Here is a 56,963-nt window from a genome sequence, read left to right on the forward strand (position 1 = left end):
GCCCGGGGTGACCAGGATCATGGCGGCCACCCCGACCGGGGGCCAGCGGCTGCTGTTCTCCGCGACGCTGGACAACGGCGTCGACAAGCTGGTCCGGCGCTTCCTGAGCGACCCGGTCCTGCATTCGGTCGACGAAATCGCGGCCGCGCCGACACAGATGACCCATCACGTGTTCCACGTCGGGGGGGTCGAGGAGAAGAAGGACCTGGTGCACCGGCTGGCATCGGGCACCGGCCGGCGAATCCTGTTCATGCGCACCAAGCATCAGGCGCGCAAGCTGGCCAGGCAGCTGACCGAGGCCGGCGTGCCCTCGGTGGACCTGCACGGCAACCTCTCCCAGCCGGCCCGTGACCGGAACCTGGCCGCGTTCAGCAGCGGTGTGGCGAAGGTCCTGGTGGCCACCGACATCGCCGCCCGCGGCGTGCACGTCGACGATGTCGAGCTGGTGGTGCACGTGGACCCGCCGATGGAGCACAAGGCGTACCTGCACCGCTCCGGTCGCACCGCGCGGGCCGGTAGCGACGGCGACGTGGTGACCGTCGTGCTGCCCGAACAGCGCCGCGACACCCAGCAGCTGCTGCGCCGCGCCGGAATCACCGTGCGCCCGAGCGACGTCCACGCTGACTCGGCCGAAGTGCACGCGCTCGTCGGTGAGATCGCACCGCTGCGCGCGCCCGAGCCCAAGACCGCGCCTGCGGCGAAAAGCCCCGGTCCGCAACAGGATCGCAGTAGCGGCGGGCAGCGTCACGGCGGATCGCCGCGCAGCAGTCGCGCGCCGCGCCGGCGCAGGCCGCGTCGGGGCGCTCAGCGTGGGGCGATCACGGGCGGTTGATGGGCGCGCACCGGCGGCGGTTCGCCGGCGTGCTTGCAGACCTCGACCAGCACGTGCGCGCCGGTGCAGCCGTGCGCCAGCGCGGAGGTGCCGACGTCGTCGGTGAGCACGTTCGGGTTGCCGTGCACACACATCGAGTCCGGATCGGCGGGGTCTGCGGGGTCGAACCACGCCCCGGTCGAGAGCTGGACCACCCGCTCACGCACGCCCGCGTCCAGCACCACGCCGGCCAGGCAGGCGCCGCGGTCGTTGAACACCCGGACCACATCGCCGGGCGTCAGCCCGCGCGCGGCGGCGTCGGCCGGATTCATCCGGATGGGTTCTCGTCCGGCCACCTTCGAGCGCTGACTGGCTGGTCCACCGTCGAGCTGGCTGTGCAACCGGCTGGCGGGCTGGTTGGCCAACAGGTGCAGCGGATACCGCGTCGCACGCGGACCGCCGAGCCATTCGGTCGGCTCGAACCACTTCGGGTGTCCGGCGCAGTCGTCGTAGCCGAAACCGTCGATGTCGCGGGAGAAGATCTCGATGAGACCCGACGGTGTGGCCAGTCGGTGCCGTTGCGGGTCGGCGCGGAAATCGGCCAGCAGCGTCAGGCCCTCCTCGGTGGGCAGTCGCAACCGGCCGGCCCGCCAGAAGTCGTCGAAGGACGGAACGCCGAAATCCAGCGTCTGCGCCCACGTCTGATAGAGGTGGCGCAACCATTGCGCGGCCGAGCGGCCCTCGGTGAACCGGTCTCCGAACCCCAGCCGGGTCGCCAGCGCGGTGAACGTCTCGTAGTCGTCGCGGGCCTGCGCGTAGGGTCGGGTCAGCTGCGGCATCGCCATCAACAGCGGATCGTTACGCGAGCCCGAGAAGTCTTCGCGCTCCAGCGATGTGGTCGACGGGACGACGATGTCGGCGTGCTTGGCCATCGCGGTCCAGTACGGGTCGTGCACCACGACCGTGTCCGGCCGGCTCAACGCCCGCCGCAGCCGCGGGATGTTCTGGTGGTGGTGAAACGGGTTGCCGCCGGCCCAGTGGACCAGCCGGATGTCGGGGTAGCGCAGCCGGGAGCCGTTGTAGTCGAACGGCTCGCCCGGCTGCAGCAGCATGTCGCTGACCGCGGCGACCGGGATGAACGAGGAAACCGGGTTGACGCCCTGCGGCAGGCGCGGCAGGCCGCACCGCAGCGGGGCGAGGCCCGGTTCGTTCATCGACCCGTAGCCGTGGCCGAATCCGCCACCGGGAAGACCGATCTGGCCGAGCATCGCGGCCAGCGTCAGCCCCATCCACGGCGCCTGCTCGCCGTGCCGGGTGCGCTGCAGCGACCAGCTGACGGTGACGATCGTGCGGCCGGCCGCCATCCGCCGCGCCAGCGCGCTCAGGTCATCGGCGGCCAGCCCGCAGATCGGGGCGGCCCACCGCGGTGACTTGGGCACGCCGTCGGTCGCGCCGAGCAGATAGCGCTCGAAGCGCTGGTAGCCGGTGCAGTACGTGGCCAGGAAGTCGCGGTCGACCAGCGACTCGGTGGCCAGCACGTGGGCCAGTGCCAGCATGGTCGCCACGTCGGTGCCCGGCACCGGCGCGAACCAGTCGCAGGGCCCGGCGACGTCGTCGCGCAGCGGGGACAGCGACACGATCCGGCCACCGCGGTCACGAAACCGGTTGAGCGCGTCGCGGGCCGGGTGCGCGGTGGTGCCGCCGTGGTTCACCGCGGTGTTCTTGGGTGCCAGCCCGCCGAAACACACCAACAGGTCGGTGTTCTCGACGATGACGTCCCACTGCGTGGACCGCTTGAACAGGTCGTCATGGGTACCGACCACCCGCGGCATGATGACCCCGGTGGCGCCCAGGCTGTAGGAGTGCCGCGAGAACGTGTAGCCGCCGAGTCCGTTGAGGAACCGGTGTAGCTGGCTCTGTGCGTGATGGAAGCGACCCGCGCTGGCCCATCCGTAGGAGCCGCCGTAGATTGCCTCGTTGCCGTGGGTGTCGACCACCCGGCGCAGCTCGCCGGCCAGCAGCTCGGTGAGCTCGTCCCACGACACCGCGACGAAGCCGTCGGCGCCGCGGCGGGCGTCCGGCCCGGGGCCGTGCTCGAGCCAGCCGCGGCGCACCGCCGGGGTGGTGACCCGGGACGGGTGCCGCACCGACCCGGGCAGGTTCCCGAGGGCAGGGGAGGGATCGGTGTCGCCGGACAGTGGGCGGACCGCGGCGACGTCGCCGTCGCGGACCGTGGCGGTGAACGCGCCCCAGTGCGTGAGGCTGCTCGAGGCGGATGCCACCCGACGAGTCTATGCGGGCGGGCGCATTGCCCACCCGAGGCGCAGTCGACCAACCGACCGGTTGAATGGGGTACCTTGGCGGAAATCGTCCGTACCGACCCTGGAGGGCCGTACCCATGGGCTCCGACGCCGCCGTCATCGCCTACCAGCGCACCCTGTTCGAACCGGAGCACGACCTGTTCCGCGAGTCCTTCCGCGCTTTCCTCGACCGTCACGTCGCACCCCATCACGAGGAGTGGGAGCGGGAGAAGCTCGTCGACCGCGGGGTCTGGCTGGAGGCCGGTAAGCAGGGCTTCCTCGGCATGGCCGTGCCGGAGGAGTACGGCGGCGGTGGCAACCCGGATTTCCGCTACAACACCATCATCACCGAGGAGGTGACCGCGGGCCGCTACAGCGGTCTGGGGTTCAGCCTGCACAACGACGTCGCCGCGCCCTACCTGGTCCGGCTGGCCGACGAGGAGCAGAAGCAGCGCTGGCTGCCCAAATTCTGCACCGGCGAGCTGATCACCGCGATCGCGATGACCGAGCCGGGCACCGGTAGTGATCTACAGGGCATCAAGACCCGCGCGGTCAAGGACGGCGATCACTACCTTCTCAACGGCGCGAAGACGTTCATCACCAACGGAATCCACTCCGACCTGGTGATCGTCGTGGCCCAGACCGATCCGGACAAGGGGGCGCTGGGCTTCTCTCTGCTGGTGGTCGAACGCGGCATGGACGGCTTCGAGCGGGGTCGCAAGCTGGACAAGATCGGCCTGGACGCCCAGGACACCGCCGAGCTTTCGTTCACCGACGTCCGGGTGCCCGCGGCCAACCTGCTCGGTGAGGAGGGGCAGGGTTTCGTCTACCTGATGCAGAACCTGCCGCAGGAACGCATCAGCATCGCGATCATGGCGGCGGCGGCCATGGAGGCGGTGCTGGCCGAGACGCTGCAGTACGCCAAGGAGCGCAAAGCATTCGGCAAGCCCATCGGCAGTCAGCAGAACAGCCGGTTCCTGCTGGCCGAGCTGTCCACCGAGGCCACCGTCGTGCGGATGATGGTCGACGAGTTCGTCAAGCTGCACCTGGCGGACCAGCTGACCGCCGAGCAGGCCGCGATGGCCAAGTGGTACTCGACGGAGAAGCAGGTCCACCTCATCGATCGTTGTCTGCAACTGCACGGCGGGTACGGCTACATGCGCGAGTATCCGGTGGCGCGCGCCTACCTCGACGCCCGGGTGCAGACGATCTACGGCGGCACCACCGAGATCATGAAGGAGATCATCGGCCGCAGCCTCGGGGTGTGACGGGCCGCCGTCTGCACAAACTTGCCCCGGTATCGGCGGGGTGACTTGGTTATCGACGTTCCCTGACGCAGAGTGAACGCACGGGGTAACTTCGCAGAATTTGCAGGGTGCCTGCAGCAAGGACCTAGAAGGACACACTCGCCGACCGCGGGGAGGATGAATGAGCCGGCAGCACAGGCTGCGCCTGGGTTTCGGTCGTGCGGCGATCGGGCTGTTGGGGATCGCCACGGCACTGCTCCTGGCCCCCGCGGCCGTCGCGCAGCCCGAGGTCGAGGCCAACGACGCCATCACAGCGGCCTGGCAGGCCAGCGGTGGTGACACCGGTCCGCTGGGCACCCGCTCGGGTGACGTGTACCCGGTGGGCGCCGGATTCGCGCAGAACTTCGCCTCGGGCAAGATGTTCTTCACCCCTGCCACCGGTGCGCATTTCATGCAGGGCGCCATCCTGGAGAAGTACGAGTCGCTGGGCGGTCCTGCGGACAGTGACCTGGGCTTTCCCACCATCGACGAGGGACCGGGCCGTGCTCCCGACAGCCTCAACAGCACCTTCAGCGCACCCGACAGCCCGGTGATCTTCTGGACGCCGGCGACCGGTGCACGGGTGGTCCGCGGGCCGATCAACGAGGCCTGGGACAAGCTGGGTGGATCGTCCGGCGTGCTCGGGGTCCCGGTCGAGGACGAGACCTATGACGGCGCCGTGGTGTCCCAGAAGTTCGGCGGCGGTGAGGTGACCTACGACGGCCGCGCTAAGACCTTCACCACGGTGCCGCCCGAGTTGGCCGATCAGCTGGCCGACCTGTCCATCGCCGACGACCCGGTCGCGGCCATCAACGCGGCCCGCCGGGCCGCGGGGGGCCCGCTCGGGCCGCTGGGGGCCGCCGAGGGCGACCCCTATCCGATCGGCGACGACGGGATGGGGCAGGACTTCGTCAACGGCAAGATCTTCTACAGCCCCGACACCGGGGCCAATGTGGTCACCGGGCAGGTGCTGGAGAAGTACGACAGCGTGGGCGGTCCCGAGGGTGACCTCGGCTTCCCGGTGACCAGCGAGGCGGACGGCGGGCTGGCGCCGGCGAGCCGGGTCAGCAAGTTCGCCGCCGCGGACCAGCCGGTGATCTTCTGGACGCCGGACTACGGTGCGGTGATCGTGCGCGGAGCGATGAACGCCGCGTGGGAGAAGCTCGGCGGCGCGACGGGTGACCTGGGCGCCCCGGCTTCCGACGAGTCCCGGGACGGCGACGTCATCACCCAGAAATTCGCCGGTGGTGCGATCTCCTACAACACCAAGACGAACAAGTTCAGCACCGAGCCGGGCAGCCTCGCCTCCCAGCTGGCCGGGCTCGAGGTGCCGGGCGAGGGGGCGCCGCAGGCGCCGCCCGCCGAGACCCCGCAGGCCGACGAGGGCACCGGATTCCAGTGGAACTGGTGGTGGCTGCTGGCGATACTGCCGGTGCTGGTGCTGATCGGGGTCGTGGTGTTCGCCGTTGCGCGCAACCGCGGGCGCGGGGGCGAGGATCCGTTCGCCCATGACGGCGACGAGACCCCCGGCTTTCCGCCGGCCCCGCAGCGCCCCGAGGGCGGCGACGGCGGGGAGGACGAGCTGTTCGGCGACCGTTATGCGCGTGAGGGTCTCGGATCGCTGACCGCTGCGGCCCCCGGGGCGTCGGCAGACGAGTTCCGGCCCGGACATGCGGACTTCTGGGGCGCTGGATCCGACGAGCCCGGGGCGCCGTCGGACGTCGAGGAGGAGGACCCCGACACCGTCGACACCACTCCGACGCGGATTCCCACGCTTGCCGAGATCGCTGTCGGCCCGGCGCCGTCGGACGACCACCTCGAGGAACCCGACGACCACCCCGAGGAGTTCGAGGGTTATGTCAAGGAGTCCGAGGGTGATCTCGAGGAGTCCGAGGGTTATCTCCAGGAGTCCGGCGAACCCGTCGGGGAACCGGACGGGGAGATCGACGAGCCGGCCGGTGAGCTCGTCGAGGAAGCGTCACCGGAACCGCCTGCGCAACAACGTGATCTGTTGACCGACACCGGCCGGCACGCAGCCATCGACATCGATCAGCCGACCCCGGGCGGGACCGCGCTGCACATGCCGTTCGACGATCCCCACCGGATCCCCGCGGACTACCCGGTGAAGGCGGACACCAGGTCCGGCCTGTTCTGGACACCGGACTGCGCGGACTACGGCGACGCTCCCGTCGAGATCTACTTCGCCAGCGAGGAAATGGCGCTGACGATGGGATTCGTGCGGGGCAGCTGACGGATTTCCGCGGCGCCCGCGTCAGATCTTGCGGATGACGGTGACGACCTTGCCCAGCACGGCGGCGTCGTTGCCGGGAATCGGATCGTATGCCGGGTTGTGCGGCATCAGCCAGACCTGGCCACGGGTCCGCTTGAACGTCTTCACGGTGGCTTCGCCGTCGATCATCGCCGCCACGATGTCGCCGTTGTCTGCGACGTTCTGCTGGCGGACGACGACCCAGTCGCCGTCGCAGATGGCCGCATCGACCATCGAGTCGCCCACCACCTTGAGCAGGAACAGCGACCCCTCGCCGACCAGTTCGCGCGGCAACGGGAACACATCCTCCACGGCCTCCTCGGCCAGGATGGGCCCGCCGGCCGCGATCCGGCCCAGCACGGGCACGAAGGTCGGCTCCGGGAGGGCGTCGGTGCCGGCCATCTCGGTGGTGGCCACCGACTGTGCGACGTCGTCGACCCCGCGGACGTCGACCGCGCGGGGGCGGTTGGGGTCGCGGCGCAAGTAGCCCTTGCGTTCCAGCGTGCGCAGTTGATGGGCGACCGACGACGTCGATGTCAGGCCCACGGCGTCGCCGATCTCCCTGATGCTCGGCGGATACCCGCGGGTGGTGACCGACGCCCTGATGACCTCGAGGATGGTGCGCTGACGTTCGGTCAGGCCCGAATCGCGATCCCGCCGCCCGCTTCCGCTGTCCGTGCTGTCGCTGCTCTCGTCGCTCATGGGCCCGAATGTAACCCTTTGCCCGGACATAATCAAACATGTGTTCGACGTGTGGCGTGTCGCCGCGGGTGGCGTGCAATCGCGGAATGCAGGCCACGCGAACTTGTCGGTGGGGTGTCGTAGCGTTCGCAACAGTTCGATCACGTGTTCTATCAATCGAACAGATGATCGACTAGTATTCGAACACAGGAGCGAAAATCATCCCGAATGGAAGGGCAGTCAGATGACGATCATGCACATGCGTGAGACCTGGGAGACCTCGGGCGAGTTCGGCCCGGACTCCGATCAGGAGTTCCGGGCGGGATCCGGCCCCGGGTTCCGACATGCGCTTCCGCGTGAGATCCCGCCTGCTCGCCCCAACCGTGCCTCGGCGTCCCGCCGGCCGAAGTCACGCAGGCCGGCGGGTGCGGCCGTCCGGTATCGCGGCACCGGTGTGCGGATGTCGCGGGCGCCGCACCGGCGCAGCCGGATCACCCCGGGCACCACGGTGTTGTTGGCGCTGCTCGCCGGTGTGATCACGGTGTGGCTCGGTCTGGTGGCGCAGGCCGGTGGCGTGGTCGGCGAACACGTCGAGACACCCAGTCGGCTGGCGGTGGTCCAGGTCCAGGCAGGGGAGTCGCTGCAGCAGGTGGCAGAGCGGGTGGCGCCCGGTGTGCCGGTGACACATGTGGTCGACCAGATCCGGGAACTGAACAAGTTGGAGTCGGCGGTCCTCGACGCGGGACAGTCGCTGATCGCGCCGGTTCGCTGAGCGGCCACCGGTTCGCTGAGCTTCTGTCAAAGGCCCTGCTGTTCAAGCATTCTGGGGGACGGCTCCGTGAGATACTCGCCAATCGGCCCGGCACTGGGCCACCCGCGGATCGCGCAGGTACGCTCGAAGGGATTCTGTCGGTGCGGCGAAGGAGCGGAGATGCACTGTCCGTTCTGCCGTCATCCGGACTCGAGGGTTGTCGACTCCCGGGAGACCGACGAAGGCCAGGCGATTCGCCGGCGCAGGTCCTGCCCCGAATGTGGGCGACGGTTCACCACAGTGGAGACCGCGGTGCTGGCCGTGGTGAAGCGCAGCGGCGTCACGGAGCCGTTCAGCCGGGAGAAGGTCATCAAAGGCGTGCGCCGCGCCTGTCAGGGGCGCCGGGTGGACGACGACGCGCTGAATCTCCTGGCTCAGCAGGTCGAGGACGCCGTCCGGGCGACGGGGTCACCCGAGGTGCCCAGCCACGAGGTCGGCCTGGCCATCCTCGGCCCGCTGCGCGAGCTCGACGAGGTCGCCTATCTGCGCTTCGCCTCGGTGTATCGGTCGTTCAGCTCGGCGGAGGACTTCGAACGGGAAATCCAGGCCTTGCGCGCCCACCGCGAGGTGCCCGCGCAGAGCTGAATCGGCTCAGTCGATCCGGCGTGACGGGTCCTCGGCGACCCGGCCGGCGATCCGCACCCAGCCCTCCGGGCTCCACGTCGTCTGGATGACCGATCCCTGGCCCTGCACGATGGTCAGATCCCGGCTCAGATACTCGGTCATGCGCACTGCCGCGGCGCCGGTGGCCTCGTCTTCGCGGATTCCCAGCTGAGGGGCGAACATGCGTGACCTGATGGTGCCCGCGTCGCGGTCCAGCCACGTCCACAGGTAGTGCTCGACCTCGTCGGCGTAGTCGTCGGGGTCCGCGGACGCCAGCTCGTCGAGCGAGGCGAGGTCGTAGATCGAGAAGTCGGGCGCCCATTCGGCGCGTGCGCTCACCGCAGCCAGATCGCCGTCGTAGCCGACCTGGACGATGCCCGCGGGCACCTGCAGGGTCTTGACCGGTGTGCCGGTGTTCTTCAGCCACCAGGCCGCCCCCACGGTCGGGTGCCCCGCGAAGGGGAGCTCGGTGGTCGGTGTGTGGATGTGCAGGTGTGCGGTGTGGGTCCCCGCCTCGGGTACGGCGATGAAAATGGTTTCGCTGTAGCCCAATTGGGCCGCAACTCGCTGCCGGTCGCCGGGATCGACGGCGGCCGCGTCCACGACGCCAAGTGGGTTGCCGTGGCGGCCCTCCGCATCGGTGAACACCCGCAGCACTGTGACATCGATGGCCATGTGGCCGATGCTACGTCTTTTGGGTCGCGCGGTGTTCGGGTGGCGCCCAGAGTCAGGTAGCGCTGCGTTCGTCTTGTCCCATCGCGTCGAGAACGGCGACGCGGGTGTCCATCGGCCCGCTGATGGTGCCCTCGCTGATCCCGGCGCGCAGCAGGTTGCGTAGGTAGTCCTGGTCGTAGGTGGCCGGCTGGGTCGAATCGATGAATCGTTCGACGACTTCGACGAAGTGATCGGGATCGTCGTGGAACGGGAAGTGGCCCGAGCCCTCGAAGACCTCGAGCTGCGAACCCGGCATCGCCGCGTGCGCCATCTCCGCGTGGCTGACCGGGATCACCGAATCACGGCTGCCCCAGATGAGTTGCACCGGAACGGATTGGGTCAGATAGCAGCGGTCGAGCATGGTCACCACCTGGCCGCGCCAATCGACCACCGCCCGCAGGGTGCGGGCGAAGGCGGAGGAGGCCGTCGGCTCGGGCAGATCGGCGAGGATCCGCAAGACGTCGGGGATGTCGCGGCCTACGCCGGTCGATCCGAACAACGACCCGCCGACCCGGCCGACCACCTGCAGCGCGGGAAGCACCCCCGGCAGGCGTAACAGCGCCAACGCCTCGCTGCCGAGCGGAAGGGAGGCGATGCGCAGCGCGATGTTCACGTCCTTGGTGACACCGCCCGCCCCCACCAGGATCAACCGCTCGACCAGTTGGGGGAACTGGTAGGAGAACTGCATGGCCACCCCGCCGCCGAGCGAGTGCCCGATCACGGTGACCCTGTCCATGTCGAGCACGCTGAGCAGGTCACGCATCCCGTTGGCGTAGGCAGCCACCGAGTAGTCGGCCCGGGGCTTGTCGGACTTGCCGTGGCCGAGCAGGTCGGGCGCGATGACCGTGAACCGCTGCGCCAGCTTCGCCTGCACGGTGCTCCACGTCGTGGAGTTGTCGCCGATGCCGTGGATGAGCAGGATCGCCGGGCCGGATCCGGCGATCCGGAACGCGCGGCGGTAGCCGTGGATGGTGCGGAACTGCAGGGTGGGGGTCAACTCGCGCACCGAGCGCAGGTTCGGCTTGCGTTCGGTCATCGCGCAAACCCGGTCGTCACGGTCATGTCGCCCACTTCGTCGTCGGGACGGACTCGGCAGATGCGGATCCGGGGGACGGAACTACGGGGTGTCTCCGGGATCCTCCTTGTCCTTCTTGTACTCACCGGCCTGTTGAGCGAGGAATCGCTCGAATTCTGCGCCCAGTTCCTCACCGCTTGGCAAATCCTCGTCACGGGCCAGGAGAGACCGGTTCTCCTGAGCGGCAACGAACGCATCGTACTGGCGCTCCAGGGCCTCCACCACCTGAGCCACCTCCGGGCTGGCGGCGACCTGCTCGTTGATCTTGTCGAACACCTCGGCGGCCGCCTTGGTCAGCTCAGCGGTCGGAATCTGCAGCGACCCGCTTCTGGCAACCTCCGAGAGCAGCGTCTCGGCCGCCGCAGGGTAATCGGTCTGGGCGAGGTAGTGGGGCACGTGGACGGTGAAGCCGACGACCTCCTGGCCGTGCTGGGCCATCCGGAACTCGAGCAGGTTCGACGCGCTCCCCGGGACCTGCACCTCGCTCACCCACGGCTGGTGGTCGGCGATCAGGCTCTTGTCGTTGGAGTGTGCGGTCAGCGTCATCGGCCGGGTGTGCGGCACCGCCATCGGGATCGATCCCAGCCCGATGGTCCGGCGCACACCGAGTCGCTCGGCCAACAGCCGAACCGCCGAGATGAAGCGCTCCCAGCGCAGATCGGGCTCCAGGCCGGCGAGCAGCAGGAACGGGGTGCCCACGGTGTCGTGCAGCGCGTAGAGGTTCAGCTCCGGCTCGTCGTAGCCGGTGAAGTGGTCGGTCTTGAACGTCATCAACGGCCGGCGCGACCGGTAGTCGAGAAGTTCGTCGATGGCGAACGACGCCACCAACTCGGTGTCGAGGGTGTCCTTGAGGTGCTGGGCGGCCAGCCGGATCGCCCGGCCGGCATCCGAGAAGCCCTCCAGTGCGTGGATCAGAACCGGGCCGCGCCCGTCGGGTGAGGACAACTGCGGGGCGGGGAACTCGAGCTCGTACATGCCGGTCGGCTCGGGTTGATACTGCTGGCCGCGGTCGTCGGTGTTGTCAGCCATCTGTCTCGCCTCCTCGCCGCGGTGCGTCGCGACAGTGATGTCGGTCTCGACCGCGAACATCCAGTGTCTCGCACGTTCGGGGTGACGCCACACCGGCGCTGCCGGCGTCACCCATTTGTTCGAACGCGCACACGCCGATGTGACATTCCGCGGGCCCGACGGCGCCCGGCTGCCCGCGGGGGCCGTCGTGGAGGAGGATCGGTGGGTGAGGATGCGCCGATGCATACCGATTCTGCTGGTGGTGGGGTTGTCGGCGTGTACCCACCACCCCGCCGGATCTCCGGTCGAGGTGGCGATGGCCGCGACGCCGACCGCGCATCGGGTCGCGCCCGATCCCCGGATCGGGGCCCTGTTCGTCGGTGGCGGCGACGTGCACTTCTGTAGCGCGTCGGTGCTGGACTCGGAGACCGGGGATCTGATCCTGACCGCCGCGCACTGCGTGGCCGGGGGTGAGGAACTCGGCTTCGTACCCGGCCTGAGCGGCGACGGGGACGGGGAGCGCTGGCAGGTCGACGAGATCTACCTGGATCCGCGATGGGCGCAGAACCAGGACCCGGTGGCCGACTACGCGATCGCCAGGGTCAGCCGCGATGACGGTGCCCGGGTGGAGTCGGTCGTCGGTGGCGGGCTGCGGCTGGGGACCCAGCCGCAGCCCGGATCCGAGATCACTGTGATGGGCTATGCCGCCGGAGTCGGGGGAGATCCGGCGTCGTGCCGGGTGGTCGCGGCGCCGCGGCGGCAGGATTTTCCGGCGATGCACTGCGACGGGATCGTCGACGGCTTCTCCGGGGCTCCGTGGATCAGCGGGTCGACCGTGACGGGGGTGATCGGTGGCCTCGACGGTGGGGGCTGTGCGGATGAGGTGTCCTACACGCCGCCCTTCGACGAGGCGATCGCGGCGTTGCTGACCCGCGCGGAATCGGGTGGCCCGGGCGACGACGCTCCGACCGTGTTCGACGACGGCTGCCGGGGCTGAGCGTCAGGAGCGGAACTGGTTGAGCGCGCGCAGCTTGTTCATCACGTCCAGCGCCGCCACCTTGTAGGCCTCGGAGAACGTCGGATAGTTGAAGACGGCGTCGACCAGATACTCGATGGTGCCCCCGCATCCCATGACGGCCTGTCCGATGTGCACCATCTCGGTGGCGTTGGTGCCGAAGATGTGCACACCGAGCAGCTTCATGTCGTCGGTGGACACCAGCAGCTTGAGCATGCCGTAGGAGTCCCCGGCGATCTGGCCGCGGGCCAGTTCGCGGTAGCGGGCCACACCGACCTCGTAGGGGATCGCGTCCTTGGTCAGCTCGACCTCGGTGGCGCCGACGTAGGACACCTCGGGGATCGAGTAGATGCCGATCGGCTGCAGTTCGGTCATGCCTTTACAGGGCTCGCCGAACGCGTGGTAGGCGGCCAGCCGGCCCTGGTCCATCGAGGTCGCGGCCAGTGCCGGGAATCCGATGACGTCACCGACGGCGTAGATGTGGTCGACCTTGGTGCAGAAGTTGTCGTCGACGAACACCCGGCCCCGCCGGTCGGCCTCGAGCCCGGCATTGGCCAGATCGAGGTGATCGGTCTGGCCCTGCCGTCCCGCCGAGTACATGACGGTCTCGGCGGGGATCTGTTTGCCGCTGGCCAGCGTGGTCACCGTTCCGGCGGCTCCGACGTCGACGGCGGTGACCTCCTCACCGAACCGGAACGTCACCGCGAGGTCGCGCAGGTGGAACTTCAGCGACTCGATGATCTCCGGGTCGCAGAACTCGAGCATGTTGTCCCGCTTCTCGACCACCGTGACCTTGGTGCCCAGCGCGGCGAACATCGACGCGTACTCGATGCCGATCACCCCGGCGCCGACCACCACCATCGAGGCCGGCAGCGACTTGAGGTCGAGGATGCCGTCGGAGTCCAGCACCCGCTCCTCGTCGAATTCCACTCCCGCGGGGCGGGCGGGTTTGGTCCCGGTGGCGATCACGACGTACTCCGCGCTGATCATCGTCCGTTCGCCCCGATGGGACTCTTCCACCAGCACCGTGTGCGGATCGACGAACCGGCCGTGGCCCTCGATCAGGTCGACGCGGTTGCGCATCAGCTGCGAACGCACCACGTCGACCTCCTTGCCGATCACGTGGGCGGTGCGCGCCAGCAGGTCGGCCGGGGTGATCTTGTCCTTGACCCGGTAGCTCGCGCCGTAGAGCTCGCGCTGGTTCATCCCGGTCAGGTAGACGACCGCCTCGCGCAGGGTTTTCGACGGGATGGTGCCGGTGTTGACGCAGACGCCGCCGAGCATCCGGCCGCGCTCGACGACCGCGACCGTCTTGCCGAGCTTGGCCGCCGCGATCGCCGCCTTCTGCCCGCCCGGGCCTGAACCGATGACGACAAGGTCATACTCCAGCATCGAAGCCATGGCAAAAGGTCTACGCCGGTTGCCGCGATCTCGCATGTCGGCCGGCGTCAACAGCTGGTGAACACCGGCGCTGCGGGGGCCGTCGGTGGCTTCATCCCCACCCGCGATTTCATCCACAGATCGGCCGGGCGGGAGCATCGACGGACGCCACCCGTCGGTGCCGGTTGCGAGGTTTGCCGTATGGCTATCACACCTCGCCCCGAGACCCCACTGGACCGACCCGGCGCCCTGATCGCCGCGCTACCCGCCGTGCTCGGCTTCGTACCGGAGAGATCCCTGGTACTGGTGACCGCCGCCGACGGGGAGATGGGGGCCGTCTTGCGCATCGATCTGGAGAGTGCGTCGACCGGACAGCTGGCCCGCCTCGCCGAGTTGGCCGCCGCGTCGGGGGCCGACGCCGCCGTCGCCGTCATCGTCGACGAGAACGGCTCGGTGTGCCGCATGTGCGCCGAGGACCACCGCGAGACGGCCGATCTGCTGGCCGACGAACTCGAGACCTCGGGTGTCACGCTGCTGGCCGCACATGTGGTCGATGTCGTCGCCGCCGGTGGACGCTGGTACTGCGCCGATGGATGTGGAAACTCGGGTCTGGTGGAGGATCCGACCGCGTCGCCGATCGCCGTGGCCGCCGTGCTGGACGGGCGCCGGCTGTATGCCCGCCGGGCCGACCTGGTCGAGGTGGTCGCCCTCGTCGACCCCGACCACGCGCAGATCCTCGCGAAAGTGCTCACCGAAGCCGGCGACCTCGATCCGGACCGTCCGGACGCCGAGGTTCGCGCCGACATCGAGCGGGCGTTGGACTGCGCCGGGCAGGTCGACGGCGGCAGCGCGCTCAGCGACGGGCAACTGGCCGGGCTGGCCCGGTCGGTGACCGACCCGCGGGTGCGCGACACCCTCTATGCGTTGGCCGTGGGCGACTTCGCGGCCGCGGCGGAGGGTTTGTGGGCCGAGTTGTCGCGGCGGCTGCCGCAGCCGTGGCGTGCAGAAGCGCTGGTGCTGCTTGCCTTTTCGGCATACGCCAGGGGAGACGGCCCGCTGGCGGGAATCGCGCTTGATGCCGCGCTGCGCGTCGATCCCGCGCACAACATGGCGGGCATGCTCGACCGGGCGCTGCAGTCGGGCATGCGGCCCGAGCAGATCCGGGAATTGGCCCACACCGGGTATCGCCTGGCCGAGCGGCTCGGCCTGCGGCTCCCGCCGCCGCGAATGTTCGGCCGCCGGGCGGGATAGCCGGGGGTCAGACCTTCTCGATCTTGACGGCGTGGGCCATCTCGTGCGGCAGATCGACCTGTTCGTGGCCGGGGATGACGATCATCACGCCGCCGTGGTCGTTGGCTTGGACGGTCACCCGGGCATTGGGCACGACGCCGGCGTCCTTGAGCCGGGCGATCAGCTCGGCGTCGCCCTGCACGTGCTCGGTGAGCTGGCGGACCACCACGGCGACCGGCATTCCGGACGGCACCTCGGTCAGCCGGATGAGGTTGGCGGTTCCGTCGGCGAGCTCGTCGCCGACGCCGAGCTCGGACAGGCCGGGAATCGGATTGCCGAAGGGGGACGTGGTCGGGTTGTTGAGGACCTGGACCAGGCGGCGCTCCACGTCCTCGCTCATGACATGTTCCCAGCGGCAGGCCTCGGCGTGCACTTCCTCCCAGGGCAGCCCGATGACATCGACGAGCAGCCGCTCGGCGAGCCGGTGCTTGCGCATCACGGCGACGGCCAGCGAGCGGCCCTTGTCGGTGAGTTCGAGGTGCCGGTCACCGGCGACGTGCAGCAGGCCGTCGCGCTCCATCCGTGACACGGTCTGGCTGACGGTGGGTCCACTCTGCTCGAGACGCTCTGCGATCCGCGCGCGCAGCGGAATCACGCCCTCTTCCTCGAGGTCGTAAATCGTCCGCAGATACATCTCGGTGGTATCGACCAGGTCGTTCATTAGGGCACCCTTCGTCTGGGCGAGAGTCTACCGGCCCCACCCCTGAACAGCGGTCCTTCCTGGGGCGACACGGCTTACGGCGGTACGACGCGCAGAAGGCCCGCCGGCGATCCGGCGGGCCTTCCGTGGGGGTGCCTCAGCTGGCGTACGACCGAAGACGGTCGGCACGTTCGCCGTTGCGCAGCTTCACCATCACCTCTCGTTCGATCTGGCGGACGCGTTCGCGGGAGAGCCCGAACAGCTTGCCGATCTGGTCGAGGGTGCGCGGCTGGCCGTCGTCGAGACCGAAACGCAGGCGAATCACCTGCTGCTCGCGCTCGTCGAGCGTCGCCAGCACGTAGCGGATGTCGGTGTGCAGCAGCTCCGAGATCACGGCGTTCTCGGCAGACATCGCCTCGGCGTCCTCGATGAAGTCGCCCAGTGGGGCTTCCTCGTCGCTGCCCACCGGCATGTCCAGGCTCACCGGATCGCGGCTGTGCTCGAGCAGATCGGTGATCTTCTCCACCGGGATGCCCGACTCGTCGGCCAGCTCGTCATCGGTGGCCTCCCGGCCGAGGTTCTGATGCATCTCCCGCTTGATCCGGGCCAGCTTGTTGACCTGCTCGACGAGGTGGACCGGCAGCCGGATGGTGCGGCTCTGGTCGGCCATGCCGCGGGTGATCGCCTGGCGGATCCACCAGGTGGCGTAGGTGGAGAACTTGAAACCCTTGGTGTAGTCGAACTTCTCCATCGCCCGGATCAGCCCGAGGTTGCCCTCCTGGATCAGGTCCAGCAGCGGCATGCCGCGGCCGGTGTAGCGCTTGGCCAGCGACACCACCAGGCGCAGGTTGGCCTCCAGCAGATGACGCCGGGCCGCCTCGCCGTCCCGAACCACCGCGGCGAGGTCACGTTTGCGGTTCTCGCCCAACCTCTTTCGGGTGTCCAGCAGGTGCTGTGCATAGAGGCCAGCCTCGATCCGCTTGGCCAGTTCCACCTCGTCGGCCGCGTTGAGCAGCGCGGTCTTGCCGATGCCGTTCAGATACACCCGCACCAGGTCGGCGGCTGGGCTCTGGGCGTCGAGGTCCTGGTCAACGCGGCTGGTGGTGGCATTTGCCATAGCGGCCTCCTGATCGGGTGGGACGTTCATGGGCTACAACGCCCGATGCGCCCGAAGAGTTCCCGGCCGCACGCCGTTTCACACGTTCTGATCTGCGGTTATTCGCGGTCGACCTGAGAATGTGCTGAGAATAGGGCCAGAACTCACTCAGCGGGGAACATCGCCGCCGAATCCGTCGGCATCCTGTTGCGGCGCCTCACCCGGGGCGCCCTCGATCGCCGGTCGCTCTGCGGTCGGGAACAACGGGATTCGCCGTGCCGACCGGTAGCGGCGAGGCTCCTCGGCGCGCCGGGGGGGACGATCGTTGGCGATCAGAACCGCGATCCACGGCAGCGGGATGGACACCACGATGATCGCCAGGGAGATCAGGCCGTTGTGCCAGACCCCGTAGGCGAGTGCGGCGAGGATCAGCGCCGGAACCCGGAACGACATCAGGGTCAGGTACTTGCGTACCCGTTGGCGATGCTGTTCCTCGTAGGGCTGTGCGGCCCGAGTGATCAGCACCGGTCTGCCGTCGTCGTCGAAACTCAGCTCGTCGCCGTGTTTCATACTTCTACTGTTCCACAGAACGCGACCACCGTGTCATCGGGGAGACATGACGGCGCTGTGACGGTGCTCCGAGACGGTGCCCGGAACGTTCCGCCCGACCAAACCGGATCGGACCACCACAGAATTGGGCGTGGTCGATAAAATCGGCCTGTGATCGGCGGCGAGTGGCCTCTGATCGGTCGCACAGCAGAACTGGACGTGATCGCCGCTGCCCTGCGTGACAGCGCTGGCGGCAGCCGTGGGATTGTGCTCGCGGGTGTCGCCGGTGTCGGCAAGACCAGGCTGGCAGCCGAGGCCGCGACGCGATTCCGGGACGCCGGCGGACGACGGTGGTGGGTCAGCGGCACGGCGTCGGCCCGAAGCGTCCCGTTGGGGGCGTTCGCCAACGTCGTCACCGAATATCGGACGGATCCGCTCCGCCGCGTCGGTGAGGCGATCGACTCCCTGGTTGGCGACGGGCTCCGGCCGGTCGCCGTCTGCGTCGACGACGCCCACCTGCTGGACGACCTTTCGGCCTTCGCCGTGCTCCAGATGGTCACCCGGCGGCTTGCCACGGTGGTCCTCACGATCCGGACTGGTGGGGCGGCGCCGGATGCCATCACCACGGTGTGGAAGGACCACCTGCCCCGGCTCGAGATCCAGCCACTGTCGCTGACCGACACGGCCCAGCTTCTCGAGGAGGTGCTTGCCGGCGCCGTCGAGTCCCTCACCGTGCGTCGGCTCTGGCGGCTCACCGAGGGGAACGCGCTCTACCTTCGCCATCTCGTCGCCGGGGAGCTCAGCGCCGGCCGCATCGTGCGCCGCGCAGGGATGTGGGTGTGGGAGGGTGACCCGGAACTCCCGCCGACCCTCGTCGAACTGCTCACAAAGCGTGTCGCCGAGGTGCCGGAACACGTCAGAGGTGTCCTCGACGCGTTGGCTGCCGATGAGCCCCTCGAGCTCGACGTGTTGGGGAACGTGTCCGATGTCGACGCGGTCGCCGACGCCGAAGCCCTCGGGTTGGTCCGGATCGACTTTTCCGGCCGCCCTCCGAGGGCTCGGCTGGCCCACCCGATGCTGGGCGAGGTCTCGCGGTCCGGGTCGCTGCGGCTGAAGAGGCTGCGCGGCAGGATCGCTGGTGAGCTGGCCCGCATGCCGGGCACCAGCCCCCAGGACCTGGTGCGTCGCGCGGTGTTGACGGTCGAGTCGGATCTGGAGCCTGACACCCCACTGCTGGTCGACGCCGCGTCGGCGGCGATGCAGATGAACGAGTTGCGGCTGGCGGAGACGCTCTCGGCGCACGCCCTCGAACGGGGCGACTGCGCCGAAGCGATGATCCCGCATGCGATGGCCATCATGTGGCAGCAGCGTGCCGGCGAGGCCGAAGAGATCTTCGCGGAGCTCAGCATCGCTCTGCCGGGGCCGGAGCGCGCCCACGCGGCGATGCTGCGTGCGATCAACCTTGCGGCGATGTTGGGCAGGCTCGGCGCCGCCGAGGCCGTGTTGGCCGACGGGCCGCCCAACCCGTTACGCGGCACACCGCTGATCGAGTCTGCGATTCGTGCCCTCATCGTGCTGGAGCGTGGCCATGCCGCTTCCGCGGTGAGAGCGGCCGTTCCCGTCGTGACGGATCCCGCCGCCGACCACATGGCCCGGACCCTGTCGTCGTGGACCGCGATCACGGCTCTGGGCGACCTCGGACGGGTAGACGAGATCGCTCCGATAGCCGAGGTCGGCTATCGGACCGCCGAGGTGTCGACGGTCGTCGCGCATGCGCGGTTTCCCCTGGCGGCGTTGCACACCAGGGCCCACTGGCTTGCCGGTTCGCTTGATGCGCTGGACGCCACCGCCGCGCGCGTCCAACTCGACGCGGCCCGTGTCCCGCACCAGCAGGCCTGGAACGCCTTCTTCGCCGGGATGTCGTCGCTGAGCAGGGGTGCTCTGGCCGACACCTGCAGGCAATGCCGCGAAGCACTGGTCAACCTGGGTGACACCGGCGGCGGCTGGTTGATGCAGTTGTTCATCCGGTCGTGGTTGGCCACCGCCACCGCCATGGCGGGCATGGGGGCGGATGCCAGAAAGGCGCTCGACGCCAACCATTGGTGGGATCGGGCCGACCCCGATGCGCGCATCTGGGACGCCGAGCGCGCCCTGGCCCAGAGCTGGGTTTGTGCAGCCGAGGGGGCTACCTCGCAAGCGATCACGATCGCGCGGGGCGCCGCACGGCGGGAGTGCCGCTTCGGGCGCGGCGCTACCGAGACCCTGCTGTTACAGACGGCGACCCAGTTCGGCGATCGCACCACGGCTCCCCGGCTGACAGAGCTGGCTACCAGCGTGCAGGGGCCGCGGGTGCGCGCCGCGGCCGGCCACGCCCACGCCCTCGCGCAGGGATGCGGGGATGAGTTGGTGCTGGCGGCGCGGCAGTATTCGGCGTTCGGTGACCGGTTGGCCGCAGCAGACGCCTGCGCGCATGCTGCGGTCGCCTACCGGGCCGCCGGACGTCGCGGGGCGGCGTTGAATGCGTCCGCAGACGCCATTCGTTTCAGCAACGAATGCCAGGGGGCCGACACACCGGCCCTGCGCGCGGCGAAGATGCCGCTGCCACTCACGCCGCGCCAGCGTGAGATCGTCACCCTCGCGGCCGAGGGTTTGTCGAATCAACTGATCGCGCATCGGCTTCGGGTGTCGGTGCGATCGGTCGAGGGACACCTTCTGCGGGCCTCGCGGCGGGCCGGCGTCAACGGTCGTTCCGAGCTCGTCGAGCTGGTGCGCCGGCGCCCGGATCGGTTGGGCTCCGGCGGTACCCGATCCCTACGTTAGATGAGCTAACGGAAGCAGGTAGTCGCCTACGCTATTTGGGCCGACCGCTCGAGCCCATACTGGTCGTGTCTGAATTAGCGAAACGCCGATTGGTGGGTCGATGTTTCGTCGTGGGGGAAGAGGACGGGTGGCGCGCAGCCACCGAGGAGCCTTCGCGATACGACGACAGAGACTCGAGTTGAGGTTCCGTACTGGGGCGGTGAGGGTAAGTGAGCGGCTGTGTTGTCCTTCGGGAGAAACTCAGGGTGCCCGATCCTTCGGGGCTGGAACGGGAACGGCTGGAGAAGCCGCTGTTATGCGACGCGCCAACCACATTGGGCATGGTGATCGCTCCCGCCGGGTCCGGGAAGTCGACCCTGTTGGCCCGCGTCGCCGCAGCAACCGAGGGGCCGGTCGGTTGGTACCGCGTCACCAGCGATGACTCGTCGGAGGCTCGTCTGGTGGCGCACATCGCCGAGGCGCTGGCCGAGCTGTTGGAAAGCGGCCGCCCACCCGCCGGGATGGCGGAACTGCTCGCTGCGCTGGAGAGCTGGAACGGTCCCGGCGGCCTGCTGGTCCTCGACGATCTGCACGAAATCGCCGATAGCCCGGCCGAAAAGGCCCTCGAGGACTTCATCTGGCTGCGTCCTCGCAGGCTCCGGGTGCTCTGCGGCTCCAGACGATCGCCGGAGATCAACGTGCCCCGGATGCGGGTATCGGGCGCCCTGCGCGAGATCGGACCGGACGAGTTGCGGTTCCGCACCTGGGAGGTCGAGGAGCTGTTCGCCTCGGTCTACGACGAGCCGCTGCGTCCCGAGGCGGCCGCGGCGCTGACTCGGAGGACCGGCGGATGGGCCGCCGGCCTGCAGCTTTTCCGGCTGGCCACCTCCGGTCACACGACGAGGGAACGTCATCAGGCGGTCAGCGATCTGGCAGGCCGATCGAAGCTGGTGCGCGCCTATCTGGCTCGCAATGTGCTGGCGGACCTGCCGGCCGATCGTCGGCGATTCCTCCTTCGCACCTGCGCGCTGGGCCGGCTGTCGGGGGAGGCCTGCGACGCGTTGCTCGGGGCCACCGGAAGCCACCAGGTCCTCGAGGAGCTCGAAGCCGCGCAATTGTTCACCTCCACCGACGACGGTGGTGTCTACTTCCGCTACCACGCGGTGCTCCAGTCGCATTTGGAGCTGGCGCTGGTCGAGGAGTGTGGGCAGGCGGAGGCGGATGCGTGGTACCGGAGGAGCGCCGAGGTGCTCGAGTCGCTGGGCGAGATCCAGGCGGCCGCCAGGGCGTTCGCGAAGGCCGGTGACTGGGGGTCGGTGTCGCGCTTGGTCCGCGACGTGTCTGAGGCGCGACTCGACGTCAGCGCGGTCGACGACCCGGACCTGCTGCCCGCCAGCACGTGGCAGCACGATCCCTGGTTGGCGCTGGCACACGCGCGCCGGCTGGTACGCGAAGGTGCTTTGAGTCGCGCGGCCGAAACCTACGGCCGTGCGCAGCGGCTCTACGACGATCCGGGCTATCAGCAGATCTGTCTGGACGAAGCGCACGCCGTGGCCATGTGGTCACCCGGGCATCGATGGACCGAACCGGGACAGCCGGAGGGCGGCGGGCACTGGAGTGGGTATCTGCGCGAAGCACTCCGGCAGGCACCGGAGTTCGCCGAAGCCGGGTGCCCACCCGTGTCGGCCCGGGCCCGGCTTTCGCGTGGGCTGGCGGCGCTGGCGGCGGGGGAGCTGCGGCAGGCGCGGGAGTTGCTGACCGTCATCGGAAGAGAGGAATCCGCGGACCAGCTGGCGGCGATCTGTGCCGGTGCGGCCTGCGCTGCGCTCGAGCTCATTGACGGCGCCTGTTCGCAAACCGCGTCTCGGCTCGGCACGCTGGCAGCGATTGCCGAAAGCGAAGGTCTGCCATGGGTGTCGCGGATGTGTCATGGGCTCGAGCACATCTCGCTACTGCTGTCTCAGGACGCTGACTGGCTGCTGGACGGTGGCTCGGCGTTGGTGAGATCGGCCGAACGTGCCGGCGATGGCTGGGGAGCCGGGTTGCTCGGCTTCGCGCTGGGGATGGCGAAACAGAGAATCGGGCACGACGGTTCGGACGACTTCGCGGCGGCGGGCGAACAGTTTCGCGTATTGGATGCGCCGGTGCTGGAACTGTGGTGTCGCCTGGCCGCGATGACCAGCGCGTCGGCGCCGGGTGCGCTTCGCGAGGCCGTGGTCACGAGTCGCAGGTTGGGTTGCCGTGGCGCGGAAGCCCGGGCGATGGGTTTGTTGTCCGCATCGGTGCCCGAGGATCATCCACAGGCCGACGCGGCGGAGGTCGCGGGTCAGTGCGGGATCCCGCTGTCGGCCGTGCGGGCAGAGCGGCCGGCCGCCAGGGGTGGCCCGGCGGTGGACATCACGTGTTTCGGCGGGTACCGCATGCGCATCGGCGGAGCCGACGCTCCGGTAGACCGGCTGCGGCCCAAGGCCCGTGCGGTGCTGCAGATACTGTCGCTGGCGCCGGGTCAGGATCACCACCGGGAGTCCCTCGAGGACATCCTCTGGCCCGGGGTGGATCACGCGGTCGCGGGACACCGACTCCAGGTCGCGGTGTCGAGTGCGCGCGGCCTGCTCGACACCGCCGCCACGATCGAGCGTCGCGGTGAGTCCTACCGGCTGTCATCGCCCGGCGCCGTCGCGGTTGATGTCCGTGACTTCGAGACGGCTCTGGCACAGGCCGATCGGCTCTCCGCGAGAGGTGACATCGCGGGCCGGATGGCCGCGCGGCGCTGCGCGCTCGGTCTCTACGTCGCCGACCTACTGCCGGAGCTGGCGGGCGTGGAGTATTTCGACATCGAGCGGGACCGGCTGCGGCACCTCGCCGCGGCGGCCGCCGCCGCGCTGGCCGCCGATCACCGCGACCGCGGCGACTACGAGCAGGCACTGGCCGGCGCACGCCGGTCGGTGCAGCTCGACCCCTATCAGGACTGTCCGTGGTCAACTCTGGCGGAGGTCCACGAGAAGCTCGGAGACACCGGCTCAGCGGAATACGTCCGCCGCGAACATTCCCGTCGACAGGCAGAGCTACGGCTGCCCGTCCTCTGACTGCCCGGCGTCGCCGACGATCGGTATCCGGGTGGTTTCGGCCAAGGTGTCTGCCGCACCCGTTGCCGCCGCAGCCACTGTGTCCCCCGCGCCGATGACCGGCTCCACCCGGTGCGGGATGTGCGCCGGTTTCACCGCGTTCACGATCTCGCCCAGCCATCGGGTGTCCACGGCGTCCCCGCGTTCGACGGTGACCCGCACGACAAGAGTGGGCACCGGGTGTCCGGGGACCTCGAGCACCTCGGTCGGCCGCTGACAGGCCGCCGCCACCGCTGCCTGTACGCCGCGCTTGGTGCCGCGATACGGCAGCAGCGCAATGGCGGTCGCGATGAGCTCGCGTTGACGTTCGACGGTTTCGTGGCCGTCGACGTCGGCCCCGATCCAGCCGGCCAGCCAGCCGAGCATGTCGGCGGGGGTGGTGCGCGGGTCGAGATAGGCGGTCAGGCAGTCCAGCGTGGCGAACACCGGTGCCAGTACCTCGTCGAGCGCCGCGCACAAACGCTCGGTCTGTGGATCGGACCGGTACACCGCGGGCATGGTGTGCAGCAGGGGAAGCGGTGAGGTCAGGCCCTCGACTCCGTGTCGCATCGTCACCTCACCCGGATGCTGTGCCGGCCGAACGAATAGACCAGCGCGTCGCGGGCCAGCGGGATCCGGTCGACGGGCTGGCGGGCCCGCTCCCCGGTGGCCGGGTTTACCGGGAAGAGCTGGATCGTGATGTCCTCGCCGGTGTTCAGGCCGGGAACCCACGCCAGCGCGGCGGCGATCTGGTTGGCGCTCAGGGGATGTCCGAGGGGCCAGCCGCGGCCGTCGGGGCCACCGGTCAACGGGTGCAGGAACCGGTTCAACTCCCGCTGGATGTCCCCGGTGAGCCGGTCCTGGGCACAGCCGGGCAGCGCGCCGACCGTCGCGACGACCGTCACCCCGACGTAGGTCGGCGCCTGGACGGCGACCCGGCAGCCGATCACCCGGCGCTCGTCAAGGTGTTCGCGGATGGTGTCGACCGTCGCCGGCAGCGGATCGAGGTCCTCGCGGCGCACCATTCCCATCGCGTCGCTGGACACGTGCGGCACGATCAGCACCCGCACCAGTCCGGCATCGCGGTCGTCGGTGGCGGTCAGGCAGTGCGCCCGTGCGATCCCGGGAGCCTTCTCCCGGGTGAGTTGCTCGAAATCTTGTGCGGTCACCGCCTTTCCGTGGCTTCTCAGCAGCATCGGTCCGCGGTTCTTCAGGTCCTCGACGGTCTCGGCCGCGGCGCCACCGACGGCTGCCCGACGGTTCTCCACGCGCTCGACGTACGGAACGCTGGTCTTGAGCACCCGGATCTGTCGCACCCCGACATTGCCCTGGGTACCGCCCCCGGTCCGGTAGGCGGCCATCGTCAGTGATGCCGACTTCGGCGGAATCTGGCCGTACTGGCTCAGGCGCCCGTCGGCTTCCCGCACCGACGGGCCGAACACCACCTTCCCGTTGACCGGGTCGATGTGGAAGCAGCGGCTGGTCGCGTTCTGCCCGCCGAAATCGTCGACCGGGTGCCATTCCGTCGTCTCGCCGTCGGCGGTGACGGTCAGCGTGCAGTGCGGCCAGGGCAGCACCGGGTTGTGCCGCAGGGCGAACCGCTGGCCCGGGGTGCCGTCGGAGGTTCCGATGCTCTCTCCGCGGATGACCCTGGCTTGCACGATGGGGACGGTGCCGCCGACGGTCTGGGCCGAAATCGATTTGATCAGAGGGGATTCCTGATAGGTGTGTTGTCCGGGCACGCCGTCCTTGAGGCGGCACCGCAGCCAGCCCTGGGGTTTTCCGCCGATCTCGCGAGGGGAGTCCAGAAGGTGCCCTCGGGGCACATGCAGCACAACGTGACCGAGCTGGTTGAACGCCCTGGTCTCGTCGCGTTCGGTCTCGCAGCGCGCCCACCCCTGGTCCGTCCATGCCTCCCACTCATAGGGCGGGTCGTTGGGGTCGACGCCCACCCCCGACACCCGGCAGTCCACCCGCAGGGACACGGCGCACGACGGCACCGCTCGATCGAGGCCGATCAGCAGGGCGTCGCCCGGTGACGGACGCTCCGAGAAGCAGGGGAACTCGTCGCCCGCGGAGCCGTTGAGTCGGGGGCGCGGTTCAGAACCCGCGCCCGCCGTCGCGACCCTCCCGGTGTCCAGGGAACACGCGACGATGTCGAGCTGCTCGGTGGTCGAGAACACTATCGGATCGGTGACGTCGGAGCGGTCGGTGCTGACCTCGGTCTCGGCGCGCACGGTGATGGTGTGGCGTTGGGCCGCCGACAGCCAGAAGGTGACCTCGCCCTGGGCGGCTCCGGGGGCACGCAACTCGAGGCCGAGCATGTCCAGGAATTTGATGTAGTTGCGGTCGGGAACCTGGTTCAGCCGGTAGATCAACTGGTCGACCATCATGGCGAAGGTCTCGATGAGGGTGATGCCCGGGTCGGAGATGTTGTGATCGGACCACTGCGGGCAGTGGCGGTGCACATGTCGCCGGGCATCGTCGACCAGGCTCTGGAAGGTCCGGTCGTCCAGGTTGGGTGCGGGCAGCATCGGTCAGGCTCCGTTCGGCGCGGGGACGGGAGGCCGGTCCACCACACGCGGTTCGCCGGGTTCGTCGGGGATGACATAGAACGGGAAGACCAGATTGCGGTCGTCGTTGTCCCCGCGGATGCGATAGCCGACATCGATGTAGAACATGCCCTGGTGATGTTCGTCGAATTCGACGCGGACGTCCTCGACGTCGATGCGCGGCTCCCACAGCTGAAGGGCCGAACGCACGTCGTGGGCGATCGCGGCGCGGGTGGTCTCGTTGGTGGGGGAGAACAGGTGATCCTGGATGCGGCAACCGAATTCGGGTCGCATCGGCCGCTCGCCGGGCGCGGTGCGGATGATCAGCTCGATCGCTTGCTCGATGTCGCGCGCCTGTGTCACCAGGGCGAAGGCGTTGGTGGGATCGAGGCCCAGCGGGAAGCTCCAGCCCGCGCCGATGAAGTCGGGTGTCATGGGTCAGCCTCCGATCAGGACGGTGGGACAGCCGGGGCCGAGAATGGGGGCGGCCACGGCGAGGTCGCCGACGCGGGCGGCCGGCTTGCCGTCGATGAACACCGTCGAACTACAGGGGCCGGTGATGGCCTCGACTCCGTGCGGGCCGGCGGGCGGCGGCATGGTGCAGATGTGGGGCGTGCCCACCGTGATTGCCGGCCCGCCGCCGATGAACACGCTCGGTAGCGGGATCGGCGGCCCGATGGTCCCGGGGTGGCCGGTCTGGTCTCCGACCCGTGCTGCTGGTGGCATCGTCATCCCCTCAGTTGATCCTGACCACGGCGCCGCGGACGGTGGTGGGGCCGCCCGAGGTGAGCTCCGCGGTCGCCTTGCCCTCGACCTTGACCTTGTTGCCCTGCAACGACATTGCGGTGTCGGATTCGACGTCGACCGGACCGGCGCCGCCGGACACGCTCACCCCGTTGGTGGCGGCGATCGCGACCCTGCGGCCCTTCAGGTCCAGGTCGGCGCCCCCGGCGTCGACGACGATGCCCTTCCCGCCTTCGATGCGGACGCTGCCGTCACTGTGCACCTCGATGCGGGTACCCACCGCATCCATGGTGAATCGCAGTGTTCCGTCGCCGCTTTCGGCGGTGATGCCTTCGCTGCGGCCATCGTCGTCGAGCAGGTCGATCCGGTGACCGTTGCGGGATACCAGTGAGCGCCGGTCGACCGCGCCGGTGCCGCCGTCGACCAGCGTGGTGCCCTTGTCGTCCGGGGTGTCGACGCCGTTCCAGAGGCCGCCGATCACGTACGGACGGTCGGGATCGCCCTGTTCGAACGCGACCAGCACCTCGTCGCCGACCTCGGGGATGAACATCGCGCCGCGGCCCTTCCCGGCCCCGGGTGACACAACGCGGGCCCAGTCACTGACGTAGTCGTCCGACAGCCACGGGAAGGTGAGCCTGACCCGGCACTGCGCACTGGGGTCCCTGACGTCGCTGACCTGTGCGATGACGACGCCCGGCGTGCGGGGGGTGCGGCCGCTGCCCGCGGTCAGGCCGTACATGCTCCGCTCCTGCCGGCCGGTCACCGAGAACGCGGTGGTGTAGCCGCCGTTGGCCGGCTCGAACCGGTGGCGCGCGGCGGTGATCGTGTACTTGCCGTCGAACGGCTTCCCGGCGTTCTCGATCGTGATGCCGACGTCGGCGCGAAGCTTCGGGTTCCCGCGCGCGACCGCGTCGAGCTCCGCGAACGAGCTGCCGATCTCGTCGGCAAGCGCGGTGGCCGCGCCGTCGGCCTCGCTCTGGGTGCGGTACGCCACGTCGGCGGCGACGTAGCGCGGGGCGCCGAAGGGTTTCGCCACATCTGCGGGGGTGATGGCGGGGAGGTCGACGCACGCGGTCTCGGCCGGTGCCACGCTGACGATGGCGCGTTTCTGCGCGGTGTCCCAGCCGCGCACCTCGACGTCGGCGACCTGCTCGGCGGCGGTGATGACGGAGCGAAACCGGAGCAGGTCGGTGCCGAGCCGGAGCACCAGCGGATCGCTGTCGCCGGAATCGGCGGAGGGCGCGCTGGCGGCGGGCTCGCGGGGCCGGAAGTCCAACTTGTGGTCCCGGACGGCGATCTCGTAGCCGATCCGCCTGGCGATCCGGTCCAGGAAGTCCCAGTCCGTCTGCCCGAACTGGCCGAGGTGATCGAAAACCGTTCTGCTGGAATCGATCCGGCCAGCCGGCAGATCCGCCCGGTCGGCGACCTCACGGACCGCATCGGAGGCCGTGATCTGGGTGTAGGACCGGGTGTGACGACCGCGGAACAACCGGTGCGCCGGATCGTATCCGCGGATGATGGTGAACGATCCGGAGCCGCCGGCCTCGGCCTCCAGCGAGGTCACCTCGGCGCTGATCAGCGTCTCCGGCGTCTGGGTCTGGCTGCTGGAACACCTGACGGTCACCTTCGTGCCGATCGTCACACCGGACTTCTCGATCACGATCCGGTTCGGATCGCGGAAGCGCAGCAGGAAGGCGTCCGGGAGTCGCAGGCTGCTGTCCACGTAGGCCGAGGTCATCAGGTCGGCGAGGTCGTCTGCGAGGGCGGTTCCGTCGAACTCGACCAGAAATCCCGCGGTGGTCGCCATCTCGATCACCCCACCCCGGCGAGCAGCGTCTCGAGGGTGGGGAGCCGCAGCTGGGAGCCGGCGGGCACCCGCATCGGGTCGTCGATCCCGTTGTGGGTGGCCAGCGGGCGCCACAACTGGGGGTCGCCGTACTCCCGATAGGCCAGCAGGGCGAGCGTATCGCCGTCCACGACGGTGTGTACCCGGTCGGCCGACATCGATCCGGAGGTGGGATTCTGCTTTCCCGGGGTGATGTCGATCTCCTCTAGACTGACGGTGCACACCGCCCGGACCGGGATGCCGTTGCTCGCGAACCGCGTGTATTTCGCCTGGACCTGGGTGATGAACGCCGGGAAGCTGGTGACGCTGCCCCACTTGAACTGGACCAGGTAGGGCATCGGCTTGTCGCTCTGGGTCGATGCGTCACACGGCACGCAGCAGCGGAACAGGTCGTCGACCGCTGCGACGACGTCGATGCCGGTGTCCATGGCCGAGTCGAAGAACAGTTCCAGCGACAGCTTGCACGGTTCGGCGCCACTGTATTCGGGCGGTCCGGACTTCTTGCTTCTGCTCGTCTTTCGTTCCCACTTGGCGGATTTGGTGATCGAAACCTCCTTCGGGTTGAACTGGAAATCGACCTTTCCCGCCGATGATCCCAACTGCGGTGACCCGCCCTTGTTGTGTCGGGGCTCGAAGAATTCCAGGCAGGCCCGCACGGGTGAGGCGCCCACCGCCGGCACGATCTCGTCGGCCTTCGGCGTACCTTCGGCCTGCAACGCGATTCCCTTGCCGGCCATCATCCACCGGCCTTCGGGGTGAACCCGTGATGGGCGATCTCGAGTGTCTCGGTGAACACTTTGGCCGAGTCGAGGTTGAGGCTCGGGCCGGTCCAGCGAACCGGCACCACACCCTCCAGCGACCATTCCACGACGAGCCTGCCCTCGGTGTCCAGGGCAGAGATGACGCCGGTGGTGGGTTCGAGACCGTTGAGCGCCTTGATGATCCACGCGGTCAGCTTCTCGCTGTCGGGTCCGATGGGGCGGCTGAGTTTGATGTTGCTGTACTTCAGCCGGGTGGGCAGCTGCCACACCATGCCGTTGTTGCCACCTTCCTCACGCTGCTCGAGCACCACCTCCAGGCCCAGTCCCTCACAGCTGCTGAACCTGCCGACCTGCATCTTGTCCAGCTCGACGGCGAACGTGACGCCGACGAAAGCGTCGTCAGCCATCGTTGCTCCCTTCGGTCATCGGCCCAGGTCCATCAGGGCGCCGGCCCGCTCGCGGTCCAGCCAGAGTTCGGCCCGCAGCCGGGCGGCCAGCGGGTCGTAGATCCGGTCGACCAAGTCCTCGATGTCGTCGGTCCGGGTCTCGGGATGCGGCGCCGCAGGTGCGCTCACGGCGGATGGGGCCGGTGTCGGTTCGGCTGGGGGCGGAGAGGTTTCGGTGGTGCGCTGGATCGACGGTGGTGCGAACGTGATGGTGTTGGTGGCCCGGTCGTAGCTCGCCGCTGACGGTGCCAGGACGGCCGCTGATCCGCGGTCCTCCGGTGCGGACCGGTCGGACGGGCCGAAGCCCTGCTGGGCGAACATCCGCTGCAGGCCCAGCGGCCGCGGGCTCTCCGACAGCACCGACCGGGCGGGGTTGTCCGATGCGGTGGGGGTCTCGCTGCGGCGCACCGGCGGCAGAATCTGGATTCGTCCCCGGGCCGCCGGCTGGTCGGGTGCCAGGGCGGCAGCGGGATCACCGGCGTCCGCCGCGCGCTGCACCACCGGTAGCGCGAGGGACCGCTGTGCGGTCGTCGACGCCATCGACGACGTCGGGACCGTTGGGACGGCGGTCGCCCCGCCGTGGCGGGGCCCGAGCGTCGGCGTCGTTGTCGCCGGGGCATTCTCGACGGAGAGTGCCGGGCTCGACGGCCAATTCGGTACGGAGCGAGCCGGGGCGCGCGATGGCGAGGGTCCGGCGTCGACGGCCGGGAGACGTTGTGGCGTCGGTTCGGCGTCGACGACCGGGATGCGTTGCACCGAGGGGGCCGGCGGGTGCATCGCGGGGGGTGGCGTGTGTGCCGGGCGGACATCGGCGGTGGAGAGTGCGCTGTCCCTGAACACCTTTGGTGCGCTGTCGGGTTGGGCGCTGTCGGGTTGGGCGGTGTCGACGGCACGCAAAACGGGTAGCGCGGCGAGCGGGCCGGCCGGAACCTGCGCCGGTGCTTTGCATACCGGGGCCTCGACCTGTACGGCTGTCAGCCTCGGCGCCGGGTCGCCGAGGCTGGTTGGGGTGCTTGGTTCGGTGCCGGCATCGGCCGCGCGCTGGACCGTGGCGAGTGAGTCGATGGTCCGCAGCACTGGAAGGGGTGCAGTCGTGCCGCCCTTCGGCCGCGGGGGATCTGGGGAGTCCGCCGCGGCGGCCCGGACGGCCGGAAGTTCTCGCGGCCGGGGCGGTTCGACGCCCGCGAGGCTGCGCTGGATGGCCGGCGGGGCAGGGGTGGTGACCGTCGGCGGGTGGGGCGCAGTCGTGACGGGTGCCGGCCCGGTGACAGGAAGGCTGATCGGTGTTGCCGCCGTCTCGATCGCCTGGTTTCGCGCGGCGGGTGGAGGCTCGGTCGCGCCGTCGGCGATTTCGAGGGAACGCTGGATGGCCGGTGCAGGAGCCGGCCCGGCGTCGCGGGGTGTCCCACTCGCGGTGGCGGTGTCGGGTGCAGCGACGGCCAGGGGGCGCCGGTCGTCCGGGCTGGGTGCGGCCAGTAGCGAGCCGGCCGGCCGGGCGTCCGGCAGTGGTGCGACCGAGTACAGCCGGCGCACCGGGGCTGTGGGTTCGGGCACCGCGGATTCCGGCGCGCGCTGCACCGGGGTGGTGGTGCCGCCTAGGGCGCGTTGTAGCGCGGCCGGGGACGGCGCCCAGGTGCGCGGGGTCGATGTGGGTGCGGTTTTCGGCCGCGTCGCCGGGGAGCTGCCCTGCCCCAGGTCGAGGATCGACAGCGGCTCGTCGTGCCCGGTCGACAGCAGCGGCAGCGCACCGGTGAGTCCCGGGTTCTGCGACGTGGTGAGCTGCTCGGTGAACCCGGCGAACCGGGCTACGGGTTCGGCCGGCCCGACGCTGCGCTGCACGGGGGGTACGTGCCGCCACTCCCGCCGCGGCGCGGCCGGCTCGGGCTCGGGCTCGGGCCGTTTGGCCTCGTGGGGGTCCTCGGACCGACCCCAGGGCCACCATTTCGGCATCCTCACCCCTCCGGTTGGTCCCGTGCTACCAGCCGCCGAACCAGCTGGACGTAGCAGCGCCGGTCGGCGTGCTCGAGGTCGAGCAGCTCGTGTAGCGGCCAGTGCAGGTGGTAGGCGATGTACGAGACCTCCTCGTGCAGTTGGTCGGCCCCGTACGTCACGATTCCCCCAGGCGGCTCCCCGCGACGTCGACGGCGAACTCGTTGTCGCATTCCGGACAGGTGACTCGTGCGTGGGTGTGTCCGTCCTGGTTGACCCGCCGGTACAGGTCCTGCAGGAAGGCCAGGTCGGAGGCGAACAGGTTCTCGATGATGCCCGCGTGCACGTCCTCGATCCCACCGAGCTCGGTGACCACCCGGCTGATCAGCACCACGGCAAGGTAATTCGGGCTCTCCCTTACCCGGTCATCGCGCTGGGAGGTGAGCTCGTCTCGTGCCGTGGCGAGCCGCATCACGCCTCGGCGGTGCACGGTTCCCGACGCGTCGACGTATCCGCGGGGCAGGAGGAACGGGAACTCGGTGCGCATCGTCGGGGCGTCATCGACGGCGTCCTGCCCGGGCGGATCGGTCAGGGCGGTGGCACCGTACCCGCGTTCCCTACGCACCCTCGGGCTCGCATTGCTCGTAGGTGAGCACCAACTTCTCGGTCAGCACGCTGGTGTCGCCGGCCTTCAGCGTTCCCAGTTCGAGGCTCTTGGGCCACGCATTGGTGATCGTGTAGCGCTTGAGCGGGTTGCCCTCGTAGTCGTAGACGATGATCGCCCCGCCCTTGCGGGCGTCCGTCATCTTGCCGATCTGGGCGTCCTTGACCCATTTCTCGAAGCTGTTGCTGTCGGTCAGGGGGCGGGTCAGCGTGACCTCGCCGGCCTTCCAGCGACCGGGGAGCTTCTTGATCAGGTACTTGCCGTCGGAGGCGGTGTTCGACTTGTACTCGATGACGTCCTGCTCCATCTTCAGGCCGGTGCACTCGGTGATGTGGGTGATCTGAATGCCGTCGAATTCCAGACCGAACGAATGGCCCACCGAGCTGTCGTTTTCGGGAAGCGCCATGACTGTCACCTATCTTTCTACGTTGGTGTTACTCGGCGACCAGGCTGGTTCCGCCGGAGAACTGAGAGAGCCGGAAGACCACGAACTCGGCGGGTTTGACCGGGGCTACGCCGATTTCGCAGACCACCTCGCCGGCGTCGATGCCCTCGGCGGGGTTGGTCTCGTCGTCGCACTTGACATAGAAAGCCTCGGCCGGGGTCAGGCCGAACAGCGCGCCCTTGCGCCATTCGTTGACCAGGAAGGCGTTGACGGTGCGCCGCAGCTTGGCCCACAGCGCCTGGTCGTTGGGTTCGAACACGACCCAGTCGGTGTTCTCCAGGATCGACTCCTCGAGGTAGTTGAACAGCCGCCGGATGTTCAGGTAGCGCCACGCCGAGTCGGAGGACAGGGTGCGTGCGCCCCACACGCGGATACCCCGGCCGGGGAACGCACGAATGCAGTTGATGCCGGCCGGGTTCAGCAGATCGTGCTCCTTGCGGGTGATCTGGGTCTCCAGGCCGATGGCTCCGCGGACCACCTCGTTGGCGGGAGCCTTGTGCACCCCGCGGGTGTCGTCGTTGCGGCCCCAGATGCCGGCCAGGAATCCCGACGGGGGCAGGCACTTGTGGCCGGCGACGTTGAGCCAGGGCCAGTACAGTGCGGCGAACTTGGAGTCGTAGCCGGCCTTGTCGACCCGCCACTCCTTGACCTGCTGGGCGTTCAGCCCCGGCGGCGGGTCCAGGATGGCCATCCGGTCACCCATCAACTCGCAGTGGTCGATCATCGCCCTCTGCACCACCTGCACGGTGTCGAGGTCGATGGCGCCGCGCTGGTATGCGGTCAGCAGGTCGGGCATGCAGAGCATGGTGATCTCGTCGACAGCCTCCAGACCAGCTATGCCGCTGCGATCCTCGACGTCGCCCATGTAGTCCTCGCTGCTGAGCCGTGCGGGTGGACTGGCCATCGCCACCTCGGCCGGCGCGGCAAGGGCTACCTGCATGCCGGCGTGCAGGTCCTCGGCGGTGCGTCCGGCGATCTGCTCGAGCGTGACGAATTTGGAGGACGCGTTGACGACTGTCTGAATGTTGGCCTTGCCACGGCCGGTGGTGACGCCGGGGAACTCCTCGACGACGTCGCCGTCGCGGTGCACCACCAGCTTCAGTCCGGCCGGGTGCTCTTCGCCCTCGTTGTGGTACTCGGTGACCTCGACGCGCACCGTGTCGGGTGGGGTGTGTGGGTCCAGTGCCAGCACCTTGTAATTGGCCAGCACGCCCTGCGGAGCAGACTCGACCTGCTTCTGGGCGCCGTTGGAGCCATTGCCATTGGCGCCTTCTCCGATGCGCACGACGTAGGCGTTGCCGCCACCGTTTTGGAAGTATCCGAAGACGGACTCGGCCAAGCATGCGCCCTCGACGAACCCGCCGAAATTCTTGTTGTACTGGGTCCAGTTGCTGACCAGGGTGGGTTTGTTGAAAGGCCCCTTCTCGGCGAGGCCGACGAACGCCGCGACGGCGGTCCCCACGCCTTGAATAGGCCTTGAGCCGGAGTCGGTTTCCTCGACATAGACGCCCGGCGAAAGATACGTCGGCATTTTGCCTCCTCGGTGATTGCGATGGGCTGGTCATGATGTTGCGCCGCTTGGCATTCGGGCGTCAGTATCGAGCGGACTGCCGCGCGGGCATCCACTGGTGCACTTTGGGGCAGCAGCTGCTTTGTTGCCCCTTCGGGCATTCGATGCTGCCCTGTCGCACTCGCGGTCGTGTCTCCCATTGTCGTCGGATCGGGTGGATCGTTGTCCCATCCGAGGGAGGCGAGGACCAAATGCATGCCCACGACCATGACCATGGAACAGAATCGGAGCTACGGCCCAGAGCGTCCCGGCTGGAGGAGCCCGATGCCGTCTCGCTGCGGGCCGCGCTGTCGGGTCGGCTCGACGCGGCCGGCCCGGACGCCCTGATGGGCCTGCAGCGGACCGTCGGCAACGCCGGGGTGGCGGGGCTGGTGGAGGAGGAGACTTCCCCCGTTCAGGACGTGATCAACACCGGCGGGTCGCCGATGTCAGCCGATGTGCGCGCGGATATGGAAAGCCGCTTCGGCCATGACTTCGGTGACGTCCGCATCCACAACGACGGGGCAGCGCACGACTCGGCGAAATCAGTGAATGCACAGGCGTACACGGTGGGATCCGACATCGTCTTCCAGCACGGCAAGTACGACCCAGGCTCCGACTCGGGCCGGCACATGCTCGCCCACGAGCTCACCCATGTGGTGCAGCAGCGCAGTGGTCCGGTGGACGGCAGCGACGCCGGCGGGGGAGTCAAAATCAGTGATCCCTTGGACCGGTTCGAGCGGGAGGCGGTGGCCAATGCGTATCGGGTGGCGCCGGAGCTTCAGCGTCAGGAGGAGGCGCCCGAGGAAGAAGATGAGATGGTGCAGACGTACGTCCAGCGGCAAGAGGACGAGTTCAAGGACGGATCGGCCTAGCCGAGCTCTTACGTTGACGGAGGTCACCAATGCGCGCTGTACGGCCTTGCGGCGAGTACGGCAGTAGCCAAACCACCAAGCCCGAGAACCGCTCCGCAGCCCGCCAACGGTCGCCGGCAACCCTTCCTGCCGGGCTGTCCGACTTCGCCACGGTGGTGAGCCTGCAGAATCTTGTGGGTAACCGCGCGACCGCCGGAGCCGTGAAGCTACCCGCCCTGCGGCTGCAGCGGGCGTTGGACGCAGGCGCCGAATCTATCGCTTTGCCCGAGACCACCCCTTTGAATATCACCGGTAGCTATGAAGCTATCGATCCGGGTGCCTACAACCGGACCACGCTGCAATTCAACCAGGCTGGATATCACTTGGAGGGGTGGTACCAGAACCGCGAATCCCTGACCTTCGCCGGTCGGCAAACTCAGTCGATGACTCAGCGCCGCATCACCGCGGACCTTGTCGGCCAGGAGGGTGGAAAGACGCAGTTCCGCTACCATAAGTACGATTCGGCGACGGGGCGCTACGTTTCCAGCGGCTTTCTCACGGTCCGTGAGGGCAGCAAGGGTTCCCCGTTGCTCACCATGTCCTCGGGCGGCTGGTCTCACGAATTTGAGCAAGTATCTACCGCGCCGAGACCGCCGCAGGAGGCGATTGACGCATTGCCCGACGGGGTGCGCGAAATCATTGCAGCCGGCGTGGCTGCACCGCTGGATCGCGAGGAGCACGAGAATCTAAATCACAACCTGGAAATCCTAGAACGACGTATTCGCGATTACTGGACTGAAGACAGCGACATCGTGAGGATTGCTCCAGCCAGTCACGCCGATGATTGCCTTGCGAAGATCTTTGCGATGCACGCCCACGAGCAGCGCCCCCTCGTGCGCCGGCTAGTCATGGAAAAGTTGATGTGCGACCTCTACACCCATGAGGGCAACCAAAAATCGTACTGGAATTGGTTGCAGCTGTTAGTAATCGGACATCCGGAGTTCACCCGGGACGTTCAATCGCTATTGGGCTTCCGGTCTGACGGTGGCACCGATCAGATGAGGACGTACCGCTACGCGATCAATTTGTGGGGTTTCAGCGGTGACCTGCTGGCTGGCGCAGGCTTGATGGAAGGAACCTTCGAGATCGAATATCTTGGTGACGGTCCTGACGCTGCAGACAACACCGAGCCAGTGTGGCGGCGAGAACTGGGCATGGGAATTGTGCAGTTCTCCCTCGGTGCATCAGGTGGTTTCACCACAAATCTAATCACCCCGTGGTCGACGTTCGAGACTCCATACCCCTGGGATCCGCAGAACTTCAACGGACCCTTCTTGATCACCGGCGTTCAGGCGTCCGCCTCGGTCGGCGCTGGTGGAGGCGGCAGCGCTGCCATGATGACAGTTTGGGGCGACGGCTCTTTGCCTCCCCTTCCGCTGCCTGGGTTCGGAGCGCTCGCAGAGGTCGGTATGCACGCCGGTATCGAGGCGGGCGGTACAGCAGGTTGGATTGGCGGAACCGATGATGAAATCCGTGCCAACCTCACTCCTCCGCCAGAGGTGCGCGGCGAAGCAGCGTTCACCGCCTCGGAAGCAATTCATTTCGGTATCGACGATCCGCTGCTGTCCGCGGAGGGTATCGCGGAGGTGCGACGAATCTCAGCGCTGCACCTCAGTACTCTCGAAAGCTCGAACACGAACATGCGAATCGATGGGTACGCCAGCACTACGGGCACAGACGAGCACAACATGCAGCTGTCACTTTCTCGGTCGCAAAATGTGCTTCAGCAGATCAAGGACGTGGTCCCCGGCTTCGCTGTGCCAGATGAGCAGATAACCGTCACCGGGCATGGCGAGACCTCTGCGCGCGAATCAGGTGAGCAGGATCAGACCGAGAATGTGGCCTGGCGGCGGGTCGACATTGCGTTGAACGGCAGAATTGTCCTGAGCCTCCGTTAGGGGCGAGTTCTGGTCACGAATGCCTGCACGGCGGGAAGGCCGTGGCGTAGTTGACACGCCGGCATCGAAGCGGCAGCCCAGGTCAGCGGGCCCTGACGAGAATAGGCGTTCAACCGATCACCAGCAGCTTTCGGATATAGCTGCCGGTCTTGCTCCACGGCACGATCATGTCCCGCTTGGAGGACCGTCCGGGATCGTCCACCTTCAGTCCGCTGTCGGTGATGGCCTCGACGCGGACAAAATGCCCGGGTGTCAACGCGACAATCTGGGCGCCGGAGTCGAGCAGCCCTCCGATGGCCTCGACGTGACGGTCGTGCCGGTTCGACACAGATGATCCGAGTCCGTCCCGGACATACGCGGACACCCCGAACTTGACGGCCACCTCGGCCATCCGGCTCGGGAACAGGATGTCGTCCCACGCGCCTTTGACCGCGCCGCGAATGTCCTTTCCCGCGGCCATGTTGCGAGCCACCATCGCCAGTTGGAGGAAGTCCGGCAGGCGCAACCCGTCGAGGTCCTCACCGACCCTGTCGCTGTACTTGGTCTCGCGGTCGAACTCGCGCTTGTAGTTGTAGTGCTTCCCCGTTCCCTTGTAGTCGCGGATGCTCTGCAGTAGTTCGCGGTCCCCGCCGTAGCTCGAGGTGCCCTTGCCGAGCGCCTCGAGCGCCATCGCCATGCAGGTGAGATTGCAGGTGCGAGTCTTGCCCGAGGTCTCGAGGAAGTTGACGTTGCGCCCTTGGGAGTAATAGGGCGACAACGCGTTCAGTCTGCGATGCGCCCAGGTCTGCACCGCCTGGAGCTCCGCGGCGGGAAGGCCGGCGCTGTCGAGGCCATCGACCAGGGCGCGCAGCTCACCGATCTTGTCCACGAGTTCGTCGCGGGCGGCGCCCTGCTCTTCGTTCGCGACCTGCGCGATCGATCGCTGGAACGTCTCGAGGCTCTCGATCCGGAATCGTAGGTCGACCACGGCGGGATTGGTGTGCGCGGCTACCACCCCGGCGACCTCGGTGTCGCTGGCTCCGGTGCCCGCTCCGGCTCCGATGATCAGCGCGTTGTGGGTCTGTCCTGCGACCGAGACGAGCCCATCACCGTCGGTGTTCAGCGCGTCACGTTGGAAGCTCTTGATCGCGGCGGTGAGCCCTTCGTCGGTGTCGCCCGCCTGGTAGCCGAGTTCGCCGAGTCGTCGACGTACCGCGGCGACATCGGCTGAGTGGTTCGCGCCGCCTGATCCGACCGATCCGGATAGCGGCAGCGCAACAGAGGATTTCGGTGGTGTCGTGGATGGTCCCGGCGCTGGCGTCGGATCGGGTTTGGGTGCGGGCGCTACCGGGTCAGGCGACGGCTCGGGGGAGGGTGCGGTGGGCGGCGTCGACTTGGTTGACCCGCCTGACCAGACGCGGTTGAGCGCACCCAGCGTCTTCCCGCCCGGGTCGATCCGCCCATCCCCGGTTTTCATGCCGGCTTCTTGCTGCTGGAACAGCCGGATCGCGTCGACCAGTGCCTGGGCGCTGATCGACAGCTTGGCTCTCCCGAGGCCGATGAACCGCAGTAGCACAGCCGCCAGCTCGAGCGGCTTGTTGTCGCCGTTGCGCCCGACCGAGCCCTTGAGTTGCAGTGGTGACAGCAGGGTTGTGGTGGCCATGACGGTAGTCAGGGGCGAGCGCGCGAGGTCGAGCGCACCCGCAAGATCGTCGGGCGCCGCCGAAGGACCGGACGGTGCCTGCGGTGCAGGTTCCGGGCTCGGCACTGGCGTAGGGTCCGGCCTGGTGGGGGTCTCCGCCCCGGGCGGTTGCCAGGGGCTGCCGCCCGCACGGTCGGAGCGCAGCTGGCGGAACCGGGCGAGCGTCCGCGTCCAGTATTTGGAGCTGCGGTCGACGGCGTGCTGGGACTGGTGAGCCACCGCACGCTCGAGCACGTCTTCGTCGGACAGCTGCGGGTTTGCTGCGACGATACGTCGCACTGCCCCTTCGATGTCGACGCGCGGAAGCCGCCAGCCGCCTTCGCCCTCGGCGGCCGCTTCGATGCGGGCGCCCAGATCGTCCTGACTCCCGTCCGCCTTCGGGCGGGTCAAGGCGACCCGCTGCCAGGCGGCGGCGTCCTCGCCGAAGCCCTTGATGATGTAGACCCGGATATCGGCGGCGCGCAGATTGGCGGTCCGCGCACCATCCGTTTCGGCGAACTGGTCGGCGACTTTGGCCCGCAGGTTCTCGTCCTTCTTGAGCGCGCTACGCCCCCCGTGGGCCGTCATCGTGGTGCGTAGCTCGTTGAATACTTTTCGGCTGAGGAGCAGACCTTCCAGGTCGGCGTCGGTGAGTCTGCTTCGTGCCAGCCAGTTCTTACCGCGGTCTGCGATGCGCGCCTTCAGCGTCGGCACCGTCTCGACGCCGGAGCCGTTGACCGCGATGTCCCAAATGATGCCGACACGGTACGTGATCGCGTTTGCTTCCTTCACGTCGTTGCGGCTCAGGTCGAGCTCGTCGAGCTGCTCGTCGGACATCTTCTTGAGCGTTGATACCGTTCGCGACGCGATATGCTGCGAGGCGCTTGCGTAGGACGCCGACACGCCGGCGACGGTGTGCATGGTGGATTCCCTGACATTGCCACCCGTCTCGGTGCCCACGATGGCGCCGAACACATCCGACGCCAGATCACCGAGCACGCCGGGCGAGCGAGGTTTCGTCTGTTCGTCCTCGCCGGGCGCACGCTGGAGAAGGACCGAGATCGCGTGGTTCCCCGCAGCGCATTGGAGGCTCAGCAGCCCGCCCGAGTGGCCCGCGGTCTTCTGCCGCTGCCCTCCGGTGTTCGAATCAGACTGCGGCACTTCCTGCTGAACGCGCCTCACCGCTATCACGATAAGCCGAAGCGCCACCGTCGGTTTTCCCCTTCGGGCAACCGCAGGGGAGAACTGTCGCCACAACGCAGCGTGCTCCCGCAGTGGCTGGATCAGGCTCTTCGCGATCGCACCCCAAATGGTTCTGATCTCTTACGGGCCGTTCGGAAGAGGCGACATGACGGAATGGTGGGAACTGCGGGCGGAGAGGGCCATCGCTTTGCTGGCCCCTGAAGCGGCTCTTGTTTCGGTGAGCAGATCCTCGTGCGCTTCCCGGCTTGTGACGGGCGCGCCCAGATTGTCTCCCGCCCAGCGGTCACATGGGACCGATGCCGGTGGCGCGAGCAGCGCCACCGACGACTCAGTTGCCTACTGTGTGGCCACACCGGCGAGTGGACCGCGCCGCGTACGCAACGCGGGTTCGTGCTCGTTCCTGATCCTGTGCGCGGATGATCCGCATTTCGGGCGCCCGCCATGGCTGCAGACGGACTGTTGTGGTGGCCATACGCTTTGGTGTTACAACGCCGAGCATGTCGGTGTTCTCGAGGTATACCTTGTCGCCCCGATTCGTCAACGCGGTGAGCACCTCGGCTCGATGAGCATGATCGAACGCTTGCCGGCCGGCTCAAGTCTGCCAAACATCGACAGGATGCACTGTCGCAGTCGACCGACCGAGGCCGCTGCTCGACCAACCTGCCGTGAACTGACAATTGTATCGCGACGCCGATGAATCCGGGTTGCATCAAAGCAGACTTCGCTCACAGTTCTGGGTTCAGCCATCGCAGCGAGTTAGTTTGTTGCTGTTCGGTTTTGGGCCTCCTGCACTGGCACCCTGATCAGGCTGCCCGGATTTGTCGGTAGGGACTGCCATGCTGAGGTTATGTCTTCGTCGACTGCTTGTGGGGTGGTGGGGCTGAGTCCTCTTGACCGGCTGGATGCGTTGTTTGACGAGTTGTCGCAGTTGGCGGGTCAGCGCAACGCGATCGACGGCCGCATCGTGCAGATCGCCGCCGAACTGGACCGCCACCAGCTGTTGGGCATCACCGGAGCACGGTCGGTGGCCGCGCTGATGGCCTGGAAAACCGGCTGCTCCCCCAACAACGCGCAGACCATCACCGCCATCGCCGAGCGCCTCGACGATTTCCCGCGCTGCGTAGCCGGACTGCAGGAAGGCCGACTGTCCCTGGATCAGGTCGGCGTCATCGCCGAACGCGCCGGACAGGGCTCCGATGACCACTACGCCGAGCTGGCCCGCTACGCCACGGTCACCCAGCTGCGCACCGCGGTCAAACTCGAACCCCGCCCCACCCCCGAGCCCGATCCCCGCTTCCAGCCACGAGCCACGATCAGTAAGGGCAGCGATGAGCAGTACACCTGGTGGCGCATCAAACTGCCGCATTTGGAGGCCGCGACGTTCGACGCCGCCCTGCAATCCCACCTCGACGCGCTGGTCGCCGACTACAAACGTGACCACGACACCGGCGGGCAGGACGGTCACGGCGGGCAGGACGGTCGCGGCCCCGGCGGCCCCGGCGGCCCGGGGGGCCACGAGATCGGTGAGCGCGCCACCGATACCGCGGCACCGTTCCCGACCACGATCGACGCGTTTATGCGGCTGGTCGAGGCCGGCTTCGACGCCGAAGCCGCCGCCCGCCCGCATGGGCACCGCACCACTGTGATCGCGCATCTGGACGTCAAGGACAAGATCGCCGCCCTGCACCTGGGCCCGCTGCTGTCCGAGGCTGAGCGCCAATACCTGCTCTGCGACGCCACCTGCGAGGTGTGGTTTCACCGCGACGGGCAGCCGATCGGCGCCGGGCGCACCACCCGGCTGATCAGCCGGCGGCTGCGCCGCGCGCTGGAGCACCGCCATCCCACCTGCGCGGTGCCCGGGTGTGGGGCCACCCGCGGCCTGCACGCTCATCACCTGCGGCACTGGGAACACGGCGGGCTGACCGAGCTGGACAACCTGGTGCTGCTGTGTCCTTACCATCACCGGCTGCATCACCGCGGCGGCATCACCATCACCGGACCCGCCCCCCGCATCACCGTCACCGACCGCTTCGGCCGACAACTCAGCTCCGCATCACTGGCCCGCCCCCCCACCCAACCCCCACCTGCGGCACCGCCCTACCGTGGACCCACCGGCGAACGCGCCGACTGGTGGTGGTACGACCCCTACGAACCCCCAGCACCAGACACCAACTAGACCGGGCAGCCGGCGGTCACCGCCTCCCAGCGCGGGTCATCGCTCAAACACCCTGGCGCGTAGAGGAATCAACGCACCACCCGCGGGCCGCAAGCCGGTGTCAAGATCCGCGCTGACGCACGTAGAAATCGAGTCGGGGCGTTGCCGACGGCCTGCCGCACAACGGGCACCTGCGGGGCGGTGCCCGGCTGCTCAGTGGGACCCAGGCGGTGAGGTTCTCACAGATGGTCCACCCTTCAGGACCTGGGTGCCACCGGCGAGGTTGTCGTGTAAGCCCTCTTTGGTAGGGCTGTAGTGGATGGTCGCGGCGATGGTGATGTACACGACGCCGAAGAGCGAATAGCTGACGGCGTCGGCAGCGGCAAGCGGTAGAACAAGGTGGATGGGAAGGATGTCCAGCAACTCGAACGAGTTGCGGAAAGCTGACTGCCTGAGCACAGGATTGGGCATGCCGCCGGGCCCGCGCACGGACAGACCCAGAACCTTCTTGGCCGGGGTCCAGCCCAGGGTGATCTCGAAGACCACAAAGTAGCCAAAAGTGACCACGGCAAGGATCACTTCGAGGACGTAGCTTGCGATTGCGTCCTCCGACTCCGCGTACAACCACAGCAGGGGGAACACCAAGAATGCAATCAACAACCAGTCCAGCAGTCGTGCAGCGAAACGCCTTCCGAGTCGGCCCGGTTCAGGCCCGGAAGGCCGGCGGCCAGGGAACTCCACTACGTCATAGCTGCGGTAGCGGGATACCCACTGTGCGCCGTCCCAGTAGGCGCGTCTGCACTCCGTTGCAGATCGCGGTCGGATGCGCCAACTGTTCCGTGCCGGCCATCAACTGTAGGCCACGCCGAAGGCGCCGGGACGGACTGTGGATGGTAATTCTCCATCCAGCGAGCGCCGTCGAAGTAGCGTTGCCGACCCGATCCTGCCGGATCGACGTACCGCCCAGGCGAAACCATCTCTCCCCCTCACGTTAGCGGTACGCCTCCAGTGGCTACAGGCCGTCGCCCGCGTCGAGCGGGCTAGCCAAGGGAGTAAACGTAGATCAGCGGAATGGCGAAGCCCACTCCGAGACCGGCGCTGACCCAGTCGGCAATCTTTTGGCCGCCCGCGGCAAGGTGGGCTTCGAACTGGGTGCCCTGGTAATACTCGGCTACGAGATGGCCGATTCCCGCGTAGGCACCGAAGACGACCACGTACCAGATGCCCAGCGGCCAGATGTCGACGGGCATCAGGAAGGTGAGTGCCCCGGCGATCATGATGGTCGCCAAGATGACTGCGGCGAAGCCGAATCCGGCTTCGGCCTTCTTGTCCCAATTCCAATAGTCCAATGCCAGCAGTGTGCCTCCCGCGATTGGGCTGCCGAAGCCGCTGGCCCAGGAGACGCCGGCTGGCGAGAATGCGCCGTGTCCGGTCGTCTCGACAGGTGCTGCGGCGTGTGAAGGTCGTGTCGTCGAATCCATTGCGGTTCCCCCGTTGCCGTTGTGCAGGTCAGTGGGCTGTCGACACATCGACGATCAACGACAGCCCCGTAATGTCGGCGCTATGGCCCGGCGCCGCCGGTGACCACGTCCGTAGGGGCATCCGATGGGGACACAGCCCAAGCCGAACGGGCCTATCCGGAGACAAGCCCGACGACGGCGCCAAGCGCATGCGACCGCGACGAGCGCATACAACGGCGCGGCGGGTGCAGGGATCCGGGTGGCCAGGGTAGCCGGTCCGGGCCTGGGGAGCGCGCTCCTCACGTAGCGCCCAGATCCTTGAATTTGCCTCACCGGACGGGCGGAATCGCTGATGTAGGCGTGTTCGCGGTCGCCGGCGGGAGGACGATGACGCTCGATTTCGGCGTCCGGGGTGCGACCGGGCAGGTTTGTGGTGGGTACACCGTGGTGCCGTCGGGGCACGAAACGGGGATCCGCGGACACTGTTCTCCCACCAGGACCGAGCTGCCGTCGGGGCACGCAACGGTCGGCGGCTCAACCGGCGGGCAGGTCTCGCCGGCGGAGACGGTGCTGCCGTCGGGACACGTCACCGGTGGGGCGGTGGTCGTGGTGGTCGTCACCGGCGGCGGTGTGGTCGGCGTCGGGCAACTCTGGTCGGCGGGTACCGTGCTGCCGTCCGGGCACTGCTTGGTACGCGGCGTGGTGGGCGGCGGCGCCGACGGGCACAGCTGATCGGGCGCAACGGTGCTGCCGTCCGGGCAGACCTTCTGCGGTGGAGGGGGATTCGGTGCGCACGGCCCATCGGGTGGCGGCTGGTGCGACTGCCCGGGCGGACAGGCCTGGGTGCGGTACTCGTTCACCGGGAAGAAGCTGATCTCGACCACGCGCCAACCGTCGGCGGTCTGCTCCGCCACCACGCGAGGAATGTCCATGACGATGGAGTCGAGCTCGTTTCCGGTCGGGTCGACCACCATCTGGGTGAGCCGTACAGCGCGTTCGACGCGATCAGCCTCATCGGCGGGATGTTCTCCGGCGACCAACAGCGCGTCGGCGGTCACCTCCGCCTCGGCCTGCATCCACTCCTGCCACCACACACTGTTGCCACGTTCGACCCGGTTGTCCTTGCCGGCCTGCAACTCGGGCCCCAGATAGGGCAGCGCGCGCTGGTAGGCGTCCAGCGTGGAGGAATCCGTGGTGGGGTGCCAGGTGAACATCGTCGCCAGCGCGTCGACGATCACGTCCTGAGCTTCCTGCGGGGCCGTCTCCTCGGCATCCGACCCCGACCAGTGCGGCGACTCCTCGGATGAGCCGCCGCATCCGGTGGCGGACAGGACGAGCGCGGTGAACAGCACACCGATGATCCGTCCCATGTCACCTCCCGTACGCCTGCCTTCATTGTTCAGCCGACCCCGGCCGAGCACGACAGTCGTTCGGGCAGTCCTGCTGTCCGAAAGGGCACTACCGCCGGCAGCAGGCTGACGCGCCGTAGCACCGCGACCACACTGAGACGTGCATGCCGCAACCCGGTACGCACACGAATTCGGTTATGGCGGGAGAACGCTGACCATGACGGCGCTGGCCACGCTGCACAGGAGGGCGATCGTGGTCGTGCTGTGCCTGAGCCTGGCCGCGCTGTCGATCGTCACGTCGCCGAAAGCGGAAGCGGTCGGCGCATGTCCGCGCAACGGAAAGCCGCTGGCCGACGGCACCTATGTGGAGTCATCTCCGTTCGGGCCGCGCGGCAACAGCTTTCACCGGGGTGTCGACCTCGCCGGCAACGAAGGAACGCCGATCTTCGCGGCGCTCGACGGGACGGTCGCCGACGCCGGCCCGGCCAGCGGCTTCGGGCAGTGGATCGTGGTCGACAGCACCACCGCCAACGGGCTGGTGTCCACGGTCTACGGCCACATGTACCCCGCCGATGTTCTGGTTCGGAAGGGAACGCAGGTCAGCGCCGGCCAGCATATCGCCAACATCGGCAACAACGGTCAATCCAGCGGCCCTCACCTGCATTTCGAGTACTGGGAAGGCGGCCGGCTCACCCAGGGCCAGGCCGTCGACCCGTCCTTCCTGCTGAAGGCGCCGCCGGCCGATCCCTCCGTCGCGCAGAACGTGTCGGCGTCGGCCGACTGCCAGATCGGAGTCCTCAAACCGGGGCTGGTCCCACCCGAATTCGTGCCATGGCTGCTGAAGGCCGGTGCCCTCTGCCCGGGCGTCACGGCGCCGGTCCTGGCGGCACAGTTGGAGGCCGAGAACGGCTTCCGGCACGGGCCGACCGCCCCGGTGTCGTCTACCGGCGCCCAGGGCCCGGCCCAGTTCATGCCGGGCACCTGGTCGACGTGGGGCAAGGACTACGACGGAAGCGGGCCGCCTCCGGACGTCAACAGCATTCCCGACGCCGTCATGTCGCAGGGTGCGCTGATGTGCGAGAACTACCGGCTCTGCGCGGCGGGCATCGCCGACGGATCCATCATCGGCGACCCGGTGGCGCTGGCGTTGGCCGCCTACAACGCCGGCTTCGGGGCGGTGCAACGCAACGGCGGAATGCCCTCCGGCGGTGAGTACACCACCCAGACCCAGCCCTACGTGTACAAGATCCTGCAGCGTGCGCAGGCGTTTGCGGCGGCTCCCTGGACCGGCGGAATGACACCGTCGATCGGCGTGCGCGGCGTCACATCGATCGTGGATGCCGCCACCGAGTTCACCGGGAAACCCTGGGTGTGGGGTGGCGGCGATGTCGAGGGTCCCACCAAGGACGGATTCGACAGTGCGGGGCTGACATTCTTCGCGGTGGCCCAGGGCACCCAGGGTGGCGTGGTGCTGCCGCGCACCGCCGATCAGCAGTGGGATGTCGGCAAGGCGGTGGCGATGGCCGATGTCCGGCCCGGCGACCTGGTCTTCAGCGGCTGGGACAGTCGAGGCCGCCCGTCGCACGTGGGGATCGCGGTCGGCAACGGGCAGATGGTCCATACCGACCTCGACCAGGGGGTCGTGATCGCCGACTTCTATCCGGACTCGCGTGCCCGGCGGGTGACATGAGGAACCCGGCGGTGGCGGTGGCGGTGGCGATCACCGTCGTCGCAGCGGGCTGTGGATCGGATCCAGTGCCCGACTCCACGCCCGCGGGGGTCGATCGCAGTGATCCGGATCAGGTGATCTCCACCGCCCTGGAGACGATGTTCACCTGGGCGCCGGCGCAGGACGCCTCGCCGAACGACGCGCTGGAGCGGGCGTCCGGGTTGTTGACCTCCGATCTCGCCGAGCAGGCCGGCGGTGCGCCGGAGCCGGGACCCGGGTCGCAGTGGGAGCAGTGGCGCGCCGACGGCGCCGTCGTCGAAGCCACCGCGTACTTCGTCGCCGACGAGACCCCTCCCAACTCGGCCGACCGCGCGCACCGGGTGGTGGTGATCGTGCAGTCGGCGACCACACCCGACCACCGACTGATCAACGAAACCCGGCACACGGCCTGGGTGGTCGCCGACAGATCCGACGGCGGCTGGCGGGTGTCCAGCATCGACTTCTGACTGAGGAGGACAGGCCATGCTGATCACTGGCGGCCGGATCCTGGTGGCGGCGATCGGTGCGATAGTGCTCGTCGTCGTGGGGATCTTCGGCCTCAGGGCCGTTTTCGCGAATCCGCACGTCCCGGAACCCATCGCGACATCGACGTCACCGTCGCCGCCGCCGGAACCACCGCCGGGCGGTGGATCGCCCGACACGGGAGGGAGCGGGCCGGACGGCTCAACACCTCCGGGCACCGATCAGGGGCCGGGCGGCGACCCGGGCGGTACCGGGAACCCTCCTGAACCGGAGGTCGAAGAAACCGCTGAGCCCTATGCCGCCACCTCGAAGCCGATCAACACGCTCCTTGGAACCGTCGCGGTCGCCGTGGATCTGCCCCAGGTCCAGGGCGGGAAACCCCAAGTCGCCCAGACCTTCAACGACGCCATGGACTCCGCGTTGCAGGAGCAGGTGGACGCGTCGCCGGGCGCATTCCTGAAGAGTTCCTCCGACAGCGGTGTCCGGATCGGCGAACACGTGCTCAGCGGCGTGCTGCGGAGCTCGGCGACCAAGATGAGCCCGTTGACGACCGATCTGCTCACCAACACCGTGGTGGTCGACACCGACAGCGGAGAGCTGATGAACTTGGCATCGCTGTTCACCGACCTCGACCAGGGCCTGTCCCGGTTGAGGGTGCTGGCCAACGATCTGGGATCGACGTCGACTGCGGGCGCCGCGTTCGACGGCAGCGCGTTGCCCGCCGAGGAGGAACCGTTCTCACAGTGGACCGCCGAACCCGAGGGCATGCGGATCTTCTTCGCGCCGGGAGCGGTCGCTCCCGATGACGAGGGCGTTGTGGAACTCACGATCCCCTGGGACAGATTCGGCGCGGTGGTGAGGCCCGATGTCAGGGAGATCGTCTCGAGTTGATCAGCCCGGCAGGGGCGGTCAGGCTTTGCCGCCGCGTTTGATACACAACCCGCCGACCACACCCGCGACGGCTCCGATCATCACGAGGATCGCCCCGAACGCCGGGCCCTCCGCGGAAAGCTCGTATTGGGCGTAGAGAAGGTAGGCGCCCATCGCGATGAACATCGCGGTTCCGGCCAGCACGGTGATCCTGCCCTTGGCGCTGAGGATGCCCAGCATCATCACCCCCGCGAGCACCAGCACCACCGCCCGGCCCACGGGCTGTGACAGCACCGACTGGGTGTCGCCCGCAGGCAGGCGCAGGACGGCGTCCGGGCCGGGGAGCACATCGAGGAAATACTTCGGCAACTCGGCGAACCACCGACCGCGCCACGCCCCCCATACGGCGAACAGCCCACCGAGAAAGGTGAACACGATGCGCAGAATGGGCAGCAGCTCCGATTTCGTCTGGCTGAAGCGCGCCTCGGCCTCGACCTCGCCGACGCCGTCGTCGGCGCTCACGGTGATCTCGCGGTCGACCGCCTCCCCGCTGCCGGGCAGCGGGGCCTCCAGCCGCAGTGCGGCCTGCCCGACGCCGCCGGGCGCGACCTCGAGCTGTGCGGGGGTGAAGGTGAATCGAACCTCGCCTTTCGGGTCCCGGCCGGACAGCCATACCGAAAGCGGCAGCGCGCCCCGCGAATTATCCACCGTCACAACCATTCTTCCTCGTCTGCGGTCCTGAACGGTCACGTGTTCGGGGGTCAGATCGATCTGCGCGGTGGTGATCGGAGAGGCGCTGGCGGTCATGTGCAAGGACCCCGGCGCCTCGCTTTCGTCGGTGCCGTCATGACACAGCACGGTGAAGGGACGCTCCGCTGCCTCACCGGGTTCCGGTAGGGGAGCCTCGACCTGGGCGTACACCCGGGTCTGTTCGCCGGCGTTGACATACAGTTGCGGTTGGGAGAATCCGAATCGCACCAGTCCCTCGGGGTCGCGCCCCTTGAACACCACCCGCCGGTCCTTGCTGCCGCGGCGGTTGTCGACGACGACGGAAACCTTGGTGCCGGTCTGATCGGTCAGCCGGGTCACCCGCGGCTCGAGTCGCAGCTGTACGGGTTCGTCCGGCGGGGCGTGGGACGTCTGCTGGAGGAGGTTGACCACCGTTTCGACCCGGCCGTCGTCGCCTGCGGCGGCCACTGTCAGGGTGTGGTTCTGCTGCTGGCCGGGGCTCGGCGGTCGGACATCGGTGAGGTCGACCTCGACCGAGGCCTGGGCCGACCGGTATGCGGCGACCTCGACAACGCCGGGGTGGAAGCCGAACCGAATGATCCGCTCGGGATCGGTGGCGCTCAGTGCGTAGCGCTGCGGATAGTTGCTGGCGCTGTTGTCCAACCGAACCGTGAACCGGCCCTTGGCGGTGTCACGGAGCCGCACGAACGGAGGTTCGGCGCTGAGTGTCACCGGGCCCCCGACGCGCTGGACCACAACACCGACCTGGGCGCCGGCTCGTACGGTCGGGTCGTTCACCGAACAGACCTGCAACCTGAGCAGGAAGCGCTGAGCGACTACGTCCGGCCCTGGGCGAACGGTCAGCGTGATGGGAAAGACATCCTCCCGATCGGTCATCAGCCGGATCTCCGGATGCGAGATCGTCAGCCAGGGAGGTGGATTCGTCGCGACGACGGTGTAGCCGTCGACGATCGTCGACCGGTTGCGGATGCGGATGTCACAGCTCGTCCCGGTGGTCGGATCCAGCGCGACCTCCTGGGCCGGCACCTGCACGCCGGGCGCGGGCACACTGGCACGTGCGGGTGCAGCGGCGCGGGCGGCCCGGAAGTTGGTCGTCGCGTCGGGATCCGTGGGCGGGCGCGGCGAAACGGCCTGCAGCTTTTCGGTGCGGCCCTCCCGTTCGCCGGAACGAGGTTCGGTTGGTCCGGTGTCGGTCTGGGCCGCGGGTGCGGTGTCCCAGCCGAGATAGAAGTCGCAGGTAGCGCAGAACTGTGCGTCTGGGGCGTTCTCCGCGCCGCATTGATCGCAGACGTGCTCGCTCATGTCGACCTCCTCAGCGGTGCGCCGTTGGCCGGCAGCAGCCGGCCGAGCTTGCGATACTCCCGGGCCGCCGCGGCCCGCACATGGCGGTCACCGACCGCCGATTCCGTCTCGGCCGCCAGATAGGCCGCGGTGATCGCCGCGGACCGGATGTTGCCGCCGGACAACGCGTATGCCTTGGCGTAGTCGGCGACGTCGAGGTCGGCCAGCGTGGGGACCGGGGGTGCGAGGCAGCCCCGCCACAGCGCCAGCCTCGCGGCTTCATCGGGCAACGGGAAGTCCACCACGAGGTCCAGCCTGCGGGTGAACGCGTCATCGAGATTGGCGCGCAGGTTGGTGGCCAGCACCGCCAATCCGTCGAAGGTCTCCATCCGTTGTAGCAGGTAGGCGCTCTCGATGTTGGCGTACCGGTCGTGGGCATCGCGCACCTCGCTGCGCTTGCCGAAGATCGCGTCGGCTTCGTCGAACAGCAGCACCGCGCTGACCCGGGACGCCTCGGTGAAGATGCGCTCGAGATTCTTCTCGGTCTCGCCGATGTACTTGTCCACGACGGTGGCGAGATTCACCGTGTACAGGTCGAGCCCGAGTTCCCCGGCGATCACCTCGGCCGCCATCGTCTTGCCGGTTCCGGAGTCCCCGGCGAACAGGGCCGTCACACCGGTGCCGCGGCCACCACCGGGCCGCATCCGCCAATCCGATAGCACCACTTCGCGGTTGCGTGCGCGGACGGTGAGTTCGCGTAGTTGAGTGAGCGCTTTGTCGGGCAACACGAGGTCGTGCCACGACACCGCGGGTTCGATGCGGCGGGCCAGCTGCTCCAGTCCGGCCGCGTTCTGTGACCGGGCTCCGCGCCGCAGATCGCCGGCGGTGGGTGTGCTGTGTGCGGCCCGGGCCAGCGATTCGGCCGCCGTGATCGCGGCCGCGATCTGGCGGGGCCCGAACGCGTACTGGGCGGCGACATCACCGACATCGACGACGTCAGCCATCGAACCCAGTTCGCGCTGCCACAATTCGGTCCGTTCGGCCACGGTGGGCCGGACGGTCTCCGCCAGTAGCGGTACCCGATCCGACCATCTGGGATCCCAGGTGGCGGTGCCGGTCAGCACTACCGGGACGGGCAACTGGGCCAGCCGGTAGACTACGGCGTTCTGGTTGGGCGCGAAGGCCTCGACCGGCGACACGACCAGGCCGGCCGAATTCAGCAGCGCCTCCCGGCCCAGCAGGGTCACCGCCTCGGACACATCGCCATGCATGGCCAGCCGCACAGCGTCACAACACATCACCCGCTGTCCGGCAACGGTCAGCGCATCCACCGCGACCGCGGCCCCGGAACCGCCGACGGTCTCGCGGACGTAGCAGAGGCGCTCGCCCGCCTTGATCGCCGCCGCGATCGTGCGAGACTGATCGCAATGCAGCCCAACCGGTTCGATGAGCACCTCGGTCAGGGCGGCGTCCGGGGTGTCGTCGCCGAGGAGATAGCCGGCGACCCGGTCGGGTATCCGGATGGCGCGGGTGAGGAATGGCCGGTCGAGGTCGTCGATCAGGATCAGCGAGTTGTCGACCAGCGGCGCTCCGGGGGCCAGCCGGCGCCGTGCCGCGGGGTCGAGCGGTGACAAACCGGCGAGTTCGAGCGCCAGCCCGGTCGTTGCGCGCCGACGGGTGACGTCGTCGTTGAGATAGCCGTAGAGCCGTTCGAAGCGAGCGTCCACGTCGGGCAGCAGGCAGATCACCAGGAACTCGACGTCGTGGTCGGACAGGTTCGCCGAGCGTGCGAGGTCGCGCAGTCGCAGGCGCGTGCCGGCGGCCTCGGCGGAATCGGCGCGCTCCTCGAGCGCTGAGCGCAGACCCATCGACGGCGCCGGCGCCGGTGGGTGGTGGGAGAGCATCGCATCGACGGCCTCGTCGCTGAGGTAGAGCCCACGGAACGGATCGTCGGGCGCCGGGTCATGGGAGCGCCGATGGGCCACCAGGGTCTGCACGCGGTCCTCGACGAGCATCGCGCGACCGAGCAGATAGCGCATGCTGTCCAGGCGCATGCTGTCCAGGGCGGCCGCCATGACGTCGCCTCAGCCCTGCTTGCGCCGCCGCTTGCGCACGCGCACCTCGGCGGGCGCGTTCGCGGTGGCGCCGGTCGAATCGTCGATGCGGGGGCGGCTGCGTGTCTCGCGGGGCTCCGCACCGTTGCGGCCCGCGGCGACGACCACGGTCGGTCGCAGCACCGGTGGACCGGCGGGGAACGACCGTCCGGTGTACGCGGGTGCGGTGACGACGACGTCCAGCGACGGTTTGAGCTCACCCCCCAGCGCGCTCCAGACGTCGGCGAACGAACGGTCTTCCGGTGGCGGTGACGCCACGCTGATCGGAAGCGGAAGCCCCTGTTCGGCAAGGGAACCGGTGAGCACATCGGTGGGCAGGGCATCGTAGCGAAGGAAGCACGACAGAAGGTCGCTGAGGAGCCGGTGCTCGTCCTCGGGGCGTTGGGTCCACGCGGCGACGAGGTAGGACAGTTTGAAGAATCGCGGCGGGTTGTGCCGTGCGACGATCCGGTTGCCGTCGTACTCGTTGAGCCAGCCGCGTTCGCGTCGGCGCAGATCCTCCCTGATGTCGTACAGGTAGACGTCGACGGTCGGCGCATTGCGTCGGCCGGCCCAATCCTTGGTAGGAGCGTCGAACTCGACCTCGACGTCGGCCGGGTCCACCGCCTCGCGCTCGATCAAGGTCCGCAGCGCGTGATCGACCTCCGGTATCACGTACTCATCCTTTCCTGTCGGCGATGCCCTCGGCGACGGGCTCAGGTACCACTCAGGAGGCACCCCGTGATGCCCGAAAGGGCAACGCGCCCAGCCCGATAGGACACCGGTGAGGACGGCTACGGCGTCGGGGTCACCTGGAAGATCATGGTGGGGCCGGATGGCGGGGGCGGGTCGGTCACCGGCGTCGAGTTGGGATCGCCCAGCTGTGGTCCACCTTCACCGGTGGCGGGGAGGTCGGGGTTCACCTGGGGATCCGGTTCGGGGGAGTCCGGATCCTCGGTCACCTCAGGATCTGCGGGGGAATCCGGGTCGCCGGCCGTGCCCGAATCGTCGGGCGGCTCGGGCACGGCGGTCGGTTCGGGTTCCCCCGCCGGTGCGGGTGTCGTCGGCGCGGGCGTCGTCACGGTTCCCGTGCCGCCCGAGCCCGGGTACTGACCCGTGCCGCCCGAGTCCGGGTATTGGCCGGTGACCCCCGGGCTCTGGGGCGGGATGGGGTCCGGTTCGGGCGGAACGCTGGCGGTGGGGACTTCCCGCGGTGGCTCTGGCGGAACGATCGACGTGGGCTCGTTCGTCCCTTCGGGCAGCGGGTCCGAGCCGTCCCGGGGCCACAGCATCACCGCGAGCACCGACGCCACGACGACGAAGGCCGTCGCTGCGGAGGTGAACAGAATCCACGGTTGCCGGTACCACTGCGGTGCGGGTTCGGCCATCAGCTCGGTCGGCATGCCCTGTGCCGGATCGGCGGCTTGGGGCCCAGCGCAGTCCGGCGGTCCGTCGTAGGCCGGCTCGGCGTCGGTGGCCGGCCCGGCTTCGGACCAGGCCAGGGGCTGGCCGCCGGTATCGCCGGCCGGTGGCGCCGAGGGCATCCGCTCCGTCGGCGGGGACGGGTCCTGCCGGCCGTGGTTGCGATCATCCATGAATCTCCCCCTTCGGAGTCCCGGTGTGCGCCTAGATCAGGCCCTCCCGGACCGCGTAGGCCACCGCATGAGAGCGGTTGCGCAGCTGCAGCCGCGTGGTGACGTCGTGCAGAACGTTCTTGACGGTGCGCTGGCTGTAGCACAACTGCTCGGCGATCTCATTGGTGTCGTGCCCGTCGGCGATCAGCCGAAGGACCTGGACCTCACGGTCGGAGAGCCCGGTGAAGGTGAGCCCGCGGGGCGCCAGTACCTGGCGTTGCAGCCGGCCCACCTGACCCAGCAGGTGCCCCAGCAGGTCCGGTGGAATGACGCCCTGCCCGGTGGCCACTTTCTGGATGGTGCGGACCAGCGCGTCGGGTGTGGCCTCAGACCGGCGCAGCAGGCCGCCGATTCCGACCTCGGCGGCATCGACGACGGTGCTCTCGTCCAATGCCCCGAGTACCACGATTGTGTGGGAGACGCCCGCCTTCTTCAGCGACCGCAGAATCCTGCGGGTCTCCTCGTCGAGCGCATCGGCCACCGCGATCCCGACGTCGACGTCATCGAGGTCACTGGACCCGACCACGTCGATCTCGGGACGCATCCGGAGCTGACTGATCACCCCGGCCTGCAGGATCGGATCGTCGGCGTAGACGTAGGTGGATACTCGTCGCTGCATTGTCATCCCCTCCGAAGATTTGTCCGTTCGGGAAGTAAGTGTCCGATCGGGCATAAACGCCGGCTCAACAGCGGGGCGCGGCTTCTCAACAAACGCTCAACGCCGGGCCTGCCGCGCCGTCGGGATCCGACCGACCCGTTGCTTCCACCTGTGCGCAGGGCAGAATGGAGCCATGCAGACCCAGACGATCGAACGCACCGAGACCGACGAACGCGTCGACGACGGGACAGACGACGACACTCCCAAGGTCTTTCACTACGTCAAGAAGAACAAGATCGCCGAGAGCGCCGTCATGGGTACCCACGTGGTGGCCCTGTGCGGCGAGGTGTTCCCGGTGACGCGGTCGGCCAAGCCGGGCTCGCCGGTGTGCCCGGACTGCAAACGGATCTACGAGCAGCTCAAGAAGTAGCCGAGTCCCGCTCTCCGGCGGGGGATTCGGGGCCGGTGGTGTCATTGAGTTCCCCCGCCCTGCCGGCGTTGCCGTTACGTTCCCCGGCCTTGGCCTCCAGCCAGTGTCGGACCCGTTTGGCGTGGGTGTGCGGGGCCGGGAACTCCTCCTCGATGGCGGCATTCAGTTCGGCGCCGATCATGATCGCGAAGCCGAGAAAGAACGCGAACAGCAGAAACGCGATCGGCGTGGCCAGGGCGCCGTAGGTGTATCCGGTGGCGGTGATCCACGTCAGGTACAACCGCAGCCCGGACGTGGCGATCAGGAACACCACGGTGGCCAGCACCGAGCCCAGGATCAACCGGTGTGACGGCAGCGGTTTGGGCAGCGACACGCGGTAGAGCACGTTGACCGCCACCACCAGCGTCAGGATGAGCACCGGGTAGTAGCCGAACCGCAGCACATTGTCCCAGCTGTCCGGAATGAACTCGGCGATCTTGCGTGGCCCCAGCGCGATGAACGGCGCGGTCACGATCGCGCCGATCAGCATCACCACATACAGGCCCAGCGCGTAGAACCGCTGCCGCACCGGGTGCCGCAGTGGGGTCTGGTCGTGGGCCTCGGTGATCGAGTCGACGAACGCCGAGATGGCCGACGAGCCGGCCCACAGTGAGATCACGAACCCCACCGACACCACCTCGCCGCGGGCGCCCCTGACGATGTCGTGCACGGTCGGCTCGATGATCTCGCTGACCACGTTGGGGGAGAAGAACCGGCCCGCGGTGCTGATCAACTGCTCCTGGATCATCGGCAGCGTGTCGGGCCCGAACAGCGGGGCGATGAAGGCCAGGCTGCCGAGCATGCCCAGGAGCAGGGGAGGCAGCGACAACGCGCACCAGAACGCAGCCTGGGCGGACTCCGAAAAGATGGAATCGTCCCAACTCTTCACCAGGGTCCGGCGGGTGATGTGCCGAATGTGATGGCGCGACGGCCGGGCTCGGGTGGACGGCCGCGTGTCCGGCGGCGCTGACTGGTCACTCATGACCAGTCCAGCATTACCGATCGGCCGCTACGGCTCCAGAGGGCTGACCTCGAGCACCGCCGCCAACTCGACCAGCTTGGCCTCGTGCTCGTTGGCGTGATGCTGGCAGAACAGCAACTCGGCACCGGACGGCAACTTGGCACGCACACGGGCCGCGGCGCCACAACGGTCGCAGCGGTCAGCCTTGGTCAGTTCGGGACTGGTGAGCGTTGCGGTCATGGCACCTCCATAGGGTGTAGCGACGTAGGTCTACTGTGTCAGACGCTTGGGGTTCCGGCCTTGTTCCCCGGGGCTTTGCGGGTGTGTCGTGTCTCACGGGCGTCGGTGTTGCGACAGTGAGAGGCGGGCGCTATGAGCTCGGATCCGGAGGTCCTCGTCCATCTGTGCCCGGGCGCGCAATGGCGCATCGCCGAACAGGCGGGACAGCACCGGCCGGAATCGCTGGACGCCGTCGGATTCGTGCACCTGTCGACTCCCGAGCAGGTTCACCTGCCGGCCAACCGAATTTTCCCGGGGCGTACCGATCTGCTGTTGATCCGCATCGACGCCGCGCGTCTGACCGCCCCGGTGAGGTGGGAACCGGGCGTTCCCGGCGATCCCGACGCCATGCTGTTCCCACATCTGTACGGACCCCTGCCGCTGTCCGCTGTGATGAGTATCACGCCCTACCCGCCCGACACCGACGGCCGGTTCGCGCCCTCGATGTAGGCGTCGGCCTCGATCTCCACGACGAGGTCCGGCGAGATCAGCGCCGACACCTCGACCATCGTGGCGGCCGGGCGGATGAAGCCGAAAACCTGTGCGTGCACCGCGGCGACCTCGCGCCAGCCGGTGATGTCGGTGACGAAGATCCGGGTGCGCACCACGTCGGACAGCGCCGCCCCGACCTGGTGCAGCGCCGTCTCGATGCGGCGCAGCGCTTCTCGGGTCTGGGTGCCGGCGTCGGCGCCCGGGGCGGTGGTGCCGGCCACCGCGACGTGTGGACCGGTCCGGACCGCGCGGGAGTAGCCGACCAGGTCCTCGAACTCCGAGGCGGAGGAGATGTTGACGCGCTCGCTCACCGTGCCAACCTACGTCCGATCTGTAACG

Annotated in this window: 51 protein-coding genes (1 of these 51 only partly in view); 17 read left to right on the forward strand and 34 right to left on the reverse strand. The window is 68.4% G+C overall.

Annotation, left to right across the window (positions count from 1 at the left end):
• Positions 1-832, forward strand: partial view of a DEAD/DEAH box helicase gene (locus JDV09_RS11610; protein WP_221369278.1) — the 3' portion only. It extends 500 nt beyond the left edge of the window; only the last 832 of its 1,332 coding nucleotides appear in the window; its start codon lies beyond the left edge, outside the window; it ends in the stop codon at positions 830-832.
• Here the strand turns inward: JDV09_RS11610 and JDV09_RS11615 are convergent.
• On the reverse strand, positions 805-3,093 hold the full coding sequence (locus JDV09_RS11615) for a molybdopterin-dependent oxidoreductase (protein WP_221369279.1): 2,289 nt from the start codon (positions 3,091-3,093) through the stop codon (positions 805-807). The genes JDV09_RS11610 and JDV09_RS11615 overlap by 28 nt on opposite strands.
• A gap of 116 nt (positions 3,094-3,209) precedes the next feature.
• Here JDV09_RS11615 and JDV09_RS11620 point away from each other — a divergent pair, with 116 nt between their 5' ends.
• Entirely contained in the window at positions 3,210-4,379 is a 1,170-nt protein-coding gene (locus JDV09_RS11620) for an acyl-CoA dehydrogenase family protein (RefSeq protein WP_221369280.1), read from the forward strand.
• A 160-nt stretch (positions 4,380-4,539) separates the two neighbouring features.
• Complete coding sequence (locus JDV09_RS11625) at positions 4,540-6,648, forward strand: sunset domain-containing protein (RefSeq protein WP_221369281.1); 2,109 nt, start codon at positions 4,540-4,542, stop codon at positions 6,646-6,648.
• 21 nt (positions 6,649-6,669) lie between these two features.
• On the opposite strand, the gene lexA is transcribed toward JDV09_RS11625, so the two are convergent.
• The gene (gene lexA, locus JDV09_RS11630; protein WP_221369282.1) at positions 6,670-7,368 is read right to left on the reverse strand and encodes a transcriptional repressor LexA; all 699 of its coding nucleotides are present in this window, start codon (positions 7,366-7,368) and stop codon (positions 6,670-6,672) included.
• A gap of 223 nt (positions 7,369-7,591) precedes the next feature.
• On the opposite strand from lexA, the gene JDV09_RS11635 reads away from it, so the two are divergent.
• Together JDV09_RS11635 and nrdR are read left to right on the forward strand one after the other, a co-directional pair.
• Entirely contained in the window at positions 7,592-8,119 is a 528-nt protein-coding gene (locus tag JDV09_RS11635) for a LysM peptidoglycan-binding domain-containing protein (RefSeq protein ID WP_255605208.1), read from the forward strand.
• A gap of 159 nt (positions 8,120-8,278) precedes the next feature.
• Entirely contained in the window at positions 8,279-8,743 is a 465-nt protein-coding gene (gene nrdR, locus JDV09_RS11640; protein WP_221369284.1) for a transcriptional regulator NrdR, read from the forward strand.
• A gap of 6 nt (positions 8,744-8,749) precedes the next feature.
• Here the strand turns inward: nrdR and JDV09_RS11645 are convergent, their stop codons facing one another.
• The 3 genes from JDV09_RS11645 to JDV09_RS11655 form a co-directional block, all read right to left on the reverse strand.
• Positions 8,750-9,436, reverse strand: coding sequence for a PhzF family protein (locus JDV09_RS11645; RefSeq protein ID WP_221369285.1), 687 nt, complete (start codon positions 9,434-9,436; stop codon positions 8,750-8,752).
• A gap of 52 nt (positions 9,437-9,488) precedes the next feature.
• On the reverse strand, positions 9,489-10,511 hold the full coding sequence (locus JDV09_RS11650) for an alpha/beta fold hydrolase (protein ID WP_221369286.1): 1,023 nt from the start codon (positions 10,509-10,511) through the stop codon (positions 9,489-9,491).
• Positions 10,512-10,592: 81 nt separating this feature from the next.
• On the reverse strand, positions 10,593-11,579 hold the full coding sequence (locus JDV09_RS11655; protein ID WP_221369287.1) for a proteasome assembly chaperone family protein: 987 nt from the start codon (positions 11,577-11,579) through the stop codon (positions 10,593-10,595).
• A 211-nt stretch (positions 11,580-11,790) separates the two neighbouring features.
• Between JDV09_RS11655 and JDV09_RS11660 the strand changes: the two genes are divergently transcribed.
• Positions 11,791-12,555 carry a trypsin-like serine peptidase gene (locus JDV09_RS11660; RefSeq protein ID WP_221369373.1) on the forward strand — a complete coding sequence of 255 codons (765 nt, stop codon included), beginning with the start codon at positions 11,791-11,793 and terminating at the stop codon, positions 12,553-12,555.
• 3 nt (positions 12,556-12,558) lie between these two features.
• On the opposite strand, the gene sthA is transcribed toward JDV09_RS11660, so the two are convergent.
• The gene (sthA, locus tag JDV09_RS11665; RefSeq protein WP_221369374.1) at positions 12,559-13,965 is read right to left on the reverse strand and encodes a Si-specific NAD(P)(+) transhydrogenase; all 1,407 of its coding nucleotides are present in this window, start codon (positions 13,963-13,965) and stop codon (positions 12,559-12,561) included.
• A gap of 189 nt (positions 13,966-14,154) precedes the next feature.
• Between sthA and JDV09_RS11670 the strand changes: the two genes are divergently transcribed.
• Positions 14,155-15,204: a DUF4192 domain-containing protein gene (locus tag JDV09_RS11670; RefSeq protein ID WP_221369288.1), complete on the forward strand. Its 1,050-nt coding sequence runs from the start codon at positions 14,155-14,157 to the stop codon at positions 15,202-15,204.
• Between the two features lie 7 nt (positions 15,205-15,211).
• On the opposite strand, the gene JDV09_RS11675 is transcribed toward JDV09_RS11670, so the two are convergent.
• The 3 genes from JDV09_RS11675 to JDV09_RS11685 form a co-directional block, all read right to left on the reverse strand.
• Positions 15,212-15,904 (reverse strand): iron-dependent transcriptional repressor DtxR, encoded by a 693-nt coding sequence (locus JDV09_RS11675; protein ID WP_221369289.1) that lies wholly within the window; start codon positions 15,902-15,904, stop codon positions 15,212-15,214.
• A 136-nt stretch (positions 15,905-16,040) separates the two neighbouring features.
• Positions 16,041-17,000 (reverse strand): sigma-70 family RNA polymerase sigma factor SigB, encoded by a 960-nt coding sequence (gene sigB, locus JDV09_RS11680; protein ID WP_221369290.1) that lies wholly within the window; start codon positions 16,998-17,000, stop codon positions 16,041-16,043.
• A 147-nt stretch (positions 17,001-17,147) separates the two neighbouring features.
• Positions 17,148-17,549: a DUF3099 domain-containing protein gene (locus JDV09_RS11685; RefSeq protein ID WP_221369291.1), complete on the reverse strand. Its 402-nt coding sequence runs from the start codon at positions 17,547-17,549 to the stop codon at positions 17,148-17,150.
• Positions 17,550-17,699: 150 nt separating this feature from the next.
• On the opposite strand from JDV09_RS11685, the gene JDV09_RS11690 reads away from it, so the two are divergent.
• Positions 17,700-20,348: a LuxR C-terminal-related transcriptional regulator gene (locus tag JDV09_RS11690; RefSeq protein ID WP_221369292.1), complete on the forward strand. Its 2,649-nt coding sequence runs from the start codon at positions 17,700-17,702 to the stop codon at positions 20,346-20,348.
• A 245-nt stretch (positions 20,349-20,593) separates the two neighbouring features.
• Positions 20,594-23,413, forward strand: coding sequence for an AfsR/SARP family transcriptional regulator (locus JDV09_RS11695; RefSeq protein WP_308124095.1), 2,820 nt, complete (start codon positions 20,594-20,596; stop codon positions 23,411-23,413).
• Here the strand turns inward: JDV09_RS11695 and JDV09_RS11700 are convergent.
• Genes JDV09_RS11700 through JDV09_RS11755 form a run of 12 tightly spaced genes read right to left on the reverse strand, consistent with a single transcriptional unit; the run spans position 23,393 to position 34,349 of the window.
• On the reverse strand, positions 23,393-24,001 hold the full coding sequence (locus JDV09_RS11700) for a phage tail protein (protein ID WP_221369294.1): 609 nt from the start codon (positions 23,999-24,001) through the stop codon (positions 23,393-23,395). The two genes, JDV09_RS11695 and JDV09_RS11700, sit on opposite strands and share 21 nt — an antisense overlap.
• Before the next feature lie 2 nt (positions 24,002-24,003).
• The gene (locus tag JDV09_RS11705; RefSeq protein WP_221369295.1) at positions 24,004-25,965 is read right to left on the reverse strand and encodes a putative baseplate assembly protein; all 1,962 of its coding nucleotides are present in this window, start codon (positions 25,963-25,965) and stop codon (positions 24,004-24,006) included.
• 3 nt (positions 25,966-25,968) lie between these two features.
• Positions 25,969-26,418 (reverse strand): gp25 family contractile injection system sheath assembly initiator, encoded by a 450-nt coding sequence (locus tag JDV09_RS11710; protein ID WP_221369296.1) that lies wholly within the window; start codon positions 26,416-26,418, stop codon positions 25,969-25,971.
• Positions 26,419-26,421: 3 nt separating this feature from the next.
• Positions 26,422-26,715: a PAAR domain-containing protein gene (locus tag JDV09_RS11715; RefSeq protein WP_255605209.1), complete on the reverse strand. Its 294-nt coding sequence runs from the start codon at positions 26,713-26,715 to the stop codon at positions 26,422-26,424.
• 4 nt (positions 26,716-26,719) lie between these two features.
• Entirely contained in the window at positions 26,720-28,534 is a 1,815-nt protein-coding gene (locus JDV09_RS11720) for a VgrG-related protein (protein WP_221369297.1), read from the reverse strand.
• A gap of 5 nt (positions 28,535-28,539) precedes the next feature.
• The gene (locus JDV09_RS11725; RefSeq protein WP_255605210.1) at positions 28,540-29,310 is read right to left on the reverse strand and encodes a CIS tube protein; all 771 of its coding nucleotides are present in this window, start codon (positions 29,308-29,310) and stop codon (positions 28,540-28,542) included.
• A complete protein-coding gene (locus JDV09_RS11730) occupies positions 29,310-29,741 on the reverse strand; it encodes a phage tail protein (RefSeq protein ID WP_221369299.1) in 432 nt (143 codons plus the stop codon). The genes JDV09_RS11725 and JDV09_RS11730 overlap by 1 nt, the downstream gene beginning before the upstream one ends.
• 15 nt (positions 29,742-29,756) lie before the next feature.
• Positions 29,757-31,730 (reverse strand): hypothetical protein, encoded by a 1,974-nt coding sequence (locus JDV09_RS11735; RefSeq protein ID WP_221369300.1) that lies wholly within the window; start codon positions 31,728-31,730, stop codon positions 29,757-29,759.
• A 2-nt stretch (positions 31,731-31,732) separates the two neighbouring features.
• Positions 31,733-31,891 carry a DUF6760 family protein gene (locus JDV09_RS11740; RefSeq protein ID WP_221369301.1) on the reverse strand — a complete coding sequence of 53 codons (159 nt, stop codon included), beginning with the start codon at positions 31,889-31,891 and terminating at the stop codon, positions 31,733-31,735.
• Positions 31,888-32,334 (reverse strand): hypothetical protein, encoded by a 447-nt coding sequence (locus JDV09_RS11745; protein ID WP_308124096.1) that lies wholly within the window; start codon positions 32,332-32,334, stop codon positions 31,888-31,890. Before JDV09_RS11745 ends, JDV09_RS11740 begins: the two co-directional genes overlap by 4 nt.
• Entirely contained in the window at positions 32,327-32,779 is a 453-nt protein-coding gene (locus tag JDV09_RS11750) for a phage tail protein (RefSeq protein WP_221369302.1), read from the reverse strand. The genes JDV09_RS11745 and JDV09_RS11750 overlap by 8 nt, the downstream gene beginning before the upstream one ends.
• A gap of 28 nt (positions 32,780-32,807) precedes the next feature.
• Positions 32,808-34,349, reverse strand: coding sequence for a phage tail sheath family protein (locus JDV09_RS11755; RefSeq protein WP_221369303.1), 1,542 nt, complete (start codon positions 34,347-34,349; stop codon positions 32,808-32,810).
• A 230-nt stretch (positions 34,350-34,579) separates the two neighbouring features.
• Between JDV09_RS11755 and JDV09_RS11760 the strand changes: the two genes are divergently transcribed.
• Together JDV09_RS11760 and JDV09_RS11765 are read left to right on the forward strand one after the other, a co-directional pair.
• The gene (locus JDV09_RS11760) at positions 34,580-35,242 is read left to right on the forward strand and encodes an eCIS core domain-containing protein (protein WP_221369304.1); all 663 of its coding nucleotides are present in this window, start codon (positions 34,580-34,582) and stop codon (positions 35,240-35,242) included.
• A gap of 29 nt (positions 35,243-35,271) precedes the next feature.
• Positions 35,272-37,179, forward strand: a complete 1,908-nt coding sequence (locus JDV09_RS11765) for an OmpA family protein (protein ID WP_221369305.1) — start codon at positions 35,272-35,274, stop codon at positions 37,177-37,179.
• Positions 37,180-37,288: 109 nt separating this feature from the next.
• Here JDV09_RS11765 and JDV09_RS11770 read toward each other — a convergent pair whose 3' ends face one another.
• The gene (locus tag JDV09_RS11770) at positions 37,289-40,021 is read right to left on the reverse strand and encodes a peptidoglycan-binding domain-containing protein (RefSeq protein ID WP_221369306.1); all 2,733 of its coding nucleotides are present in this window, start codon (positions 40,019-40,021) and stop codon (positions 37,289-37,291) included.
• Positions 40,022-40,889: 868 nt separating this feature from the next.
• On the opposite strand from JDV09_RS11770, the gene JDV09_RS11775 reads away from it, so the two are divergent.
• On the forward strand, positions 40,890-42,218 hold the full coding sequence (locus JDV09_RS11775; RefSeq protein ID WP_221369307.1) for an HNH endonuclease signature motif containing protein: 1,329 nt from the start codon (positions 40,890-40,892) through the stop codon (positions 42,216-42,218).
• A 192-nt stretch (positions 42,219-42,410) separates the two neighbouring features.
• Here the strand turns inward: JDV09_RS11775 and JDV09_RS11780 are convergent, their stop codons facing one another.
• The 4 genes from JDV09_RS11780 to JDV09_RS11795 all read right to left on the reverse strand — a co-directional run bounded on the left by JDV09_RS11780 (position 42,411) and on the right by JDV09_RS11795 (position 45,027).
• Positions 42,411-42,839, reverse strand: coding sequence for an RDD family protein (locus JDV09_RS11780; protein WP_372452903.1), 429 nt, complete (start codon positions 42,837-42,839; stop codon positions 42,411-42,413).
• A gap of 98 nt (positions 42,840-42,937) precedes the next feature.
• Positions 42,938-43,174: a DUF2510 domain-containing protein gene (locus JDV09_RS27485; RefSeq protein WP_221369309.1), complete on the reverse strand. Its 237-nt coding sequence runs from the start codon at positions 43,172-43,174 to the stop codon at positions 42,938-42,940.
• Positions 43,175-43,237: 63 nt separating this feature from the next.
• Positions 43,238-43,678: a hypothetical protein gene (locus JDV09_RS11790; protein ID WP_221369310.1), complete on the reverse strand. Its 441-nt coding sequence runs from the start codon at positions 43,676-43,678 to the stop codon at positions 43,238-43,240.
• Between the two features lie 308 nt (positions 43,679-43,986).
• On the reverse strand, positions 43,987-45,027 hold the full coding sequence (locus JDV09_RS11795) for a hypothetical protein (protein WP_221369311.1): 1,041 nt from the start codon (positions 45,025-45,027) through the stop codon (positions 43,987-43,989).
• Positions 45,028-45,223: 196 nt separating this feature from the next.
• On the opposite strand from JDV09_RS11795, the gene JDV09_RS11800 reads away from it, so the two are divergent.
• Genes JDV09_RS11800 through JDV09_RS11810 form a run of 3 tightly spaced genes read left to right on the forward strand, consistent with a single transcriptional unit; the run spans position 45,224 to position 48,088 of the window.
• A complete protein-coding gene (locus JDV09_RS11800; protein ID WP_221369312.1) occupies positions 45,224-46,696 on the forward strand; it encodes a peptidoglycan DD-metalloendopeptidase family protein in 1,473 nt (490 codons plus the stop codon).
• Positions 46,693-47,181 (forward strand): hypothetical protein, encoded by a 489-nt coding sequence (locus JDV09_RS11805; protein WP_221369313.1) that lies wholly within the window; start codon positions 46,693-46,695, stop codon positions 47,179-47,181. The genes JDV09_RS11800 and JDV09_RS11805 overlap by 4 nt, the downstream gene beginning before the upstream one ends.
• A 16-nt stretch (positions 47,182-47,197) precedes the next feature.
• Entirely contained in the window at positions 47,198-48,088 is an 891-nt protein-coding gene (locus tag JDV09_RS11810) for an RsiV family protein (RefSeq protein ID WP_221369314.1), read from the forward strand.
• 18 nt (positions 48,089-48,106) lie between these two features.
• On the opposite strand, the gene JDV09_RS11815 is transcribed toward JDV09_RS11810, so the two are convergent.
• The 5 genes from JDV09_RS11815 to JDV09_RS11835 all read right to left on the reverse strand — a co-directional run bounded on the left by JDV09_RS11815 (position 48,107) and on the right by JDV09_RS11835 (position 54,444).
• A complete protein-coding gene (locus tag JDV09_RS11815) occupies positions 48,107-50,119 on the reverse strand; it encodes a zinc ribbon domain-containing protein (RefSeq protein ID WP_221369315.1) in 2,013 nt (670 codons plus the stop codon).
• A complete protein-coding gene (locus tag JDV09_RS11820) occupies positions 50,116-52,173 on the reverse strand; it encodes an AAA family ATPase (protein ID WP_255605211.1) in 2,058 nt (685 codons plus the stop codon). The genes JDV09_RS11815 and JDV09_RS11820 overlap by 4 nt, the downstream gene beginning before the upstream one ends.
• A 9-nt stretch (positions 52,174-52,182) precedes the next feature.
• Positions 52,183-52,866, reverse strand: a complete 684-nt coding sequence (locus tag JDV09_RS11825; RefSeq protein WP_221369316.1) for a Pvc16 family protein — start codon at positions 52,864-52,866, stop codon at positions 52,183-52,185.
• A 119-nt stretch (positions 52,867-52,985) separates the two neighbouring features.
• The gene (locus JDV09_RS11830) at positions 52,986-53,786 is read right to left on the reverse strand and encodes a hypothetical protein (protein ID WP_221369317.1); all 801 of its coding nucleotides are present in this window, start codon (positions 53,784-53,786) and stop codon (positions 52,986-52,988) included.
• Between the two features lie 31 nt (positions 53,787-53,817).
• Positions 53,818-54,444, reverse strand: coding sequence for a response regulator transcription factor (locus tag JDV09_RS11835; protein WP_221369318.1), 627 nt, complete (start codon positions 54,442-54,444; stop codon positions 53,818-53,820).
• Positions 54,445-54,616: 172 nt separating this feature from the next.
• Between JDV09_RS11835 and JDV09_RS11840 the strand changes: the two genes are divergently transcribed.
• Positions 54,617-54,853, forward strand: coding sequence for a DUF3039 domain-containing protein (locus tag JDV09_RS11840; RefSeq protein ID WP_221369319.1), 237 nt, complete (start codon positions 54,617-54,619; stop codon positions 54,851-54,853).
• On the opposite strand, the gene JDV09_RS11845 is transcribed toward JDV09_RS11840, so the two are convergent.
• Entirely contained in the window at positions 54,843-55,874 is a 1,032-nt protein-coding gene (locus JDV09_RS11845) for a YihY/virulence factor BrkB family protein (RefSeq protein ID WP_221369320.1), read from the reverse strand. The two genes, JDV09_RS11840 and JDV09_RS11845, sit on opposite strands and share 11 nt — an antisense overlap.
• A gap of 27 nt (positions 55,875-55,901) precedes the next feature.
• A complete protein-coding gene (locus JDV09_RS11850; RefSeq protein ID WP_011779680.1) occupies positions 55,902-56,093 on the reverse strand; it encodes a DUF7455 domain-containing protein in 192 nt (63 codons plus the stop codon).
• A gap of 132 nt (positions 56,094-56,225) precedes the next feature.
• On the opposite strand from JDV09_RS11850, the gene JDV09_RS11855 reads away from it, so the two are divergent.
• A complete protein-coding gene (locus tag JDV09_RS11855) occupies positions 56,226-56,582 on the forward strand; it encodes a DUF952 domain-containing protein (protein ID WP_221369321.1) in 357 nt (118 codons plus the stop codon).
• On the opposite strand, the gene JDV09_RS11860 is transcribed toward JDV09_RS11855, so the two are convergent.
• A complete protein-coding gene (locus tag JDV09_RS11860; protein WP_221369322.1) occupies positions 56,540-56,935 on the reverse strand; it encodes a RidA family protein in 396 nt (131 codons plus the stop codon). The genes JDV09_RS11855 and JDV09_RS11860 overlap by 43 nt on opposite strands.
• Positions 56,936-56,963: the final 28 nt, after the last annotated feature.

The sequence above is a fragment of the Mycolicibacterium xanthum genome (assembly GCF_019710635.1).
In the GTDB taxonomy this organism is placed as follows: Bacteria; Actinomycetota; Actinomycetes; order Mycobacteriales; family Mycobacteriaceae; genus Mycobacterium; species Mycobacterium xanthum.

Coding starts and splice junctions, on each gene's coding strand:
- JDV09_RS11620 (WP_221369280.1), top strand. CDS start 3,210: ATGGGCTCCGACGCCGCCGTCATCGCCTACCAGCGCACCCTGTTCGAA.
- JDV09_RS11625 (WP_221369281.1), top strand. CDS start 4,540: ATGAGCCGGCAGCACAGGCTGCGCCTGGGTTTCGGTCGTGCGGCGATC.
- lexA (WP_221369282.1), bottom strand. CDS start 7,368: ATGAGCGACGAGAGCAGCGACAGCACGGACAGCGGAAGCGGGCGGCGG.
- JDV09_RS11635 (WP_255605208.1), top strand. CDS start 7,592: ATGACGATCATGCACATGCGTGAGACCTGGGAGACCTCGGGCGAGTTC.
- nrdR (WP_221369284.1), top strand. CDS start 8,279: ATGCACTGTCCGTTCTGCCGTCATCCGGACTCGAGGGTTGTCGACTCC.
- JDV09_RS11645 (WP_221369285.1), bottom strand. CDS start 9,436: ATGGCCATCGATGTCACAGTGCTGCGGGTGTTCACCGATGCGGAGGGC.
- JDV09_RS11650 (WP_221369286.1), bottom strand. CDS start 10,511: ATGACCGAACGCAAGCCGAACCTGCGCTCGGTGCGCGAGTTGACCCCC.
- JDV09_RS11655 (WP_221369287.1), bottom strand. CDS start 11,579: ATGGCTGACAACACCGACGACCGCGGCCAGCAGTATCAACCCGAGCCG.
- JDV09_RS11660 (WP_221369373.1), top strand. CDS start 11,791: ATGCGCCGATGCATACCGATTCTGCTGGTGGTGGGGTTGTCGGCGTGT.
- sthA (WP_221369374.1), bottom strand. CDS start 13,965: ATGCTGGAGTATGACCTTGTCGTCATCGGTTCAGGCCCGGGCGGGCAG.
- JDV09_RS11670 (WP_221369288.1), top strand. CDS start 14,155: ATGGCTATCACACCTCGCCCCGAGACCCCACTGGACCGACCCGGCGCC.
- JDV09_RS11675 (WP_221369289.1), bottom strand. CDS start 15,904: ATGAACGACCTGGTCGATACCACCGAGATGTATCTGCGGACGATTTAC.
- sigB (WP_221369290.1), bottom strand. CDS start 17,000: ATGGCAAATGCCACCACCAGCCGCGTTGACCAGGACCTCGACGCCCAG.
- JDV09_RS11685 (WP_221369291.1), bottom strand. CDS start 17,549: ATGAAACACGGCGACGAGCTGAGTTTCGACGACGACGGCAGACCGGTG.
- JDV09_RS11700 (WP_221369294.1), bottom strand. CDS start 24,001: ATGCGACACGGAGTCGAGGGCCTGACCTCACCGCTTCCCCTGCTGCAC.
- JDV09_RS11705 (WP_221369295.1), bottom strand. CDS start 25,965: ATGCTGCCCGCACCCAACCTGGACGACCGGACCTTCCAGAGCCTGGTC.
- JDV09_RS11710 (WP_221369296.1), bottom strand. CDS start 26,418: ATGACACCCGACTTCATCGGCGCGGGCTGGAGCTTCCCGCTGGGCCTC.
- JDV09_RS11715 (WP_255605209.1), bottom strand. CDS start 26,715: ATGACGATGCCACCAGCAGCACGGGTCGGAGACCAGACCGGCCACCCC.
- JDV09_RS11720 (WP_221369297.1), bottom strand. CDS start 28,534: ATGGCGACCACCGCGGGATTTCTGGTCGAGTTCGACGGAACCGCCCTC.
- JDV09_RS11725 (WP_255605210.1), bottom strand. CDS start 29,310: ATGGCCGGCAAGGGAATCGCGTTGCAGGCCGAAGGTACGCCGAAGGCC.
- JDV09_RS11730 (WP_221369299.1), bottom strand. CDS start 29,741: ATGGCTGACGACGCTTTCGTCGGCGTCACGTTCGCCGTCGAGCTGGAC.
- JDV09_RS11735 (WP_221369300.1), bottom strand. CDS start 31,730: ATGCCGAAATGGTGGCCCTGGGGTCGGTCCGAGGACCCCCACGAGGCC.
- JDV09_RS11750 (WP_221369302.1), bottom strand. CDS start 32,779: ATGGCGCTTCCCGAAAACGACAGCTCGGTGGGCCATTCGTTCGGTCTG.
- JDV09_RS11755 (WP_221369303.1), bottom strand. CDS start 34,349: ATGCCGACGTATCTTTCGCCGGGCGTCTATGTCGAGGAAACCGACTCC.
- JDV09_RS11760 (WP_221369304.1), top strand. CDS start 34,580: ATGCATGCCCACGACCATGACCATGGAACAGAATCGGAGCTACGGCCC.
- JDV09_RS11765 (WP_221369305.1), top strand. CDS start 35,272: ATGCGCGCTGTACGGCCTTGCGGCGAGTACGGCAGTAGCCAAACCACC.
- JDV09_RS11775 (WP_221369307.1), top strand. CDS start 40,890: ATGTCTTCGTCGACTGCTTGTGGGGTGGTGGGGCTGAGTCCTCTTGAC.
- JDV09_RS27485 (WP_221369309.1), bottom strand. CDS start 43,174: ATGGTTTCGCCTGGGCGGTACGTCGATCCGGCAGGATCGGGTCGGCAA.
- JDV09_RS11790 (WP_221369310.1), bottom strand. CDS start 43,678: ATGGATTCGACGACACGACCTTCACACGCCGCAGCACCTGTCGAGACG.
- JDV09_RS11795 (WP_221369311.1), bottom strand. CDS start 45,027: ATGGGACGGATCATCGGTGTGCTGTTCACCGCGCTCGTCCTGTCCGCC.
- JDV09_RS11800 (WP_221369312.1), top strand. CDS start 45,224: ATGACGGCGCTGGCCACGCTGCACAGGAGGGCGATCGTGGTCGTGCTG.
- JDV09_RS11805 (WP_221369313.1), top strand. CDS start 46,693: ATGAGGAACCCGGCGGTGGCGGTGGCGGTGGCGATCACCGTCGTCGCA.
- JDV09_RS11810 (WP_221369314.1), top strand. CDS start 47,198: ATGCTGATCACTGGCGGCCGGATCCTGGTGGCGGCGATCGGTGCGATA.
- JDV09_RS11815 (WP_221369315.1), bottom strand. CDS start 50,119: ATGAGCGAGCACGTCTGCGATCAATGCGGCGCGGAGAACGCCCCAGAC.
- JDV09_RS11820 (WP_255605211.1), bottom strand. CDS start 52,173: ATGGCGGCCGCCCTGGACAGCATGCGCCTGGACAGCATGCGCTATCTG.
- JDV09_RS11830 (WP_221369317.1), bottom strand. CDS start 53,786: ATGGATGATCGCAACCACGGCCGGCAGGACCCGTCCCCGCCGACGGAG.
- JDV09_RS11835 (WP_221369318.1), bottom strand. CDS start 54,444: ATGCAGCGACGAGTATCCACCTACGTCTACGCCGACGATCCGATCCTG.
- JDV09_RS11840 (WP_221369319.1), top strand. CDS start 54,617: ATGCAGACCCAGACGATCGAACGCACCGAGACCGACGAACGCGTCGAC.
- JDV09_RS11845 (WP_221369320.1), bottom strand. CDS start 55,874: ATGAGTGACCAGTCAGCGCCGCCGGACACGCGGCCGTCCACCCGAGCC.
- JDV09_RS11850 (WP_011779680.1), bottom strand. CDS start 56,093: ATGACCGCAACGCTCACCAGTCCCGAACTGACCAAGGCTGACCGCTGC.
- JDV09_RS11855 (WP_221369321.1), top strand. CDS start 56,226: ATGAGCTCGGATCCGGAGGTCCTCGTCCATCTGTGCCCGGGCGCGCAA.